This window comes from Streptomyces sp. NPDC031379, from assembly GCF_055569615.1.
The window spans coordinates 56,878-100,470 of sequence record NZ_JBVIIT010000033.1; the positions used below are offsets into that span (position 1 = coordinate 56,878).

Genomic DNA, 43,593 nt, shown 5'->3' on the forward strand with positions numbered 1-43,593 from the left:
GCGGTTCGCTCGGCGGAGGTCGCCGAGCAGTCCGGCCTGGATGCCGTGTGGCTGGCCGAGCACCACTTCGTGCCCTACGGCACCTGTCCGTCGGCGGTCACCCTGGCCGCCCTGCTGCTCGGCCGTACCCGCCGCATCCGCGTCGGCACGGCGGTCAGCGTACTGCCCACCGCCCACCCGGTCGCCCTCGGCGAGCAGGCCGCGCTGCTGCACATGACGAGCGGCGGACGGTTCACGCTCGGCGTGGGCCGCGGCGGGCCCTGGGTGGACCTGGAGGTCTTCGGGGCGGGCCTCGAGGCGTACGAACACGGATTCCCGGAGTCACTCGATCTGTTGCTGCGCTGGCTGCGCGAACCGTCCGTGGCGGCCTCCGGCGAGCGGTTCTCCTTCCGTGAGGTGCCGGTCGTACCCCGCCCCGCGGAGGCGCTGACGGACGCCCCGGGGCCCGAGGTCGTGGTCGCGTGCACCTCGCCGGCGAGCGTGCGGCTGGCCGCCGAGCGCGGGCTGCCCATGCTGCTCGGGATGCACGTCGGGGACGAGGAGAAGGCCGAGATGGTCGCCCTGTGGCGGCGCTGCGCCCGCGCGGCGGGCCGGGCGGCCGAGGAGATCGCCGGTGCCGCCCATGTGTCGGCCGGGGTCTGCCAGCTCTCCGACCGGCGCACGGACGCCGTGGAGACCCTGCAGAAGGCGATGCCGGGCTGGCTGAAGCAGGGCCTGGAGGCCCATGTGACGGTGGACGGGCGGGCGCGCACGATGCGCGACCCGCACGCCTACACCGAACTGCTCTGCGGGCTGCACCCGGTGGGCACCCCGCGGCTCGCCGCCGACCGGCTCGCGGCCACCTCGGAACGCACCGGCATCTCCCGCTTCGCGCTCCTCGTGGAGGGCTCGGGCGACCTCGCCGCCACGGAGGAGAACCTACGCCGCCTCGGCGCCGAGGTGCTGCCCCAGTTGCGCTGACCCGCGCCGGACGCGCGAGCCATCCGGGGGCTTGCCGCCCCGGCGCGGGATGCACCTCCCGGGGGTGGAGCGGCAAGCGAGCGCCTCGTCGCCTCGGTCCTGCCGAAGCCGCCGGTCAGCAGTCCCGAAGCTCCGGCGACTGGTTGAGCAACTGGTTGCGCACCGAGGTGAAACGGGCCAGCGTCTCGTCCACCGAGGCGTCCAGCGGGAACACCGCCACGCGGTGGCAGTTCTGGAAGGCCAGCCGCACACCGAAGTGCCGCTGCAGCGCGCCGCGGATGGCGTCACTCGCGAGCGCGCGCAGCAGCTGACCGCGTGCCTGCTCGTCCGGCGGGGGCGTCTGGTTGTCGGCGAAGGGTCCGCCGTCCACCTTCAGCTGGGCCACCAGGGAGCTGATCATCTCCCATGCGTAGGGCAGGGAGGTCCGGACGCAGTCGACGAATGCTGCTTCGTCGACCTCGCCTCGCTCGGCCTGTTCGAGTAGGGCCGGTGAGACGTCGAGCGACATGGGTTCTCCTCTCGCACCCCCGAAGAGCAGGGGTTGCCGGACAGAAAAGGGAGTTCGCGATTTCGAACACGCTCAGTACATACGCCGCGACCTCACGTTCACTACGGTAGGCAACGGTCGGTGACCACACCAGCAGAATGCGTATATGGAACGGTCCCGTTACGCCCACAATCGGCCAGGGATGAACAAGAGTTTCCAGGGACATTTGGGGCGATCCCTGGGGAGCGGGACGGGCGGATCGCGCGCACCGACGGGCGTCGAGTAGCGTTGCCGACCATGCGTCTCGTCATTGCCCGATGCTCGGTCGACTACGCCGGCCGGCTCACCGCCCACCTGCCCTCGGCGCCCCGCCTGATCCTGGTCAAGGCGGACGGCAGCGTCTCCATCCACGCCGACGACCGGGCCTACAAGCCCCTCAACTGGATGTCGCCGCCCTGCACGCTGAAGGAGGGCGCGGGCGAGGACGAGGGCGTGTGGACCGTCGTCAACAAGGCGGGCGAGAAACTGATCATCACGATGGAGGAGATCCTCCACGATTCCTCGCACGAACTGGGCGTGGACCCCGGGCTGATCAAGGACGGCGTGGAAGCGCACCTCCAGGAACTGCTCGCCGACCGCATCGAGACGCTCGGCGAGGGCTACACGCTCATCCGCCGCGAGTACATGACGGCGATCGGCCCGGTGGACATCCTGTGCCGGGACGCCGACGGCGGGACGGTCGCGGTCGAGATCAAGCGGCGCGGCGAGATCGACGGCGTGGAGCAACTCACGCGCTACCTCGAGCTGTTGAACCGCGACCCGCACCTGGCCCCCGTGCGCGGCGTCTTCGCCGCCCAGGAGATCAAGCCCCAGGCCCGCGTCCTGGCCACCGACCGCGGCATCAACTGCCAGATCCTCGACTACAACGCCCTCCGCGGCATCGAGGACGACAAGCTGCGACTGTTCTGACCCCACCGCCCCCGGCACCCCGCACGACACCCGGCTGCGCACCCCGCTCAGCCGCGCGCTTCCACCGCCGCGACGGCGCTGGGCCCGTGCGGCGGCGACCGGCGGTACCGGCCCAGCCCGAGACCGTCGGGCACGACCGTGACGACCGCGCACCCGCCTCCGCGGGTGCGCCGAGGCAGCCCCTGCTGCCCGCCCCCTCGGCCCTGCCCTCTCCGCCGCCCCGCCGCCGCCCCGCCGCCACGCCGCGCCCGTGCGGCGGTGGCCGGCGGGGCCGGAGCAGCCCGAGACCCGTCGGGCGCGACCGTCACGGGTGCGCACTCCCCCCGCCGGATCGGTCCGAGGGCCCTCGCCGAGCACCGCCGCCACAGGTGCGCACCCGCCTCCGCAGGTGCGGCGAGGCAGCCCCCGCCGCACGCCCCCCTCGGCCGCGCACTCCTCCCCGCCACCCTGCCTTCTCCACCCAGCCTCCCCGCCACGACGGGCGCCAAGCCCGGGCGGCGGTGACCGGCGGGGCCGGACCAGTCCGAGACCGTCGGGCACCGCCGGCACGGCTGTGTAGTCGCCTCCGCGGGTTCGGTGGGGCGGTGGTGGGTTACATCACCGCGGCGGAACTGGCCGGTGATCCCGTGTCGCCGCCCTGCGGTGCGCTCGCCGACGCGCTGGTCGACGTCCCGCCGTCGGAGCCGGTCGTCGTGCCGGCGTCCGTGCCGCTCGTGGTGCCGCCGGAGTCGCCCCCCGTGGTCCCGCCCGTGGTCCCGCCGGTGGTCCCGCCGGTGGTGGTACCCCCCGTGGTCGTCGTACCGCCGGAGTCGCCGCCCGTGGTGCCGCCGGTGGTGCTGCCTCCGGTGGTGCCGCCCGTGGGCGTGCCCCCCGTGCTCCCGCCTGTCGTGCCGCCGGTGGGGGTGCCGCCCGTGGTGCCGCCGGTGGACCCGCCCGTCGTGCCGCCGCTCGAGGAACCCGAGGACCCCGACGGCTTGGGCGACTTGGACGGGGAGCCGGAGGAGGAGCCGGAACCGGACGGCCTGACGCTCTCCGACGGCCGCGCGGTGCCCGCCGGCGGCGCCGGGTCGTCCGCCGTGCCGTACGTGCCGTCGGGCCCCGGTGACGTGGGCCGGCCGCTCGCCGTGCCGTGGTCGCCCTCCCCGCCGGGCTCCTTCGGGTCCGCGCCCAGGCTGCCGTCGTCGACACCCTGGCTCGCCGACGGGTTGACGTCGACCGTGCCGGCCGGGTTCTTGCCCGCGTTCTCGTCGGAGGTCATGCCGAGGGTGACGACGGTGCCGAGCACGGCGGCGAGCAGCGCGCCCGAGCCGGCCGCCACCAGGTTGCGGCGGGCCAGGCGCCGGAAGGCGCCGTGCGGCTTGACGTCCGGGGTCTGACGGGTGACCAGGGGGTCGCCGGCGAGGCCGTACGGCGGCGGCGCCGACTCCTCGTGCCGCGCCTCCGGCACCTCTTCGCCCGCCACGGCCACCGCCCCCGGCACCTCGCCCGAGCGGTCGGCGACCAGCGCCAGCGCCCGCCGGCCGGCCATGGTGCCCCGCTTGTCGGCGAGCGCCCCGCGCAGCCCGTTGGAGGCCTCCAGTTCGGCGCGCGCCCGGTCGAGCTGTCCGCCGCAGAGCGCGAGTATGCCCAACTCGTGGTGGAAATAGGCTTGTTCGAACACCTCGCCGGAGGCCCGGGAGGCTTCCGAGCCGGAGCGCAGGGACCGTTCCCAGGCGCTCCAGTGGAATCCGGCGGCGAAGGCGGGCCCGGCCGTCCGGGCGAGCCGTACCGCGCAGGCCTCTTCGCCCTCGGCCACCGGGGAGGTCTGCGGCACGACGGCGGCGAGCGCGGCCAGCACCGCGTCGGCCTCCGCGCACACCCGCTCGGGGGTCACCGAGGGATGACCGGCCCACCAGGCGTAGTGCTGGGCGGCGGCGAGGGCCTGGGCCGGGGCGTCGTCGGCGTATCCGGCGGCCTCCAGCTGGGTCTGCACGCCGGCGGCGAGGCGGTAGCGGGAGCCCACCGGGGAGACCAGTCCACAGCCCGCCAGCTCGCCGAGGGCGGCGTCGGCGTGCGTGTCGCCGACCAGGGCCGGCAGGTGTGCCTGGTGGGGCACTTCGCCGCCGAGGGCGACCGCGAAGCGGAGGGCGGCGCGGGCGGAGGCGCTGAGCCGGGAGGCGAGCAGCGGGGCGGGGGCCGCGGCATCGCCGAGGGAGGGCAGCGGGACGTCCTCCGGCAGGTCGACGGCCATGTCCGCGGGCACGTCCGCCGGCTCGCGGACGTCCTCGAAGACGCCGTACTCGTCCACCGCCCCGGTGCTGGCCCGCAGCTGGTCGCGCTGCCGCAGCAGGGCGCCGGCCTGTACGAACCTCAGCGGCAGCCCCTCGGACTCGAACCAGAGGTCGCCGGCCCAGTTGGCCTCGTCCTCGGTGAGGACGCGGCCGACGGTCCGCTCCAGGATCTCCACGCCGGCGGCGCGGTCGAGGCCGCCGAGGAAGATCTCCTCGGCCTCCGACTCGGCGGAGGGCGCGGGGACGCCGGGAGTGGCGCCCAGCAGGAACGCGCACTCGGGGGTGGCGTCGAGCAGCTCGTCCAGGGCGGTGCCGCCGAACTCGATGTCGTCCAGGACGACGACCGCGCCGATCTCCCGCACCAGGGCGAGCAGTTCGTCCCGTTCCGGGCGGTACCGGGGGGCGTCGTACACGGTGTGGAAGAGGTCGTGCAGCACCTCGCCGGCCGTGCGGTGGAAGCCGTTCAGGCGGACCACGCCGTCGGGGGCGAGGTCCTGGCAGTCCTCGGCGACCAGGTCGAGGAGGGCGGTACGGCCGGAGCCGCCGGGTCCGGTCAGCCGTACGGAGCGGCCCCGGGCCAGCAGCCGGACCAGGCGCTCGCGTTCGTCCTGGCGCTCCAGCAGGGAGTAGGTCGGCTGGGCGGGTCCGGGCGGGACCGGCGGGCGGGCGGCACGCTCGGCCTCGGCGCGCTCGGCGGCGGTGCGCTTGCGGGGCCGGCCGGGGCGTTCGGCGGGCGGGCAGGGCTCTATCTCGCTGCCGTCGACCGGGTTGACGGTCAGCAGCAGGTCACCGGAGACGAGCTGCACCGTACGGGCGGGCGCGCTCGGGACGAAGTCGGAGGTGAGGGAGTCCCGGGGCGGGCGGCGGCTGTGCGCCTGGCCGTGCTCCTCGGGTCCCGGGGTGTTCGGGTCCATGGGTTCAAGCCCCCCAAAAGCGTCGTGTGCCCGTGATCCGGCCCCTCCCGGCCTGCCGCACACCGCGCTGTCGCTTCTGGTCCGGGCCCGCCAGGTCGAGGGTTGCGAGGCAGCGGGCGACCGAACCCTAAACCTTCGCTCAGTATCTCCGACAGGGCGGGGTACCGTGCGGTCCGAGACGTCACAGTCTCGTGAGGATTGCCCGCGACGTTGGGCTTCGGCGGCTGCGCCCGGGTCTCCCCCGTCGCCCGGTTCACACCGGATCCTGGCGTTACACCCGGGGCAGCGACTCCACGCCGATGCCGCCCTCGATGGCGAGGATGCGGTGCAGCCGGGTGGCCACCAACAGGCGCTGCATCTGCGGCGGTACGCCGCGCAGCACCAGCCGGCGACCGCAGCGGCCGGCGCGCCGGTGGGCACCCATGATCACCCCGAGGCCGGTGGCGTCCCAGGAGTCCAGTTCGGACAGGTCGAGCACCAGGTCGCCGACGCCGTCGTCGACGGCCGAGTGCAGGGCCGTACGGGCGTCCGCCGCGCTGCGGACGTCGAGGCGGCCCCCGACGACCAGCTCGACGTGGTCGCCCCTGATGTACATATGCGCTCCCCGTTGACTGCGGTTGGCGTACTCCGTGACGGTGCTGTGCAACGTCTGACTGTGTGAGTGGCGGACCGGTTGCTGCTTGTAAGCGAACCGATACCGAATTCACCCCTGAGAGTGATCCTCCCGGGGTGAATGTCCGGCGTATGTGTGTACGGAGGGCCCGGTACGCCGTACCGACGGGTCCCGGTACGGCGCACTGACGCTTCTCAGTACGTGTAGAAGCCCTGCCCGCTCTTGCGGCCGATGTCACCGGCGTCCACCATCCGGCGCATCAGCTCCGGCGGGGCGAACTTCTCGTCCTGGGACTCGGTGTAGATGTTGCTGGTGGCGTGCAGCAGGATGTCCACGCCGGTGAGGTCCGCGGTGGCGAGCGGGCCCATGGCGTGGCCGAAGCCCAGCTTGCAGGCGAGGTCGATGTCCTCGGCGGTCGCGACGCCCGACTCGTAGAGCTTGGTCGCCTCGACGACGAGGGCGGAGATCAGCCGGGTGGTGACGAAGCCGGCGACGTCGCGGTTGACGACGATGCAGGTCTTGCCGACGGACTCGGCGAACTCCCGGGCGGCGGCGAGGGTTTCGTCGCTGGTCTTGTAGCCACGGACCAGCTCGACGAGCTGCATCATCGGCACCGGCGAGAAGAAGTGCACACCGACGACCCGCTCGGGGCGCTCGGTGGCCGCCGCGATCTTGGTGATCGGGATGGCGGAGGTGTTGGAGGCGAGCACGGTGTCCTCGCGCACGATCTTGTCGAGCGCGCGGAAGATCTCGTGCTTGACCTCCAGCTTCTCGAAGACGGCCTCCACGACGATGTCGGCGTCGGCGGCCGCGTCCAGATCGGTGGTCGGGGTGATGCGGGCCAGGGCGGCCCCGGCCTCGCCCGCCTCCAGCTTGCCCTTGCCGACGAATTTGTCGTACGAGGCCTTGATGCCGTCGGTGCCACGCCTCAGTGCCTCGTCGGTGACGTCACGCAGGACGACGTCCCAGCCCGCCTGCGCGGCGACCTGAGCGATACCGGCCCCCATGAGACCGGCCCCGATGACAGCAAGCTTCCGTGCCACTCCGACTCCCTCGAACCCTGTTGACGTCTGCCTCCTCGGCGGACCATAGCGCTCTGGAGCCGCTGTGTGACCGGTAAGTAACGCGCGTCACGTCTCATTTGACGGACATCACACCGCCAGGGGTCAGGGCGCGCCACGGACGGCGTAGTTGAGGACCTTTTCGCTCAACAGGTCCTCGATGTCGTCGAGGAGGACGAGCACCTCTCGGGATACTTCGCGTGGTTCGCGCCCCTTGACCATCTCGCGGCCGATGACCGCGATGACCGTTCCGTGGATCCAGGAGATCTGGCCCGCCATCAGGTGGGGCAGTTCGTCGTCGGCCGCGGGACCGGTCTCCTCGCGCAGGGCCTGCTCCAGGTTGGCCTGCACCTCCTGGGCGAGCGCCCACAGCCGGGAGCGCAGGGCGGGCGCCTCCTCGATGACCTTCATGAAGGCCGCGTAGCCGGACAGCAGGCCGACCCGGGGCGAGACCGCCTCGACCTCCTCGCGCAGCTCCCGCAGGACCGCGCGGGCGGCCGACTCGCCGGCGGGGCGCCCCCGCACCCAGCGGGCCAGCCGGTCGACCATCCCGGCCGAGCGGTCGAAGAAGAGGTCCTCCTTGGCCGGAAAGTAGTTGTAGACGGTGTTGACGGAGACGTTGGCGGCATCGGCGATCTCCGCGACCGTCACCGCGTCGAAGCCGCGCTCCACGAACAGGCCCGTGGCGACATCCGAGATGTCCTGCCTGGTCTGCCGCTTCTTCCGCTCCCTGAGCCCCTCTGCCATGCCTTCATCCTAACTTTCGCTGGGTCCACCCAAAACTTGGAGTCATTGCAAAATTTCAGGGACTCTGTTTTTCTGGGTGGCATGGCAGCAGTCATCAGCGCGGCGGGCCTCGCCCGCACCTTCCAGACCAAAGCCGGGCCCGTGGAGGCCGTGCGGTGCGTCGACCTCGCCGTCCAGGAGGGCGAGATCCTCGGCCTCCTCGGACCCAACGGCGCCGGCAAGACGACCACCCTGCGGATGCTCACCACCCTGTTGAAGCCCACCGGCGGCGCGGCCACCGTCGCCGGACACGACCTGTCGACCGACCCCGCCGGGGTGCGCCGGGTGATCGGTTACGTCGCCCAGTCCGGCGGGGTCGATCCGCAGATCACCGTGCGGGAGGAGCTGGTCACCCAGGGCCGGATGTACCGCCTGCCGAAGGCCGAGGCGGTCGAGCGCGCCGGGGAACTGGCCCGGGAGCTGGATCTCACCGGGCTCCTCGACCGGAGGACCGGTGCGCTCTCCGGCGGCCAGCGGCGCCGTCTCGACATCGCGATGGCGCTCACCCACCGCCCGAAGGTGCTCTTCCTCGACGAGCCGACGACCGGCCTGGACCCCGGCAGCCGTGCCGACCTGTGGGACCTGGTCCGCCGGCTGCGCCACGCGTACGGCACCACCGTGTTCCTGACCACCCACTACCTGGACGAGGCCGACGCCCTCGCCGACCGCCTGGTGATCGTCGACCAGGGCGTGGTCGCGGCCGAGGGCACGCCGGGCGCGCTCAAGCTGGAGCACGGCGGCTCGCTCGACGCCACGCTCCAGGACACCTTCCTCGCCATCACCGGCCGCGGCCCCGCACCGGCCGACACCACTCCGGTAGCCGTCTAGAACCCCTGAGCCGTATAGGACCCCTGGAATGCTTCTCCACGACACGGCCCTCGTCTGCGGCCGGTACCTGCGCCAGTCCCTGCGCTCCCGCTTCGCCCTGCTCTTCGGGGTGCTGACGCCGCTGCTGTATCTGCTCTTCTTCGGACCGCTGCTCACCGACCTGCCGCTGGGCGGCGAGGGCAGCTCCTGGCAGGTGCTCGTCCCCGGTCTGCTGCTCCAACTCGGCCTGTTCGGCGCCCTGTTCGCGGGCTTCACGGTCATCGTCGAGAACGGTCAGGGGGTGGTGGAGCGGATGCGGGTGACCCCGGTCAGCCGCCTCGCCCTGCTCCTCGGCCGGGTGCTGCGGGACGCCATGGTGTTCGTCTTCCAGGCGGTGCTGCTGGTCCTGGCGGCGATGGTGCTGGGCCTGCGCGCACCGCTCGGGGGCATCCTGATCGGCTTCGCCTTCGTCGCCCTGCTCACACTCTCGCTGGCCTCGCTGTCGTACGCGCTGGGGATGAAGGTCCGCACACCGCAGGAGTTCGGCCCGTTGATCAACGCGGTGTCGATGCCGTCGATGCTGCTGTCCGGTCTGATGCTGCCGATGACGCTCGCCCCGGCCTGGCTGGACGTGCTCTCGCACTTCGTGCCGTTCCGCTATCTGGTGGACGCGGTGCGCGACGCGTACGTCGGCCAGTACACCAGCGCGCACATGTTCTACGGCGTCCTCGTGGCCGTCGGCTTCGCGGCACTCGCCGTGACAGTGGGCACACGCGTGTTCCGGAGCGCGGGAGCGTAACTACGCTGGCCACATGGTCAATCTGACGCGCATCTACACCAGGACCGGTGACAAGGGCACCACCAACCTCGGCGACATGAGCCGGGTGCCCAAGACGGACCTCCGGATCTCCGCGTACGCGGATGCCAACGAGGCCAACGCGGTGATCGGCACCGCGATCGCGCTCGGCGGGCTGGACGAGGAGGTCGTCAAGGTCCTCACCCGCGTCCAGAACGACCTGTTCGACGTGGGCGCGGACCTGTCGACGCCGGTGGCGGAGAACCCGGAGTTCCCGCCGCTCAGGGTGGAGCAGTTCTACATCGACAGGCTGGAGGCGGACTGCGACCGCTTCAACGAGCGCCTGGAGAAACTGCGCTCCTTCATCCTGCCGGGCGGTACACCGGGGGCGGCGCTGCTGCACCAGGCCTGTACGGTCGTCCGCCGGGCCGAGCGCTCCACCTGGGCGGCCCTCGAGGTCCACGGCGAGTCCATGAACCCGCTGACCGCGACCTACCTCAACCGCCTCTCCGACCTGCTGTTCATCCTGGCCCGGGCGGCGAACGGCGAGGCCGGGGACGTGCTGTGGGTGCCGGGCGGGGAACGCTAGGGCCGCTCGACCGGCTCCGGCTCCGGCTCCGGCCTCCGCGCCGGTTCCCGCTTCGGGAACAGCGTGTAGCTCCCGGCGATGATCACGTTGATGCCGATCACCCACAGCATCCGCAGCTGCCACGCCCGCAGGGAGCCGGTGTCGCCGTCGCCACCGACGTACCAGACGGCCCCCTGGAGCAGGGCCATGGCGACGAGCGCGGCCAGGAACCAGCGGCCCGCGACCTTCCACTCGTGGACGGCGCGGGCCGTGCCGTACTTCGGGGGCCTGACCGGGGGCGGGCCGTCGGCGAACCGGTGGGCGACCCGGGCGTCGGCCCACTTGACGGTGGAGTGACCGAGGCCGACGGTGAAGCCGATGTAGACGGCGGCGAGGCCGTGCCGCCAGTCGGGTTCGGCGCCGTTCTTGAGGTCGATCGCGGTCACCACGAAGAGCACGATCTCCAGAAGCGGCTCGCACAGCAGCAGCGCCAGACCGGTCCGCGGCATCCGCAGGGCGTACCGGAAGGCCAGTCCGGCCGCCAGCAGCACCCAGAACGCCACCTCACAGGCGATGATCATTCCGACGATCACGGCTCGCTCCCTTCGCTCACCCCTCCAGGCTCCCGTGGGCCGGTGTGCGGATCATCGTCGTCGCTGACGAAACCGCCGTAAGCGAAAGTCGCAGTCCGGGACCGTTCCCGGGGTGCAGGCGGTGCGGCCGGGGGCCGTGTTGGATGGAGCCATGCCCCTCGCACTCCCCCGCCCGCACCGCGACGACTGGAGCATCGCCGCGGGCGGGCTGCTCGGCGGGGTGCTGATGTGGGCGCTCGGGATCCACCCCCGTCCGGCCTCGGACCCCCTCGTGCTGTGGCACGCGGCCTGGGCCCCGCTGGTGCCGCTGGCGGTGACCGTCGCCTGCGAGCCGCTGCGCCGCACCCGGCCCCGTCTCGGTCTGCTGATCGGCACGGCCGCGCTGACGCTGGACACGATGACCGTCGGCAGCATCGTCACCGTGGTGCTGTACACGGACCTGGTGTACGCGGCCGTCCTGTACGGCACCCCCGCCTCCGCCCGCCGCATCCCGTGGATCACCGGAATGCTGACGGTCCTCGGGGGCCTCGTGCCCGCCGCCCTCTGGCGTGATCCGCAGGCCCTGCTGATCGGGGTCGCCGTCGGAGTGGTGGCGTTCGCGCCCGCCGCCACCGGCTGGGTGGTGCGCAACCACCGCGACGCCGCCGAGTCGGCCCGGCTGCGCGCCGAACAGACCGCGCTGCTCGCCGAGATGGACCGCACCCAGGCCGTCACCGCCGAACGTGCCCGGATGGCCCGGGAGCTGCACGACATGGTCGCCAACCATCTGTCCGCGATCGCCATCCACTCCACCGCCGCGCTGTCCATCGACGACCCGAAGACCTCCCGGCAGGCCCTGGACGTGATCCGGGAGAACAGCATCGAGGGGCTGGCCGAGATGCGGCGGCTGATCGGGATCCTGCGCGACAGCAGCGGTGACCGGGAGCCTGTCGCCACCCCCACCCTGGACGGTCTCGCCGCCCTGGTCGAGGGCGCCCGCGCAGGCGGCCTGGACGTCATCCTGGACGCCGGCCACGACCGCGTGCCCGCACCGGTCGGGCTGGCCGCGTACCGGATCGTCCAGGAGTCGCTGACCAACGTCCTGAAACACGCGGCCGAGGGGCGGGTCCAGCTCGTCCTGCGCCAGGAGGACGACACCCTGCACGTCCGGGTGACCAGCCCCTACCGCCCCGGTGACACCGCCCGCGCACCCGGCTCGGGCTCCGGCCTCGCCGGGATGCGGGAGCGCACCGCCCTGCTCGGCGGGCGTTTCGAGGCGGGGCCCGAGGGCGGTCGGTGGGCCGTGCGCGCCGCACTTCCGCTCACCGAAGGAGACCCCGCATGATCCGTGTCCTGGTCGCCGAGGACCAGTCAGCCGTCCGCGCCGGGCTCGTGCTGATCCTGCGCAGCGCGCCCGACATCGACGTGGTCGGCGAGGCGGAGGACGGGCTGCGGGCGGTCGAACTGGCCCGGAGCACGGGGCCGGACCTGGTCCTGATGGACATTCAGATGCCGCTTCTGGACGGGGTGTCCGCGACCCGGCAGATCGTCGCCGAGCGGCTCGCCGACGTGCTCGTGCTGACCACCTTCGACCTGGACGAGTACGTGTTCGGGGCGCTGCGGGCGGGGGCGGCCGGGTTCCTGCTGAAGAACGCCGAGGCGAAGGATCTGCTGCAGGCGGTGCGGACGGTGGCCCGCGGGGAGGGGATCGTCGCGCCGGCCGTGACCCGGCGGCTGCTCGCGGAGTTCGCCGCGGCACCCGTGCGGACGGCGAAGGCCGATCCGGCCGTGCTGTCGGGGTTGACCCGGCGTGAGCGGGAGGTGTTGTCCTGCGTCGGCGAGGGGCTGTCCAACGCCGAGATCGCCGAGCGGCTCGAGATGGCGGAAGGCACGGTGAAGACGCACGTCAGCCGCCTGCTGGCCAAGCTGGAGCTGCGCAGCCGGGTCCAAGCGGCCGTGCTCGCACAGGAGTTGGGGGTGTAGCTACCCCGAGGGGGCGAGTGGTCCAGACCTATTGACCTGTGGTCCAGACCTTTCTACTCTCGCAGCACTGTGGGCATGGAGGCTCAGTCATGCCCCTGACATCCCCGACAACGAGGGAGGCGCAGCATGCGCTTCAGACACAGAGCCGCGGCAGGACTCGCGACCCTGGCGCTCCCCCTGGCCGGCCTGGTCGGTCTCGCGAGCCCCGCCCAGGCCGCGACCAACGCGACGGCGAGCTTCACCAAGAGCAGCGACTGGGGAACCGGTTTCGGCGGTCAGTGGACCATCAAGAACACCGGCACCTCCAGCATCAGCTCCTGGACCGTCGAGTGGGACTTCCCCTCCGGCACGTCCGTCACCTCCGCCTGGGACGCGGACGTCACGAACTCCGGCACCCACTGGAGCGCCAAGAACAAGTCCTACAACGGCACCCTCGCTCCCGGCGCCTCGGTCTCCTTCGGCTTCAACGGGGCGGGCTCCGGCTCCCCCTCCAACTGCAAGCTGAACGGCGACAGCTGCGACGGCACGACGGTCCCGGGGGACGCGGCACCCTCCGCCCCCGGCACACCGACCGCCTCCGGCATCACCGACACCTCGGTGAAGCTCAACTGGGGCGCGGCCACGGACGACAAGGGCGTCAAGAACTACGACGTCCTGCGCGACGGCGCCAAGGTCGCCACCGTGACGACCACCTCGTACACGGACACCGGTCTGACCGCCGGCACCGACTACTCCTACACCGTGCAGGCCCGGGACACCGCCGACCAGACCGGCCCGGTCAGCGGCGCGGTCGCCGTGCACACCACCGGCGGCGGCACCACTCCCCCGCCCACCGGCAACAAGGTCAAGCTCGGCTACTTCACCGAGTGGGGCATCTACGGCCGCAACTACAACGTCAAGAACCTGGTGACGTCCGGCTCCGCCTCCAAGATCACGCACATCAACTACGCCTTCGGCAACGTCACCGGCGGCAAGTGCGCGATCGGCGACTCCTACGCCGACTACGACAAGGCCTTCACCGCGGACCAGTCCGTCAGCGGCACCGCCGACACCTGGGACCAGCCGCTGCGCGGCAACTTCAACCAGCTGCGCCAGCTGAAGGCCAAGTACCCGAACATCAAGGTGCTGTGGTCCTTCGGCGGCTGGACCTGGTCCGGCGGCTTCGGCGAGGCCGCGAAGAACCCGGCCGCCTTCGCGCAGTCCTGCTACGACCTGGTCGAGGACCCGCGCTGGGCCGACGTGTTCGACGGCATCGACATCGACTGGGAGTACCCGAACGCCTGCGGGCTCACCTGCGACACCAGCGGGGCGGCGGCCTTCAAGAACCTGATGTCCGCGCTGCGCGCCAAGTTCGGCTCGAACAACCTGGTCACCGCGGCCACCACGGCCGACGGCTCCGCCGGCGGCAAGATCGAGGCCGCCGACTACGCGGGCGCCGCCCAGTACGTCGACTGGTACAACGTGATGACGTACGACTTCTTCGGCGCCTGGGACGCCAAGGGTCCGACGGCCCCGCACTCCCCGCTGACCTCGTACTCCGGCATCCCGAAGGCGGGCTTCACCACCGCCGACGCGATGGCCAAGTTCAAGGCGGTCGGCGTCCCCGCGAACAAGCTGCTCATCGGCATCGGCTTCTACGGCCGCGGCTGGACCGGCGTCACCCAGGACGCCCCCGGCGGCACGGCCACGGGCCCGGCGGCCGGCACCTACGAGCAGGGCATCGAGGACTACAAGGTCCTGAAGTCGTCCTGCCCGGCCACCGGCACGATCGCCGGTACGGCGTACGCGCACTGCGGTAGCAACTGGTGGTCGTACGACACCCCCGCCACCATCGCCTCCAAGATGACCTGGGCCAAGAACCAGGGCCTGGGCGGCGCGTTCTTCTGGGAGTTCAGCGGCGACACCAGCAACGGCGAACTGGTGAACGCCATCAGCAGCAACCTGTAAGAGCGAGAACCCCTAAGCGGCATCGACGCTCCCCCGGACTTCGTCCGGGGGGGGACCCCCGGTCAGCGAGTGAATGTGGCTACGCCACATTCACTCGCTGACCGGGCGGTGCTGCCTCCAGCCACGCGAGAAATCCGGTCAGCGCGTCTTCGCTCATCGCGAGTTCGAGGCGCGTGCCCCGATGGGTACACGCGAGCACCACGGCGTCGGAGAGCAGCGCCAGCTCCTCCTCGCCCTCGGGCAGCCGGCGGCCGGCCACCTCGATCTGCGCGCGCTCCAGGGTGCGGCGGGGGCGAGGGGCGTAGGAGAAGACGCGATACCACTCGATGCGGTCGCCGTTGTAGCGGGCGACGCCATAGCTCCAGCCCTTGCCGCCGGCGTCCGGTTTCTCGGCCACGTCCCAACGCAGGGAACAGTCGAAGGTCCCGCCGGAGCGCTGGATCAGCCTGCGGCGCAGTCCGAACAGGAACAGCCCCACCACCACGAGCGCGACCACGATCCCGCACACAGTCAGAGCGAGGACCATCGGCACCGACCTCCTCGTCTCCTAGGTAGGGGAACTATTTCTGTGACTGAGTAATGAAACGGAAAAAACACCCACATCTGCCTCAGCCGCGACCGGCACCGGATTGCTCCGGGCCGGCCGCGGCTGAGTGACGTCAACGTACAGCGCGCTGGTTCAGCGCGCCGCCGCCGCACGGAGGCGGACGTCCGCGCGACGCTCGGCGGCGGCGTCGCCCTCCGCCTTCGCGCGCTCCAGCTCCCGCTCCGTGCGCTGGACATCGATCTCGTCCGACAGCTCGGCGATCTCGGCCAGCAGCGACAGCTTGTTGTCCGCGAACGAGATGAAACCGCCGTGCACCGCGGCGACGACCGTTCCACCATCACTCGTACGGATGGTCACCGGGCCCGACTCCAGCACACCGAGCAGCGGCTGGTGACCGGGCATGACGCCGATGTCGCCGGACGTGGTGCGCGCGACGACCAGGGTGGCCTCGCCGGACCAGACCTGGCGGTCGGCGGCGACCAGCTCGACGTGCAGCTCAGCAGCCAAGGGTGGCTCCTCGGGTCACCACCCGGCGGTAGTGCCGGGTGTTGGGTCAATTCTACGGGGCGTGGATGAGGGGGCGGGACGGACCCGCCCCCTCGGTCGGAGCACGAGGCTCAGGAGACGCCCAGCTCCTTGGCGTTGGCCTTGAGGTCCTCGAGGCCACCGCACATGAAGAACGCCTGCTCGGGGAAGTGGTCGTACTCACCGTCGCAGATCGCGTTGAACGCGGCGATCGACTCGTCGAGCGGCACGTCCGAACCGTCCACGCCGGTGAACTGCTTGGCGACGTGGGTGTTCTGGGACAGGAAGCGCTCCACACGACGGGCACGGTGGACGACGAGCTTGTCCTCCTCGCCCAGCTCGTCGATACCGAGGATCGCGATGATGTCCTGGAGGTCCTTGTACTTCTGCAGGATCGTCTTCACGCGCATGGCCGCGTTGTAGTGATCCGCCGCGATGTAGCGCGGGTCCAGGATCCGGGACGTGGAGTCCAGCGGGTCCACGGCCGGGTAGATGCCCTTCTCCGAGATCGGACGGGACAGAACCGTCGTCGCGTCGAGGTGGGCGAAGGTGGTGGCCGGGGCCGGGTCGGTCAGGTCGTCCGCGGGGACGTAGATCGCCTGCATCGAGGTGATCGAGTGACCACGGGTCGAGGTGATGCGCTCCTGGAGGAGACCCATCTCGTCGGCCAGGTTCGGCTGGTAACCCACCGCGGAGGGCATACGGCCGAGCAGGGTCGAGACCTCGGAGCCGGCCTGCGTGAAGCGGAAGATGTTGTCGATGAAGAACAGCACGTCCTGCTTCTGGACGTCACGGAAGTACTCGGCCATGGTGAGGCCGGCCAGCGCGACGCGCAGACGGGTGCCCGGGGGCTCGTCCATCTGACCGAAGACCAGCGCGGTCTTGTCGATGACGCCCGAGTCCGACATCTCCTCGATGAGGTCGTTGCCCTCACGGGTGCGCTCACCGACACCGGCGAACACGGAGACACCGTCGTGGTTGTTGGCGACGCGGTAGATCATCTCCTGGATGAGCACCGTCTTGCCGACGCCGGCACCACCGAACAGACCGATCTTGCCGCCCTTGACGTACGGGGTCAGCAGGTCGATGACCTTGACGCCGGTCTCGAACATCTCGGTCTTCGACTCGAGCTCGTCGAAGTTCGGGGCCTTGCGGTGGATGCCCCAGCGCTCGCCCTCGTAAGTCTCGTCGACGTTCAGCACCTCACCGAGGGTGTTGAACACCTTGCCCTTGGTGAAGTCACCGACGGGCACCGTGATGGAGTCGCCGGTGTCGACGACCGGGGCCTGGCGGACCAGACCGTCGGTGGGCTGCATGGAGATCGTGCGGACCAGGCCGTCACCCAGGTGCTGGGCGACCTCCAGGGTCAGCGTCTTCTTCTCGCCGGCGTTGGCCGGGTCGGCCACCTCGACGTGAAGGGCGTTGTAGATCTCCGGCATCGCGTCGACGGGGAACTCCACGTCGACGACCGGGCCGATGACCCGGGCGACGCGGCCCGTAGCCGTCGCGGTCTCAACAGTGGTGGTCATTATCGGTCACTCCCCGCGGTCGCGTCGGCCAGGGCGCTCGCGCCACCGACGATCTCGCTGATTTCCTGGGTGATTTCGGCCTGGCGGGCCGCGTTGGCAAGACGGGAGAGCGTGTTGATCAGCTCGCCCGCGTTGTCGGTGGCCGACTTCATCGCGCGCCGCGTGGCGGCGTGCTTCGAAGCGGCCGACTGGAGCAGCGCGTTGTAGATGCGGCTCTCCACGTAGCGCGGCAGCAGGGCGTCGAGGACGTCCTCCGCCGAGGGCTCGAAGTCGTACAGCGGGAGGATCTCGCCCTTGGGCGACGCCTCCTCGGCGACCTCTTCGAGGCGCAGCGGCAGCAGCCGCGCGTCGAGCGCCGTCTGCGTCATCATCGAGACGAACTCGGTGAAGACGATGTGGAGCTCGTCCACACCACCCTCGGCCGTGTCCTTCTCGATCGCCTCGATCAGCGGCGCCGCCACCTTCTTGGCGTCCGCGTACGACGGCTCGTCGGTGAAGCCCGTGAACGACTCCGCGATCTTGCGCTCACGGAAGTTGTAGTGGGCGACACCGCGCCGGCCGACGATGTACGTGTCGACCTGCTTGCCGTCGCGCTCCAGGCGCTCGGTCAGCTGCTCCGCCGCCTTGATGGCGTTGGAGTTGAAGGCGCCGGCCAGACCGCGGTCGCTCGTGAGGAGCAGGACCGCGGCACGGGTCGGGTTGTCCGCCTCCGTGGTGAGCGGGTGCTTGGTGTTCGAACCCGTACCGACCGCCGTGACCGCACGCGTCAGCTCGGTCGCGTACGGCGTGGAGGCCGCCACCTTGCGCTGCGCCTTGACGACGCGCGAGGCGGCGATCATCTCCATCGCCTTGGTGATCTTCTTGGTCGCGGTGACGGATCGGATGCGACGCTTGTAGACCCGGAGCTGGGCTCCCATGAGTCAGGTCCCTTCCTTACGTCACTTGGCGGCAGCGGCCGGAGTGTCCTCGCCGAGCAGCTTGCCGTCCGAGGTCTCGAACTGCTTCTTGAACTCCGCCACCGCGTCGTCGATCGCCTGGATCGTGTCGTTCGACATCTTGGCGCCCTCGCGGATGGAGGTGAGCAGACCCGCCTCCTTGCGGTGCAGGTAGTCCAGCAGCTCGCGCTCGAAGCGGCGGATGTCGGCGACCGGGACGTCGTCCATACGGCCGTTGGTGCCGGCCCAGACGGAGACGACCTGGTCCTCGGTGGCCATCGGCTGGTACTGGTCCTGCTTCAGCAGCTCGACCATGCGCGAACCGCGCTCCAGCTGCGCCTTCGAGGCCGCGTCCAGGTCGGAACCGAAGGCGGCGAACGCCTCCAGCTCACGGAACTGGGCGAGGTCCACACGGAGGCGGCCGGAGACCTGGCGCATCGCCTTGTGCTGCGCGGAACCACCGACTCGGGAGACCGAGATACCGACGTTCAGCGCGGGGCGCTGACCGGCGTTGAACAGGTCCGACTCCAGGAAGCACTGGCCGTCGGTGATGGAGATGACGTTGGTCGGGATGAACGCCGAGACGTCGTTGGCCTTGGTCTCGACGATCGGCAGACCGGTCATCGAACCGGCACCCATGTCGTCGGAGAGCTTGGCGCAGCGCTCCAGCAGGCGGGAGTGCAGGTAGAAGACGTCACCCGGGTAGGCCTCACGGCCCGGCGGGCGGCGCAGCAGCAGCGACACGGCGCGGTAGGCGTCGGCCTGCTTCGACAGGTCGTCGAAGATGATGAGGACGTGCTTGCCCTCGTACATCCACTGCTGACCGATGGCCGAACCGGTGTACGGCGCCAGGTACTTGAAGCCGGCCGGGTCGGACGCCGGGGCGGCGACGATGGTCGTGTACTCCAGCGCGCCGTTCTCCTCCAGCGCGCGGCGCACGCCGGCGATGGTGGAGCCCTTCTGGCCGATGGCGACGTAGATGCAGCGGACCTGCTTCTTCGGGTCGCCCGAGCGCCAGTTGTCGCGCTGGTTGATGATCGTGTCGACGGCCAGGGCGGTCTTGCCGGTCTGGCGGTCACCGATGATCAGCTGACGCTGACCACGGCCGATCGGGGTCATCGCGTCGACGGCCTTGTAGCCGGTCTCCATCGGCTCGTGCACCGACTTGCGCTGCATGACCGTGGGGGCCTGCAGCTCGAGGGCGCGGCGGCCGGACGTCTCGATCTCGCCGAGACCGTCGATCGGGTTGCCGAGCGGGTCGACGACGCGGCCGAGGTAGCCCTCGCCGACCGCGACGGAGAGGACCTCACCGGTGCGCGTGACCGGCTGACCCTCCTCGATGCCGCTGAACTCACCGAGGACGATGGCACCGATCTCGCGCTCCTCGAGGTTGAGGGCGAGGCCGAGGGTGCCGTCCTCGAACTTCAGCAGTTCGTTGGCCATGGCCGAGGGCAGGCCCTCGACCTTCGCGATGCCGTCGCCGGCAAGGGTGACCGTACCGACCTCCTCGCGCGAGGCCGCGTCCGGCTTGTACGACTGGACGAAGTTCTCCAGCGCGTCCCGGATCTCCTCCGGCCGGATCGTGAGCTCCGCCATCTGGGTTCCCTGCTCTCCTTGTTGGGCCCGAAGTTTCACTTTGGGGGTCTGGGGGCGACCCCCAGGAATCCTCTGCACGGCCCAACCAGGGCCGTAAGTACGTACTGCTTTTCTCGAGATGTCGAGTTGCTGCTCTTTAGCTCGCCATGCGGCGGGCGGCCTCGTCCAGCCGGTCCGCGAGCGAGCCGTTGATGACCTCGTCACCGACCTGCACCCGGATCCCGCCGAGGACCTCGGGGTCCACGTCCAGGTTGAGGTGCATCCGACGGCCGTAGAGCTTGGTCAGGGCGGCGCCGAGGCGCTGCTTCTGTCCGTCGCTCAGCGGCACCGCCGAGGTGACGACGGCGACCATCCGGTCCCGGCGCTCGGCGGCGAGCTTGGACAGGGACTCCAGTCCCGCTTCCAGGCTACGTCCACGCGGCGCGGTCACGAGGCGCGTCACCAGACGCTCGGTGGCCGGCTTGGCCCGTCCGCCGAGCAGCCGGTGCAGCAGCTCGGTCTTGGCCTGCTTCCCGGCGCTGCGGTCGGTCAGTGCCGCGCGCAGCTCGGTGCTGGAGGAGACGATCCGGCCGAACCGGAACAGCTCGTCCTCGACGTCGTCGAGCGTGCCCGTCTTCTCCCCGGCCGTCAGGTCGGCGATGTCCGCCAGCTCCTCCAGCGCGTCCACCAGGTCGCGGGACTGCGACCAGCGGGCGCGGGCGGTGCCGGCCACCAGGTCGGCGGTCGCGCCGCTGGCCTGTCCGCCGATCAGACGCCGGACCAGTTCGGCCTTGGCCTCTCCGGGCTGCGCCGGGTCGGTGAGAACCCGACGCAGGCCGGCCTCGCGGTCGAGCAGCGCGGTGACGGCCGCCAGCTCGTCGGCGAGCTGCGCGGCGTCCACGGACGTGGAGTCCGTCAGCGCGTCGAGACGCTCACGTGCGGCTGCCAGTGCCTCGCGGCTCGCTCCGTTCATCGCGTGGCCTCGGCCTTCTCCTCGAGGTCGTCGAGGAAGCGGTCGATCACACGGCTCTGACGGGCGTGGTCCTCGAGGGACTCACCGACGAGCTTGCCGGCCAGGTCGGTGGCGAGCTTGCCGACGTCCTGACGCAGCGCGGCAGCGGCGGCCTTGCGGTCGGCCTGGATCTGGGCGTGACCGGCGGTGACGATCTCCTCGCGCTGCCGCTGGCCTTCGGCCCGCATCTCGGCGATGAGCGCGGCACCCTGCTCCTGCGCCTCCTGGCGCAGGCGCGCGGCCTCGTGCCGGGCCTCGGCGAGCTGGGCCTTGTACTGCTCAAGGACGCTCTGGGCCTCGGTCTGCGCGGCCTCGGCCTTTTCGATACCGCCCTCGATGGCTTCGCGGCGCTCTTCCAGAACCTTGTTGATGTTCGGGAGGAGCTTCTTGGCGAGGAAGCCGAAGACGATGACGAAGGCGATGAGGCCGATGACGAGCTCTGGGATCGGCGGGATGAGGGGGTTTTCGGCCTCCTCAGCCGCCAGCTGTACCAGGGGGCTCATATCAGTGCCTTTCGTCTAAAGGGCGACGGGTCGGGTCAGGAGCTCGGGTAAACGAACGGCATGACCAGACCGATCAGGGCGAGCGCCTCACAGAAGGCGAAGCCCAGGATCTGGTTGGCGCGGATGAGGCCGGCCGCCTCGGGCTGGCGGGCGAGGGCCTGCGTGCCGTTACCGAAGATGATGCCGACGCCGACGCCCGGGCCGATGGCGGCGAGGCCGTAACCGATGGAGCCGAGGTTGCCCTTGATCTCGACGCCGGCGGCAAGGGTCTGGAGAGCGGACATGCCGGTTCTTCCTTCTCTTTCAAGGACCGGTGGGGGTTGGCCACCGGGTGTCTGGGTGGGTGGTCGGGGTGCTCAGTGGTGCTCGGCGAGCGCGCCCTGGATGTAGCTGCAGGTCAGCAGTACGAAGACGTACGCCTGGACAGCCTGGATGAAGAGCTCGAAGGCGGTCATCACGATGACCATCACGAACGAGACACCGGAGTAGGCGATACCGATGCCGTTCAGCATGTACCAGCTGGCGATCGTGAAGAGCAGCAGCAGCGTGTGGCCGGCGAACATGTTCGCGAAGAGTCGCACGGCGTGGGTGAAGGGCCGGACGAGGAGGTTCGAGAAGAACTCGATCGTCATCGACAGCGGCAGCACCGGGCCGAGCGTCTTGTCGTAGCCGGTGAAGTTCTTGAAGGCTCCGACGAAGCCGTGCCGCTTGAACGTCAGCGAGACCCAGAGGATGTAGACGATGCCGGCCAGGACGGCGGGGTACGAGATGATCGCCGTGACCGGGAAGGCTGCCACCGGGATGATCGACCAGAGGTTCATCATCCAGACGAAGAAGAAGAGCGAGACGACGAGCGGGACGTACCTCTCGCCTTCCTTCTTGCCGATGGTCTCGTAGACGACGCCGCGACGGACGAAGTCGTAACCGGCCTCGGCCACCAGCTGGAGCTTGCCCGGGACGACCTTCGGCTTGGCGAAGGCGGCCCAGAAGAAGCCCACGATGATGATGGAACCGAGCAGCGCCAGCAGCATCGTCTTGTTGAAGTACACGTTGCTGTCCGCGTCGCCCCAGAGCGGCTTGAACAGGAACGAGTGCAGGCCCGGAGCCGGGAAGCCGCACCCGTCGAACAGGTGGCAGCTCGTGTCGAAAGCGAGCGTCTGCGTCGGGTCAGCACTCACCGCGGGCTCCTTCATCGTGGCGCATAGGTACGGCAACCTCGTTGTGTCGGCGCGGCGTGCGGCCGCGGGTCGGCACGGGACTGGTGTTACGGATGTGAGGGCGGCTGGGGGGCATCTCGCCTCGCGATTGAGCAGGCGTCAGCTCAGATGCCCGCGCCCGCGATGCCGCAGTTGGCACCGGACGATAGCAGCATCTCTCGTGCGCCTTTATCCCGGCCCTACCTCTCACGACGAGTGCCCTGTCTTCTCGGGCTTGTCGCCCTTGGACGAGGCATCGGGATCGACGTAGAGGATCTTGGCCTTCATGTGCGCGCGCGTCTGCGCGGCGATCCACGCCAGGGTGGCGACCACCAGCGTGATGGCGAAGGCACGGGGATTGAACAGCGTGGTGTTCTTGAACAGGGCGACGAAGATGACCAGCAGCAGCAGCTGGGCCGCGTAGAGCATCAGGCCCATCATCTGGAACAGCTGCGGGAAAGACTTGGCGGTGCGCTGGAGCACGTAGAGACCGAGCCCCATGAACACGATCACGACCAGCGTCCCGACGACGGCCCCGATGGCTCCCTTGCCACCGGCGACCACACCGCTGACGACGGCGGCAAGCGCGCCGACGGCAGCCGTGGGCACGGCGGCCTGGGCCAGGATCCGGACGTCATTGGACGGCATGGCGGCAACTCCGCTTTCACAGGGGGCAGGGGTGTCGTCATGGACGAGCGTAGTCCCGGGCTGAGTGATCGATACCTCACACCAACGGACCGTCGCACACGGTCCTTCGGCTCTATCCGGGGTTCTCGTGAACCGTATCACAAACTATTTGATGAGGTCTTTACCTGGTTGGTGTGCTTGCTGTCACACATGAGAGTGACAGTGCGCGTCTGTGCAAAAACAGTGCCGACTTGTCTGGTATTAGGGAGCTTTGTTCTCCCACGAGTTGGCAATGCTCTAGTCAGATTCTTACCTTGGCCGTTATCGGCGACGGTCCGGGAAACGCGAACGAGCGCCGATCGCGGTCGCGCCGTTGACGCCCGAAACACCCACCGTGACCGGGGCGCGCTCCTCGTCCTCCGCGGCCTCCCGCACGGCCGCCTCCACGGGCACGGCCGCCTCGGCCGCACGCCGCCGCCTGCGGTAGCGGGGCGGCACGAAGCGCTGCGCCCACACCGGCACCCGCGGGGTGAAGCGCGGGAGCAGCAGCAGGACCAGGCCGACGGCGCTGAGGAAGACCACGCCCAGCACGATCCACATCGACGCCGAGTTGACCGAGTAGGCCAGCGCCCCGAAGCCGATCAGCGCCGACCAGAAGTACATGATCAGCACGGCCCGGCTGTGCGAGTGGCCGATCTCCAGCAGCCGGTGGTGCAGGTGGCCGCGGTCCGCGGCGAACGGGGACTGGCCGCGCCAGGTGCGCCGGACGATCGCCAGCACCAGGTCGGCGGCCGGCACGGCGATGATCGTGAGCGGCATCAGCAGCGGGATGTAGACCGGCACCATCTGGTGCACGGTGCTGCGCTCGGACGCGCCGAACAGCTGATCCGGGTCGACCTGCCCCGTGACGGAGATCGCGCCCGCGGCCAGCACCAGGCCGATCAGCATCGAACCCGAGTCACCCATGAAGATCCGCGCGGGATGCATGTTGTGCGGCAGGAAGCCCAGGCACATGCCCATCAGGATGGCCGCGAACAGCGTCGCCGGGGCGGCGGCCTCGATGCCGTACGAGTACCAGATGCGGTACGTGTACATGAAGAACGCGGCCGCCGCGATGCACACCATGCCGGCGGCGAGGCCGTCGAGGCCGTCCACGAAGTTGACCGCGTTGATGGTGATGACGACCAGCGCCACCGTCAGCAGCGTGCCCTGCCACTGGGTCAGCGCGACCGTGCCGACGCTCGGGATGGGCAGCCACAGGATCGTCAGACCCTGCATCACCATCACGCCCGCGGCGATCATCTGGCCGCCCAGCTTGATCAGGGCGTCGATCTCGAACTTGTCGTCCAGGACGCCGATCAGCCAGATCAGGGCGGCCCCGGAGAGCAGCGCCCGCGGCTCGTTGGACTTGACGAAGACCTCGTTGAGGTTGGTGAGGTGGTCCGCGACCAGCAGGCCCGCGCACAGCCCGAAGAACATGGCGATACCGCCGAGCCGCGGAGTGGGTTCCCGGTGCACGTCACGGGCCCTGATCTCCGGCATCGCCCCGGCCACGATCGCGAACTTCCGTACCGGCCCTGTCAGCAGATACGTCACCGCGGCCGTGATGCAGAGCGTCAGCAGGTATTCACGCACGGGCTTCCCCACAGGTCTCGCTGGCCATCACAGCCCCACACCCTAGCGACGGACGCATATGGATGAGGACTTCCGGGTAGCGACGATGGTTGCACGTGTGGCTGTGGACACCCGGTCCGGGGGACCGGGCACACCGATATGTACGCAGGTGCGCCTACCCCCGCTCAGCCGGGATACGGCGGGAATCGGCCGGTCAGCTCGCGCACCTCCTCCCGTGCCCCGGCCGGGTCTGTCTCCCCGCGCAGCACGGAGCCGAGCAGGGCGGCGATCCGCACCATCTCCGGCTCCCCCATGCCCTGGGTGGTCACGGCGGCCGTGCCCAGGCGCAGGCCGCGGCCGTCGCCGTGCGGCAGCGCGCAGCAGTCCAGCACCAGGCCGGCCGCGAGGAGCCGGCCGCGCGCGGTGCGGCCGTCCACGCCGAGCGGGGCCGGGTCGGCGGTGATCAGGTGGGTGTCGGTGCCACCGGTGGTGACGGCGAGCCCCTCGGCGGCCAGGTGACCGGCGAGCACCCGCGCGTTGGCGACCACCTGATGGGCGTACGCCGTGAAGGCCGGTGTGGCCGCCTCGCCGAACGCGACGGCCTTGGCGGCGATGGTGTGCATCTGTGCGCCGCCCTGTGTGAAGGGGAAGACGGCCCGGTCGACGCGCTCGGCCAGCTCGGCGCCGCACAGGATCATCCCGCCGCGCGGGCCGCGCAGCACCTTGTGTGTGGTGGCACACACGATGTCCGCGTACGGCACCGGGTTCGGCGCCGCTCCCCCGGCGACCAGGCCGATCGGATGGGCCGCGTCCGCGATCAGATAGGCCCCGACCTCGTCGGCGACCTCGCGGAAGAAGGCGTGGTCGAAGTGGCGGGGGTAGGCGATGGAGCCGCAGACGATGGCCTTGGGCCGGTGGTTGCGGGCCAGGTGGCGCACCTGGTCGTGGTCGACGAGCCCGGTCTCGGCGTCGACGCCGTAGCCGACGAAGTCGAACCAGCGGCCGGAGAAGTTCGCCGGCGAGCCGTGGGTGAGGTGGCCGCCGTAGGGCAGGCCGAGGGCGAGGACGGTGTCGCCGGGGCGCAGCAGGGCCGCGTAGGCGGCCAGGACGGCCGAAGAGCCCGAGTGGGACTGGACGTTGGCGTGCTCGGCGCCGAACAGGGCCTTGGCGCGCTCGACGGCGAGCCGCTCGGCGACGTCCACGAGTTCGCAGCCGCCGTGGTGCCGGGCTCCGGGGTAGCCCTCGGCGTACTTGTTGGCGAGCGGCGAGCCGAGGGCCGCGAGGACGGCGGGCGAGGTGAAGTTCTCGGCGGCGATGAGCTGGAGCGTCGTCGACTGCCGCTGCAGCTCCCCGAGCAGGATCTCGGCCAGCTCCGGATCCTGTCGCCGCAGGACATCGGTCTCGTGGACGGTGGTGACCGACATGACGGGCTCCGGGCGGTCGACGGTGACGTATGCCCAATGTAGGCCCGGGATGCGGCGGGCGCGCGATCGTTACGCCCTTCGATGTCCGCTCATGTCCGTGCGGCTACGCCTGTCAGCGCAGTGACGACCGGATCCAGCGCTTCCCCTATCTCGTCCCCGATCGACCGGAAGAACGTCAGCGGGGCGCCGTAGGGGTCGTACACCTCGTCCGCCTCGGCGGTCGGGGCCAGCAGCCAGCCGCGCAGCGCGGCCGCGGCACGGACCAGCGCACGGGCCCGCATGACCACGCCGTCCTCCAGGGGCGGCAGCGTCGCGGGGTCTATCGCCCGGACCAGGCGGGTGAACTCCTTCAGGGTGAAGGTGCGCAGGCCCGCCGAGTGGCCCATGGAGATGACCTGGGCACGGTGGTCGCGGGTGGCGGTCAGGACGAGGTCGGCCATGATGACGTGCTCGTCGAGCAGCTCACGGCCGGTGAACCCGGTGGTGTCCGCGCCGAACTCGGCCAGCACGGTCTCCGCGTTGGTCTCCATGGGCGCACCCTCGTGGCCCCAGGTGCCCGCGCTCTCCACGATCAGCCCGCCGCCGAGCACGCCGAGCCGCTCCGCCACGAAATGGCGGGTCAGGCGCTCGGTGATGGGTGAGCGGCACACGTTGCCGGTGCTGACGTGGAGGATGCGGAAGGTGTCGCGCGGAAAGCCGAAGGTCGTCGTCTCCTCCGCGACACGAGCCCCGATGCCTATGCCACGCCCCGCTTCAGGGGCCGTCAATTCGCCACCTCGAGGTCGGGTACGACCTTGCGCAGCTCGTCCGGGGAGATGGCGCCCTCGCGCAGCAGCAGCGGCACCTCGCGGGAGACGTCCACGATCGACGACGGCACGTTGCCGGGGGTGGGACCGCCGTCCAGGTAGACGGAGACGGAGTCGCCGAGCATCTCCTGGGCCGCGTCGCAGTCCTCCGGCGCCGGGTGGCCGGTGAGGTTCGCCGAGGAGACGGCCATGGGGCCGACCTCGTTGAGCAGCTCGATGGCGACCGGGTGCAGCGGCATGCGCACGGCAACCGTGCCCCGGGTGTCGCCGAGGTCCCACTGCAGCGACGGCTGGTGCTTGGCGACCAGCGTCAGCGCGCCCGGCCAGAACGCGTCGACCAGCTCCCAGGCCAGCTCCGAGAAGTCCGTGACGAGGCCGTGCAGCGTGTTCGGGGAGCCGATGAGGACGGGGGTGGGCATGTTGCGGCCCCGGCCCTTGGCGGCGAGCAGGTCGGCGACGGCCTCCGAGGAGAACGCGTCGGCGCCGATGCCGTACACCGTGTCGGTCGGCAGCACCACCAGCTCGCCCCGGCGGACGGCGGACGCGGCCTCGCGCAGACCCGTCACTCGGTCGGTCGCGTCGTTGGTGTCGTATCGCCGTGCCATCTTTAGCGGGCCTCCTCGTACACGTACTGCGGGGGGAAAGACTGGTGTGTGCTCACGGCAGCGCCTTGCGGGCGGTGGCGAACCGGGGGCGGTTGTTGAGGTCCGGGTGGTCGGCCGCGTCGGCCCAGCCCCGCTCCTCGGTGAAGATCCACGGCACCTGTCCGCCCTGGGTGTCGGCGTGCTCGATGACGACGACACCGCCCGGGCGCAGCAGCCGGTGCGCGGTGCGCTCGATGCCGCGGATCAGGTCGAGGCCGTCCTCGCCGGAGAACAACGCCAGCTCCGGGTCGTAGTCACGGGCCTCGGGGGCTACGTACTCCCACTCGGTGAGCGGGATGTACGGCGGGTTGGAGATGACCAGGTCGACCTGGCCGTCTAGGTCGGGGAAAGCGGTCAGCGCGTCGCCCTGGCGCAGGTCGACCCTGGACCCCGCCACGTTCTTGCGGGTCCACACCAGCGCGTCCTCGGACAGCTCCACGGCGTGCACGCGGGAGCGCGGGACCTCCTGGGCGAGGGCGAGAGCGATGGCGCCGGAACCGGTGCACAGGTCGACGATGCACGGCTCGACCACGTCCATGGCGCGTACGGCGTCTATGGCCCAGCCGACCACGGACTCGGTCTCCGGCCGGGGCACGAACACACCTGGCCCGACCTGCAGCTCCAGGTACCGGAAGTAGGCCCGGCCGGTGATGTGCTGCAGCGGCTCGCGCTGCTCACGCCGGGCGATGACCTCCCAGTACCGGGCGTCGAAGTCCGAATCCTTCACGGAGTGCAGTTCGCCGCGCTTCACGCCGTGCACGAACGCGGCCAGCTCCTCCGCGTCGTTGCGCGGCGAGGGCACGCCGGCGTCGGCCAGCCGCTGGGTGGCCTGGGCCACCTCCGCGAGCAGCAGGTTCACGCAAGTCCTCCGTGTCGTACTCGTGCGTGCGTACGCCTCTTAGGCGGCCGCCAGCTTCGCCGCCGAGTCGGCGTCGACGCAGGCCTGGATCACCGCGTCGAGTTCGCCGTCCAGGACCTGGTCCAGGTTGTAGGCCTTGAAGCCGACGCGGTGGTCCGAGATGCGGTTCTCCGGGAAGTTGTAGGTACGGATCTTCTCGGAGCGGTCGACGGTGCGGACCTGGCTGCGGCGGGCGTCGGCGGCCTCCCGCTCCGCCTCCTCCTGCGCCGCTGCGAGCAGCCTGGAGCGCAGGATACGCATCGCCTGCTCCTTGTTCTGCAGCTGGCTCTTCTCGTTCTGGCAGGAGGCGACGACTCCGGTCGGAATGTGCGTGATGCGCACGGCGGAGTCGGTGGTGTTCACGGACTGGCCGCCCGGGCCGGAGGACCGGTAGACGTCGATCCGCAGGTCGTTCGCGTTGATCTCCACGTCCACCTCCTCGGCCTCCGGCGTGACGAGGACACCGGCGGCGGAGGTGTGGATACGGCCCTGGGACTCGGTGGCCGGCACACGCTGCACGCGGTGCACACCGCCCTCGTACTTCAGCCGGGCCCACACGCCCTGGCCGGGCTCGGTGGCGCCCTGGCCGCCCTTGGTCTTCACCGCGACCTGGACGTCCTTGTAGCCGCCCAGCTCGGACTCGGTGGCGTCGATGATCTCGGTCTTCCAGCCGACGCGCTCGGCGTAGCGCAGGTACATGCGCAGCAGATCACCGGCGAACAGGGCGGACTCGTCGCCGCCGGCACCCGCCTTGATCTCCAGAATGACGTCCTTGTCGTCACTCGGGTCGCGCGGGACGAGCAGCAGGCGCAGCCTCTCGGTCAGCTCCTCGCGCTGCTTCTCCAGGTCCTTGACCTCGGCGGCGAAGTCGGGGTCGTCGGCGGCCAGCTCGCGCGCGGTCTCGATGTCGTCGCCGGTCTGCTTCCAGGAGCGGTACGTGGCGACGATCGGGGTCAGCTCGGCGTAGCGCTTGTTCAGCTTGCGCGCGTTCGCCTGGTCGGCGTGGACCGACGGGTCGGCGAGCTTCGTCTCCAGGTCGGCGTGCTCGGCGACGAGTTCCTCGACGGCCTCGAACATCTTTGGCTCCTGTACTGCGATGAAGGGAAGGGGCGGGCGACCAAAAACGCCGGTCCCGGGCACACCCCGGCTGGGGCGTGACCGTGGACCGGCGAAATGGGGCTCGCTACTTCTTGGAGCCGGCGGCCTTGCCGAAGCGGGCCTCGAAGCGGGCCACACGGCCACCGGTGTCGAGGATCTTCTGCTTGCCCGTGTAGAACGGGTGGCACTCGGAGCAGACCTCGGCCCGGATGGTGCCGGACTCGATGGTGCTACGGGTGGTGAACGACGCGCCACAGGTGCAGCTGACCTGCGTCTCGACGTACTCGGGGTGGATGTCGCGCTTCAAGGTTTCTCCTAGGTTTCGGGAGGGCGCCGGGTCGCCGCCGCGGGATGCGGGAGCGTGAACCGGAGCCGACGTACCAGTCTGCCAGGACTGGTGCCATCCACCCAAACCGGGGGTGCGGTTGTTCTATTCCTGCGGGCGGGCGGAAGCGCGCTGTGCCCCGCGCCCGTCAGCTCACCACACCCTTGGCCTCGCCTGTCGCCGTGCCCTCGGTGGCCGACTTCGGGATGGCCCTGTCGTTCTTCAGGGCGTCCCAGACCAGCTGGGCCTTCGTCTTCGCCAGCAGGACGCGGTTGGGGTTGGCCGGGTCGTACCGGACGGGCATCGTGACCATCTTCATGTGGGACGAGCTGATGCCCTTGAGGCCGTCCGCGAAGTCGATGAGGGAGTTGACCGAGCCGATGTCGGAGTCGGTGGTGACGGCCTTGGTGGCGGTGTCGGCGAGGTCGTACAGCCTCTTGGGGTTCGAGAAGACACCGACGTGCTTGACCTGGTCGATCAGGGCCTTGATGAACGCCTGCTGGAGCTGGATGCGGCCCAGGTCGGAGCCGTCGCCCACACCGTGCCGGGTACGGACCAGGCCGAGGGCCTGCTCTCCGTTCAGCGTGTGGGTGCCGGCCTTGAGGTCCAGATGGCTCTGCGGGTCGTCGATCTTCCTGGTCGTGGTGACCTGGACTCCGCCGAGGTCGTCGATGAGCTTCTGGAAGCCCTCGAAGTCGACCTCCAGATAGTGGTCCATACGGATGCCGGAGATCGACTCGACGGTCTTCACGGCGCAGGCGGCGCCGCCGGTGGAGTACGCCTCGTTGAACATCACGCCGGACACGGCGGGGTGCGCGGTGCCCTTGGTGTCGGTGCACCGGGGACGGTCGACGAGGGTGTCCCGCGGGATCGAGACCACGCTGGCCTTCTTGTGGCCCTCGTAGACGTGGACGATCATCGCCGTGTCGGAGCGGGCGCTGCCGTCGTCGGTGCCGCCGCCGAGCTTCTTGTTCTTGCCGGAACGCGTGTCCGAGCCGAGGACCAGGATGTTCTCGGAGCCGTTGTCGATCTTCGAAGGCCGGTCGTTGCCGAGGGCCTGGTTGATGTCGACGCTCCGGAGGTTGCCGTTGAGCTTGAAGTACAGGTACCCGGCTCCGGTGCCGCCCAGCACGACCACGCCCGCGACCGTCCACGCCGTGACGAGGAGGGCCTTGCGGCTCCCGCTGCGGGGCTTGCGGCGGCGGCCCCTGCCGTGGCGGCCGGGGCCGGTCTGGGCCGGCTCCGGTATGCCGGACTCCGGCGTGCTCTCGGCGGACACATCGCTCCCAGGTCTCGTCGGTCGATTACCCCCTGCGTTCGGGGTCGGGCGCGGTCGTCACCGCTCCATCGTCGCTCCGCTCTGTCAGACGGAGAAACTCGGGAAAGAGTTGCACAACGCAGAGTGCCCACCGCGTACAGCGGTGGGCACTCTGCGTCACGACGGAGGCGGGCCACACCCCGCTCACCTGCGCGTTCAGCCGACCAGGACGGACCGCCCGGAGGCGGTGCCGATCGAGACCCCTGTGGCGAAGGTCTCGGCGGGGAACACTCAGTCCCCGTTGCCCGGAGTCGGCGTCGTCTTCTGGATCTGCATCAGGAACTCGACGTTCGACTTGGTCTGCTTCATCTTGTCCAGCAGCAGCTCGATCGCCTGCTGCTGGTCCAGCGCGTGCAGGACACGGCGGAGCTTCCAGACGACGGCCAGCTCCTCGTTGCCGAGCAGGATCTCTTCCTTACGGGTACCGGACGCGTCCACGTCCACCGCCGGGAAGATGCGCTTGTCGGCGAGCTTCCGGTCGAGCTTCAGCTCCATGTTGCCGGTGCCCTTGAACTCCTCGAAGATCACCTCGTCCATGCGGGACCCGGTGTCCACCAGGGCGGTGGCGAGGATGGTCAGCGAGCCGCCGTCCTCGATGTTGCGGGCCGCACCGAAGAAGCGCTTCGGCGGGTACAGGGCCGTGGAGTCGACACCACCGGACAGGATGCGGCCGGAGGCCGGCGCGGCCAGGTTGTAGGCACGGCCCAGACGCGTGATCGAGTCGAGCAGCACGACGACGTCGTGGCCCAGCTCCACCAGACGCTTGGCGCGCTCGATGGCCAGCTCGGCGACCGTGGTGTGGTCCTCGGCCGGGCGGTCGAAGGTCGAGGAGATGACCTCGCCCTTGACCGACCGCTGCATGTCGGTGACCTCTTCCGGACGCTCGTCGACGAGGACGACCATCAGGTGGCACTCGGGGTTGTTGTGCGTGATCGCGTTGGCGATCGCCTGCATGATCATGGTCTTACCGGTCTTCGGCGGGGCCACGATCAGACCGCGCTGGCCCTTACCGATCGGCGAGACCAGGTCGATGATGCGGGTGGTGAGCACACCCGGGTCCGTCTCCAGGCGCAGGCGGTCCTGCGGGTAGAGCGGGGTCAGCTTGTTGAACTCCGGGCGGCCGCGGCCGTGTTCGGGCGCCATGCCGTTGACGGAGTCGAGGCGGACCAGCGCGTTGAACTTCTCGCGGCGCTCGCCCTCCTTGGGCTGACGGACCGCACCGGTGACGTGGTCACCCTTGCGCAGGCCGTTCTTGCGGACCTGGGCGAGCGAGACGTACACGTCGTTCGGGCCCGGCAGGTAGCCGGAGGTCCGGATGAAGGCGTAGTTGTCGAGGATGTCCAGGATGCCCGCGACGGGGATCAGGACGTCGTCCTCGGCGAGCTGCGGCTCGGCGATCTCGTCGCGGCCACGACGGCCACGGCGGTCGCGGTAGCGGCCGCGACGGCCCCGGCGGCCGCCCTCGAAGTCGTCGTCCTCCTCGACCCGCTGCTGCCGGTCCTGACGGCCGCCGCCCTGCTGCTGGCCCTGCTGCTGCCGGTCCTGACGACCGCCGCCCTGGCCCTGCTGGTCGTCGCCCTTGTTACGGCGGTCACGGTCACGGCCGCGCTCACGGCGGTCGCGGCGGCCACGGCCCTCGCCGTCACCGGCGTCGCCCTTGGCCTCGCCCTGCTGCTGGGCCGGCGTCTCGGCCTTGGCCTCGCTCTTCGCCTCGGCCACGACGGTCTCGGCGCCGCTCGCGGTGGGGCTGCCCGCCTCCGCGGTGGCACGGCGGCGACGACGCTCGGTCGGGGCCTCGTCCCCCCCACGCTCGGCTTCGCCCGCGCGGGCGGTGCCCCCGGCCGGCTGGCCGGGAATCTCGATCTGCTGCTGGGCCACGGCCTTCTCGGCGGGGGCCTCGGTCTTGGCCTCGGCCTTCTTCTCCGCGTCCTCACCCGTACGGGCCTTGGAGGTGGCCCGGCGCTTGGGCTTGGTCTCGGCGGCGGCCTCGGCCTTGGGGGCCGCGCCCCCGCCGGCCTGGGCCTCCTTGATGACCTCGATCAGCTGGCTCTTGCGCATACGCGCGGTGCCCCTGATGCCGAGGCCCGAGGCGACCTGCTGCAGCTCGGCCAGCACCATGCCCTCGAGGCCGGTACCGCGGCGCCGCCGGGAGCCGGCACCGGTGGCAGGCGCGGAGGCGTCCGTGGCGGGCGCGGCAGCGGTCTCCTCGACACGTGCGCCCATCAGATCGGTGGTGTCGCTCACGAAGGGTCCTTCCCTGGAGCGGACGTCGGCCTGTCTGGCTCGGCGACCGGTTGTGCTGTCCGACTACGGTCCTGTCTTCTGTGAACCGTGCCGGGGCGGTGGTCCGCCAAAGCGGCGGAAAGAGATTTGCTGGTGATGGCGCTTCCGCGATGCCGTGGCACCCAGTGTCACGTGGCGTGGTAGCACCGATTCCGAAGCGTGCCCGGCGGCCCGCTCAGTGCCCGCATACGACGTACTGCCCAGGTACGGCGCAAGGAACACGGAGTGGCGCGGGAGGCTCCCGGAAGAATGTCTGTCCCGGACGGGGACACGAGGCACCTCGCCATGGTGGGGTCGGGTGCAGACTTGAGGTTAACACTACCGGATCCAACAAACATTCCCCCTCTCCAAATCCGGCAACCGTGTCTCAGGTCGCAAGCGGCAGCACGCTCGCTCCCTGTACATCGAGGTCCAGCCGGTTGGCGGCCCAGCCCTCACCGGCGAGGTGAGAGACCTTGTCGGCGCTTTCGGCGTCGGCGAGGGCCATGACGGTGGGTCCGGCACCCGAGATCACGGCCGGGATGCCGTCGGCCCGCAGCCGCTCCACCAGCGCGGCGCTCTCCGGCATGGCCGGGGCGCGGTACTCCTGGTGGAGACGGTCCTCGGTGGCGGGCAGCAGCAGCTCGGGGCGCCGGGTGAGGGCCTCGACGAGCAGCGCGGCACGGCCGGCGTTCACGGCGGCGTCGACGTGCGGCACGGTGCGCGGGAGCAGGCCGCGCGCGGTCTCGGTCAGGACCGGCTTTCCGGGCACGAAAACCACCGGAACGATGGAATTGTGCGGCTCCATCCTGATCGCCCGGGCGGCGCCGGCCTCCATCCAGGACAGGGTGAAGCCGCCGAGCAGACAGGCCGCCACGTTGTCCGGGTGGCCCTCGATCTCGGTGGCCAGCTCCAGCAGCGCGGCGTCGTCGAGCCGGGCCTCGCCCCCTATGGTCACCGCGCGGGCGGCGACGATTCCGGCACAGATGGCGGCGGAGGAGGAGCCGAGACCCCGGCCGTGCGGAATGCGGTTGGCGCAGACGATCTCCAGGCCGCGGGGCTGTCCGCCCAGCAGATCGAAGGCGGTGCGCAGGGAACGGACGAGCAGGTGGCGTTCGTCCCGGGGCAGGGTCTCGCTGCCCTCGCCCGCGATGTCGATGTGCAGCCCGGAGTCGGCCACCCGGACGACCACGTCGTCGTAGAGCCCCAGCCCGAGGCCCAGGGCGTCGAAGCCCGGACCGAGGTTGGCGCTGGTGGCGGGGACGCGCACCCGGACGGCGGCGGCGCGGAACGCTGGACCGGCCATCGCTCGTTGACTCTCCTTGAGCTGCGTGACGGTCGCATGACCTCGAGGGACTCGATGGACATTCGACCGATGTTCGGTGGACATCCGATGACGTACGAAAGGCCCGTCGGGCCGCGCAGACGACACGGCGCCGTGCCACACGCGAGGGCATATGCGGTGGGCGGGTTCAGTACAGCCTATCGAAGGAAGGTTGTGTGACGACATAGGGCGCACAGGAGGCGCACGATGCGTGTCGTAAGCCCCGTGTGCTCCCCGTCAGGGGAAACGGGGGAAACCCGGGGCTCCTGCCGGGGAAGGCCCCGGGACTCCCGTCAGGGAAGCTCCCCGGTCCCCTGCCGGGGAAAGGCCGGGCCTTCCCGTCGGGGAAGGCCCGGACCCGGGCGCTCAGGCGAGGCCGAGGCGCTCGGCCGCGGTGGCCGCGTCGACGGGCACGGTGACCGGCTGCGGGGCACCGGCGACGGCCCAGTCGGGGTCTTTCAGACCGTTGCCCGTGACGGTGCACACGATGCGCTGCCCCGGGTCGACCTTGCCCTGCTCGGCGGCCTTGAGCAGACCGGCCACCGAGGCGGCGGAGGCGGGCTCCACGAAGACGCCCTCCTGGGCGGCCAACAGCCGGTAGGCCCGCAGGATCTCACGGTCCGTCACCTCGTCGATGAGGCCGCCGGACTCGTCGCGCGCGGCGAGGGCGAAGCCCCAGGAGGCGGGGTTGCCGATGCGGATCGCGGTGGCGATGGTGGACGGGTCCTTGACGACCTCGCCGCGCACGATCGGGGCGCTGCCGGAGGCCTGGAAACCCCACATGCGGGGCGTCCCGCCGGCGATGCCGTCGGCGGCGTACTCCGTGTAGCCCTTCCAGTAGGCGGTGATGTTGCCCGCGTTGCCCACCGGGAGCACATGGATGTCGGGCGCGTCACCGAGCATGTCCACGATCTCGAAGGCGGCCGTCTTCTGACCCTCGATCCGCACCGGGTTCACCGAATTCACCAGCGCCACCGGGTAGTTCTCACTCAGTTCTCGAGCGAGCGTCAAGCAGTCGTCGAAGTTGCCGTCGACCTGGAGGATCTTGGCACCGTGGACGAGGGCCTGGCCCATCTTGCCGAGGGCGATCTTGCCCTGCGGCACGAGCACCGCGGAGACCATGCCGGCCCGTACGGCGTACGCGGCCGCGCTGGCGGACGTGTTGCCGGTGGAGGCGCAGATGACGGCCTTCGCCCCCTCCTCCTTGGCCTTGCTGATGGCCATGGTCATGCCGCGGTCCTTGAAGGACCCGGTGGGGTTGGCCCCCTCCACCTTCAGGTGGACCTCACAGCCCGTGCGCTCGGAGAGCACCTGCGCGGGCACGAGGGGCGTGCCGCCCTCGCGAAGCGTCACGACCGGCGTGGTGTCGGAGACCGGCAGCCGGTCCCGGTACTCCTCGATGATTCCGCGCCACTGGTGGGTCATTGCTGGTTACTCTCCTTCAACCCGCATGATGCTGGCGACACCCCGCACGGTGTCGAGCTTGCGCAGCGCCTCGACGGTCCCGGTGAGGGAGGCGTCGGAGGCCCGGTGGGTGACGACGACGAGAGAGGCCTCGCCGTCCTTGCCCTGCTGCCGAACGGTGTCGATCGACACCCCGTGCTCGGCGAACACGGTCGCGACCTGGGCGAGCACGCCCGGTTTGTCGGCCACGTCAAGGCTGATGTGGTACCGGGTGACGACCTCGCCCATCGGGGAGACGGTCAGGTCGGCGTACGCCGACTCGCCGGGACCGGTCGAGCCGCTCAGCCGGTTGCGGCACACGGCGACGAGGTCGCCGAGGACGGCGGAGGCGGTGGGCGAACCGCCGGCGCCGGGGCCGTAGAACATGAGCTGCCCGGCGGCATCGCTCTCCACGAAGACGGCGTTGTACGCGCCGCGCACGGAGGCGAGCGGGTGGCTGAGCGGGATCATCGCGGGATGCACGCGCGCGGTGACCGACGCGCCGTCCTTCGAGCGCTCGCAGATGGCGAGCAGCTTGATGGTGCAGCCCATCTCCTTGGCCGAGCGGAAGTCGGCGGCGGTGACCTCGGTCATGCCCTCGCGGTAGACGTCGTCGAGGCGCACGCGCGTGTGGAAGGCGATACCGGCGAGGATCGCGGCCTTGGCGGCGGCGTCGAAGCCCTCGACGTCGGCGGTCGGGTCGGCCTCCGCGTACCCGAGGGCGGTGGCCTCGTCGAGCGCCTCCTGATACCCGGCACCCGTCGAGTCCATCTTGTCGAGGATGAAGTTGGTGGTGCCGTTGACGATGCCCAGCACCCGGTTGACCTTGTCGCCGGCGAGGGACTCGCGCAGCGGCCGGATCAGCGGGATGGCACCGGCGACGGCGGCCTCGTAGTACAGGTCCCTGCCGTGCTCCCCGGCGGCGGCGTGCAGGGCGGCCCCGTCCTGGGCGAGCAGCGCCTTGTTGGCGGAGACGACGGAGGCGCCGTGCTCGAAGGCGGTGGTGATGAGGGACCGCGCGGGCTCGATCCCGCCGATGACCTCCACGACCACGTCGATGTCGCCGCGTTTGACGAGGGCGGTGGCGTCGGTGGTGACGAGGGCGGGGTCGATGCCCTCGCGCACCTTGCTCGGGCGCCGTACGGCGACTCCGGCCAGCTCGACCGGGGCGCCGATCCTGGCGGCGAGGTCGTCGGCGTGCGTCGTCATGATGCGCGCCACCTCTGAGCCGACCACTCCACAGCCCAGCAGCGCCACCTTCAGCGGACGCGTACGCATCATCCGACCTCGTTTCCTCATACCGTCTACGGTTGGACCAGTCTCACTCACCGGACGGGAGTTTCTACCCTTCGTCCGGATCGTGAGACATCTATTTCATTTGTGCAGGGGTGGAAGACCGTAGATCTTCCACCCCGGGCTTTTTCGGCCCCGGCCTGCCCGGCCTTGCGTCACCCGACGTCGAGACGCAGGAGGTCCTCCTCCGTCTCCCGGCGGACGATGACCCGCGCCTCGCCGTCCTTCACGGCGACGACGGGCGGCCGGAGCACATGGTTGTAGTTGCTGGCCATGGACCGGCAGTAGGCACCCGTGGCCGGTACGGCGATGAGGTCACCGGGTGCCAGGTCGGCCGGCAGGAACGCGTCCTTCACCACGATGTCGCCGCTCTCACAGTGCTTGCCGACCACGCGGGCGAGCATCGGCTCGGCGTCGGAGGTGCGGGAGGCCAGGGCCACGCTGTACTCGGCGTCGTACAGCGCGGTCCGGATGTTGTCGGACATGCCGCCGTCGACGGAGACGTACGTACGCAGCCCGTCGAGCGGCTTGACGGTGCCGACCTCGTACAGGGTGAAGGCCGTGGGCCCCACGATGGCCCGCCCGGGCTCGACCGAGATCCGGGGCGTGCGCAGCCGGGCGGCCTCGCACTCGCGGCCGACGATCTCGGTGAGCGCCTTGGCGATCTCGTGCGGCTCGCGGGGGTCGTCGTCGCTGGTGTAGGCGATGCCGAGGCCGCCCCCGAGGTCGATCTCAGGCAGCTCCACGCCGTGCTCGTCGCGGATGTCCCTGAGCAGCCCGACCACGCGGTGGGCGGCGACCTCGAACCCGGACATGTCGAAGATCTGCGACCCGATGTGCGAGTGGATCCCGATCAGCTCGAGCCCGTCGAGCTGCAGGGCCCGCCGCACGGCCTCGGCGGCCTGCCCGCCGGCCAGCGGAATGCCGAACTTCTGGTCCTCGTGGGCGGTGGCGATGAACTCGTGCGTGTGCGCCTCCACGCCGACGGTGATCCGGATCTGGACCCGCTGCCGCTTGCCGAGGGACTGCGCGATGTGCGCGACGCGCACGATCTCCTGGAAGGAGTCGAGAACGATCCGCCCGACGCCGGCGGTGACGGCCCTCTCGATCTCCTCCGTCGACTTGTTGTTGCCGTGGAAGGCGATGCGGTCGGCGGGCATGCCGGCGGAGAGGGCGGTGGTCAGCTCGCCGCCGGAGCAGACGTCGAGGTTCAGCCCCTCCTCGTTCAGCCACCGCACGACGGCACGCGAGAGGAAGGCCTTGCCCGCGTAGAAGACGTCGGCGTCGGCCCCGAAGGCGGTACGCCAGGCACGGGCCCGCGCCCGGAAGTCGGTCTCGTCCATGACGTAGGCGGGCGTGCCGAACTCCTCGGCGAGCCGCTTGGCGTCGATCCCGCCGACGGTGACGACGCCGTCGGCGTCGCGCGTGACCGTCTGGGCCCACACCTTCCGGTCGAGGGCGTTGAGGTCCGTGGGCGGCGCGGAGTAGTGCCCCTCGGGGAGGACGTCGGCGTGACGGGGCCCGGCGGGGTGCGCGGAACGGCTCATGACGTGACTCTCAGACTCTCTGTGTCTCTCCGGGGCCCATGTCTTCTCCGGCCCTCAGAGGTGTTCGGGTGCGTCGATACCGAGCAGGGAGAGGCCACCGGCCAGCACCGTCCCGACGGCTTCGGCAAGGGCCAGCCGGGCGCGGTGGGCGGCCGAGGGTTTCTCCTCGCCACGGGGAAGCACGGAGGGCAGAAAGGGCAGTACGGCATCGGCAACGGTGACGAGATGCCGCGCAAGCCGATCCGGGGCACGGTGGGTGGCGGCCGCGGCGAGGATGCGGGGGTGATCGGCGAGGGGGGTCAGGAGGGGACGGAGATGTGCGGGGGTGATGCCGGGGGCGGCCGAGGAGGTGCGGGGGGTGGCGGGGGTGGTGCCGGGGGCTGCGGGGGTGCCGCCGGTGCTTTCCTGCGGGGTGCCGGTGATCGCGGAGGTGGCTCCGGTGCTTTCGTGAGCGGGGCCGGTGGTCATGTGGACGGCGCTGTGTGGAGCACCTGCGAGGGCGACGGCAACGGCACCGGTGACAGCGTCGGCGTGGGTCTCGGCATCGAGGGCACTGAGGGCACCGTTGTGCGGGTGGGGCATGTCGTCCCCGACCGGGCCGGGCTCGGCGCTGAAGCCGAGGCGAGCGGCGTTGCGGCTGACGGAGCGGATGCGGGCGTGGGCGTACCGGACGCGGAAGAGGGGGTTGGCCTCCCGCTGTACCAGGTGATCGGCGGTGATGCGGGGCCGGTCGTGGGGGGCGGGGTGGAGGAGGGCCCACTGGGCGGCGTCGGGCCCGAGCGGGGCGGGGTCCTCCGGTGCCGGCACGGGCCGCAGATTGACAGGCTCGCCGTGCTCGACGGTGGCCCGCCCGCCCTGCGTGGCCACGATCCGCACGACCGCATCCGCAACGACCTCGGCCCGCACCTCGTACGGCACCCGCAGCGCGACGACCTGCCCGGCAAGGGCGTCACCGTGACCGTACGCGGCACCCCGGGCCTGGATCTCCCGGACCAGATCGCCGACGAGGTCGGTCTGCGCCCCGAGGCTGATGTTGAGGAAGCCGGGCCCGGTGACGACGACGTCCCGGATGCCGTCGGCGCAGACGAGACGGGGCCGCAGGATCTCGGCGACCCGTCGCGGCGGCTGCCCGGCCGGCCGGGCGAGCTGGAGGGCGATGGTGGTGGCGTAGTCGCCGCATCCCCCGGGCCCCGGCTCGGTCACCACGGCCCGCTCGGGCACGGTCACACTCAGCTCCCCGTCGTCGACAGCACTGCGCACCGCGCGCAGCACGGTGCGGGAGAGTTCGACGGGGGTCACGGGACAAGCGTAGGGGAGGAGGGGGGTGGGTAGGCGAGGCGGTTCAGCCTACGGACAGACGGCGACCGCTGCCGGGATGGGCCCGCTACGGCCCTAGACGTCCGAGCGCGCAAAACCCCAGGCCGACGAGGCGAGGAGCCCCGAGACCGACGGAACGGCAACGCACTGCCGAGGGCCACGGGGAGGTGTCCCTGACGAAGACGGCGAGGTGTCCCCTTGGGGACTCGCGGCCCTCCCTGAAAATGAAAGATGCCTAGGGCCGTTCCGGCGCCCGCCGGCCCCACGCCGAGGCCCTATCCACCGAAGGAGATCCCACCCGGTACCCCGTCGGCGACGCCGTCATCGTCCCCTTCTCCATCACCGCCGCCGTCCCCACCCCGGTCGGAGCCACTGTCCCCTCCCCGGCTCTCTTCCCCTCCACGCTGTCCCCCGTGGCCGGTCCGGCGCTCGATCAAGTGCTTGACGAGCCGTACGAGTTCGGCAGGTTCGAAGGGCTTGGCGAGGAAGGCGTCCACGCCGACATCGAGGCCGGTCTCGACCTCGTACTGCGTGCACGCGCTGACGATGGCGAGAGGGAGATGGTGCGTACGGGGATCGGCGCGGAGCCGGGCGGCGGTGCGCAAGCCGTCCAGCCGGGGCATGACCACATCGAGCGTCACGACATCGGGCCGCACCTGATGCACCACATCCAGACACTCGGCACCATCGGCCGCGGTCACGACCTCGAGCCCTTCCAGCTCGAGGTTGACCCTGATCAGCTGCCGGATGACCTTGTTGTCGTCCACAACAAGCACCCGGCCCGACGCGCCTGACACAACTCGAGAGTAGGTCCGGACCGGCCACCGCGTCCGGGTTTTCCCCACTTCCACCCCGTACAGGGGACCCACCGTCGCCCCTCCGGGGAAACGGGTTCCTGATCACCCCGCCGGACCTGCTAGTGTTCTATCCGTCGCCGCGAGCGAGCAGCACCGCAGCCGACACGCCCCCGTAGCTCAGGGGATAGAGCAACGGCCTCCGGAGCCGTGTGCGCAGGTTCGAATCCTGCCGGGGGCACTCGCCGAGGATCAGCAGAGATCAAGCGCTGACCAGGGCGGATGCCGACAGAAGAGGGCGGGAGTCAGTCTCACTGACTCCCGCCCTCTCTCGTTGTCTCTCGCTCTTCGCGCACCATCTGCGATACACGCGACACGCCTCCGCCACACTCGCCGACCGCACGGCGCGGCATGAGTCAAGACCAACCTTCTGGTTCGGAGTCGGAACAGCCAGCCCCCTACCGCGCTGAATGTACGCAAGCAGTGTGCTGGCGAGCGCCGGTCGGACTAAAGTGCCGCCATGTGGCGTGAGTTGAGGGGCGGAGACCACTTCGGCGTCAAGCCAACCCGCGCCAAGATCAAAGAACTGATTGACGAGGTCGCGTCACGCTTTGAGGAGACGGTGGAGGTCGAATACTCGGCGCTCGGCCGAACCTACTTCGTGCAGGCCCCGAGCCTGGATGACCTGGTCAGCGAACTCGACCCATCCATCCACAACATCTACAACCTGCATGTCACCATCAAATCTGCCGCTACCGAGCAAACCCATGCCCACCTGACTTTCGGCGAAAAACCCAGTCGCTTGAAGATGCGCTTAGGGATTTTCCCGTACACGACCAAAGGCGTGGTCTTCTGGTCTGTCAGCCACCCTGACAGTGGGATCGCCGACAAGATCGCGCGAGAGATTCGACGCCATCTGAGTGAGATGACGAAAGCAGGATGGCGCTACAAGAGCGGCATCTCAAAATGGAGAGCCCTGGCGCAAGTTGCTTACCTTGCTTTTCTTTTTTCAATATGGGCCGACCCCCCATACGAGTCATGGCTCAACGCCTTTCGCGCCGCGACGTTACTGGCGGCTTGGACCGACCTTCTTTTGACCTACGACGAGATCAGAATTGAGATCATCCGCTCAACGATCCTTACCCGTTGGCAGTCATGGAGTCCCAGTAGCGCGACGGTAGCCAGAAGCACCGTGCTTGCATCGGTGCTTGCTGTCCCCGCACTGATCTTGGCTCTTGTACAGCTCTTTCAGCGGTGAGCCAGTCCGCAAGGCACAGTTCCTTTTAGGCGGCACCAGCCGCGATGAGGACGATGCGATGAACGAGGGGTGGGCGGCCCTAGCCGCCGGAGGCTTGGGTCTGGTCGGCGCTTTGGCTGCCGCTGTCGCTGCCATGTGGGGTGCTCGGACAGGGGCAACAAAGGCACTCGAAGCTACTTACGCTCAGGTGACAGGCCAAGAACTTGCCGAGCATCGCCATTGGGCCCGCGAGCAACGCATGCTGACCTTAATGGAGACGGTTGATCAACTGACGGCTATGGATGCCGCTCTGAGCTTGGCTTGGGTAAAGCTCATCATGGGAGAGGTGCCCGCCCCAGAACGATACGAGGAGTTCGACGTATCTCATAGGACGCTTATGCGCTATGTCTTCCGCTTGGGTGTCTGGGGACCAAATGAAGGACGGAACGTAGCTCAGGAGATTCATCGCTTGGCGACTCGCATCGCTGAAGCTTGGATTCTCTGGGAGGCCGCTCTGGAGTCCGGGAATCCAACAGACGGACTCCAGGAGGACTTTCGGGTCCGCAGGGCGGCACTTAACGCACCATCGGCCGAATTTCTTAACCTAGCCGGACGCGCCCTCAGAGAGCCTGCGCAAGCTCCCTAGGGCGGTGCCGAGTCTCAGTTGATGGTTGACGGGTTGGCGTCGGGTGATGCTTGACGTCTGCCCTAGACGATCTTCCGGCGGTTGTGTTCGCCGGACTTGCGGACCACCACCTCCTTCCTGGTGACACGGGGGACGGTGGTGATCAGCTCCTGGCCGTGGAAGACCCGGATCACGTCCTCGCTGAGGTGGGCGGTGACGACCTGGTGGGCATAGCCGCGACCGAGCTGGACGCGTTGTCCGGCGACCATGAAGCCGCCGACACTGCTGACCGTCCGCTCGGCGATCTGCTCGGCGGCCGGTGGCAGCTGGGGAGGTGGCCCGGCCGGGCGGCCCCCTTGCAGACGCCCGCAGGCCGAGGGCGGCAGAGGGCTGGGCAGGGTGGCCTGCAGAACACGCTGCTCGTTGAGGACCTGCAGCACTT

At 70.1% G+C, this 43,593-nt stretch carries 40 protein-coding genes, 1 tRNA gene and 1 pseudogene (1 of these 42 only partly in view); 10 read left to right on the plus strand and 32 right to left on the minus strand.

Annotated features, from left to right (window positions below; genetic code table 11):
* Positions 1-960 carry the 3' portion of an LLM class flavin-dependent oxidoreductase gene (locus ACZ5CW_RS36240; RefSeq protein WP_468609162.1) on the plus strand. The gene continues 69 nt to the left of window position 1, outside the view, so the window shows 960 of its 1,029 coding nt (coding positions 70-1,029); the start codon falls outside the window, past its left edge; the stop codon is at positions 958-960.
* Positions 961-1,075: 115 nt separating this feature from the next.
* Here the strand turns inward: ACZ5CW_RS36240 and ACZ5CW_RS36245 are convergent, their stop codons facing one another.
* Positions 1,076-1,468, minus strand: coding sequence for an SCO5389 family protein (locus ACZ5CW_RS36245; protein WP_014675028.1), 393 nt, complete (start codon positions 1,466-1,468; stop codon positions 1,076-1,078).
* Between the two features lie 276 nt (positions 1,469-1,744).
* Between ACZ5CW_RS36245 and nucS the strand changes: the two genes are divergently transcribed.
* On the plus strand, positions 1,745-2,416 hold the full coding sequence (nucS, locus tag ACZ5CW_RS36250; RefSeq protein ID WP_468609164.1) for an endonuclease NucS: 672 nt from the start codon (positions 1,745-1,747) through the stop codon (positions 2,414-2,416).
* Positions 2,417-3,008: 592 nt separating this feature from the next.
* Here nucS and ACZ5CW_RS36255 read toward each other — a convergent pair.
* The 4 genes from ACZ5CW_RS36255 to ACZ5CW_RS36270 all read right to left on the minus strand — a co-directional run bounded on the left by ACZ5CW_RS36255 (position 3,009) and on the right by ACZ5CW_RS36270 (position 8,021).
* Complete coding sequence (locus tag ACZ5CW_RS36255) at positions 3,009-5,600, minus strand: ATP-binding protein (protein WP_468609166.1); 2,592 nt, start codon at positions 5,598-5,600, stop codon at positions 3,009-3,011.
* A 271-nt stretch (positions 5,601-5,871) separates the two neighbouring features.
* Complete coding sequence (locus ACZ5CW_RS36260; RefSeq protein WP_451355083.1) at positions 5,872-6,195, minus strand: STAS domain-containing protein; 324 nt, start codon at positions 6,193-6,195, stop codon at positions 5,872-5,874.
* A 212-nt stretch (positions 6,196-6,407) separates the two neighbouring features.
* Positions 6,408-7,256 carry a 3-hydroxyacyl-CoA dehydrogenase family protein gene (locus ACZ5CW_RS36265; protein WP_468609168.1) on the minus strand — a complete coding sequence of 283 codons (849 nt, stop codon included), beginning with the start codon at positions 7,254-7,256 and terminating at the stop codon, positions 6,408-6,410.
* Positions 7,257-7,379: 123 nt separating this feature from the next.
* Positions 7,380-8,021: a TetR/AcrR family transcriptional regulator gene (locus tag ACZ5CW_RS36270; RefSeq protein ID WP_468609170.1), complete on the minus strand. Its 642-nt coding sequence runs from the start codon at positions 8,019-8,021 to the stop codon at positions 7,380-7,382.
* An 81-nt stretch (positions 8,022-8,102) separates the two neighbouring features.
* Between ACZ5CW_RS36270 and ACZ5CW_RS36275 the strand changes: the two genes are divergently transcribed.
* The 3 genes from ACZ5CW_RS36275 to ACZ5CW_RS36285 are packed head-to-tail and all read left to right on the plus strand — an operon-like array spanning position 8,103 to position 10,252.
* Entirely contained in the window at positions 8,103-8,888 is a 786-nt protein-coding gene (locus tag ACZ5CW_RS36275; protein ID WP_468609172.1) for an ABC transporter ATP-binding protein, read from the plus strand.
* Positions 8,889-8,916: 28 nt separating this feature from the next.
* A complete protein-coding gene (locus ACZ5CW_RS36280) occupies positions 8,917-9,666 on the plus strand; it encodes an ABC transporter permease (RefSeq protein WP_468609174.1) in 750 nt (249 codons plus the stop codon).
* Between the two features lie 13 nt (positions 9,667-9,679).
* Positions 9,680-10,252, plus strand: a complete 573-nt coding sequence (locus tag ACZ5CW_RS36285) for a cob(I)yrinic acid a,c-diamide adenosyltransferase (RefSeq protein ID WP_468609176.1) — start codon at positions 9,680-9,682, stop codon at positions 10,250-10,252.
* Here the strand turns inward: ACZ5CW_RS36285 and ACZ5CW_RS36290 are convergent.
* The gene (locus ACZ5CW_RS36290) at positions 10,249-10,824 is read right to left on the minus strand and encodes a hypothetical protein (RefSeq protein ID WP_468609178.1); all 576 of its coding nucleotides are present in this window, start codon (positions 10,822-10,824) and stop codon (positions 10,249-10,251) included. The two genes, ACZ5CW_RS36285 and ACZ5CW_RS36290, sit on opposite strands and share 4 nt — an antisense overlap.
* Before the next feature lie 151 nt (positions 10,825-10,975).
* Here ACZ5CW_RS36290 and ACZ5CW_RS36295 point away from each other — a divergent pair, with 151 nt between their 5' ends.
* The 3 genes from ACZ5CW_RS36295 (at position 10,976) to ACZ5CW_RS36305 (ending at position 14,733) form a co-directional block, all read left to right on the plus strand.
* Positions 10,976-12,148, plus strand: a complete 1,173-nt coding sequence (locus ACZ5CW_RS36295; protein ID WP_468609180.1) for a sensor histidine kinase — start codon at positions 10,976-10,978, stop codon at positions 12,146-12,148.
* A complete protein-coding gene (locus ACZ5CW_RS36300; RefSeq protein ID WP_468609182.1) occupies positions 12,145-12,786 on the plus strand; it encodes a response regulator in 642 nt (213 codons plus the stop codon). The genes ACZ5CW_RS36295 and ACZ5CW_RS36300 overlap by 4 nt, the downstream gene beginning before the upstream one ends.
* Before the next feature lie 126 nt (positions 12,787-12,912).
* Positions 12,913-14,733, plus strand: a complete 1,821-nt coding sequence (locus ACZ5CW_RS36305; RefSeq protein ID WP_468609184.1) for a glycosyl hydrolase family 18 protein — start codon at positions 12,913-12,915, stop codon at positions 14,731-14,733.
* A gap of 79 nt (positions 14,734-14,812) precedes the next feature.
* Here the strand turns inward: ACZ5CW_RS36305 and ACZ5CW_RS36310 are convergent, their stop codons facing one another.
* The 25 genes from ACZ5CW_RS36310 to ACZ5CW_RS36430 form a co-directional block, all read right to left on the minus strand.
* Positions 14,813-15,259, minus strand: a complete 447-nt coding sequence (locus tag ACZ5CW_RS36310) for a DUF2550 domain-containing protein (RefSeq protein ID WP_393737845.1) — start codon at positions 15,257-15,259, stop codon at positions 14,813-14,815.
* Between the two features lie 153 nt (positions 15,260-15,412).
* On the minus strand, positions 15,413-15,787 hold the full coding sequence (locus ACZ5CW_RS36315; protein ID WP_031171909.1) for a F0F1 ATP synthase subunit epsilon: 375 nt from the start codon (positions 15,785-15,787) through the stop codon (positions 15,413-15,415).
* 110 nt (positions 15,788-15,897) lie between these two features.
* Positions 15,898-17,334 (minus strand): F0F1 ATP synthase subunit beta, encoded by a 1,437-nt coding sequence (atpD, locus tag ACZ5CW_RS36320; RefSeq protein WP_468609187.1) that lies wholly within the window; start codon positions 17,332-17,334, stop codon positions 15,898-15,900.
* Positions 17,334-18,251: a F0F1 ATP synthase subunit gamma gene (locus ACZ5CW_RS36325; RefSeq protein ID WP_468609189.1), complete on the minus strand. Its 918-nt coding sequence runs from the start codon at positions 18,249-18,251 to the stop codon at positions 17,334-17,336. Before ACZ5CW_RS36325 ends, atpD begins: the two co-directional genes overlap by 1 nt.
* Before the next feature lie 21 nt (positions 18,252-18,272).
* The gene (atpA, locus tag ACZ5CW_RS36330; RefSeq protein WP_225827334.1) at positions 18,273-19,865 is read right to left on the minus strand and encodes a F0F1 ATP synthase subunit alpha; all 1,593 of its coding nucleotides are present in this window, start codon (positions 19,863-19,865) and stop codon (positions 18,273-18,275) included.
* Positions 19,866-20,001: 136 nt separating this feature from the next.
* Positions 20,002-20,817 carry a F0F1 ATP synthase subunit delta gene (locus tag ACZ5CW_RS36335; RefSeq protein WP_468609191.1) on the minus strand — a complete coding sequence of 272 codons (816 nt, stop codon included), beginning with the start codon at positions 20,815-20,817 and terminating at the stop codon, positions 20,002-20,004.
* On the minus strand, positions 20,814-21,359 hold the full coding sequence (locus tag ACZ5CW_RS36340; protein ID WP_468609193.1) for a F0F1 ATP synthase subunit B: 546 nt from the start codon (positions 21,357-21,359) through the stop codon (positions 20,814-20,816). Before ACZ5CW_RS36340 ends, ACZ5CW_RS36335 begins: the two co-directional genes overlap by 4 nt.
* A gap of 35 nt (positions 21,360-21,394) precedes the next feature.
* Positions 21,395-21,643 carry an ATP synthase subunit c family protein gene (locus tag ACZ5CW_RS36345; protein WP_030610088.1) on the minus strand — a complete coding sequence of 83 codons (249 nt, stop codon included), beginning with the start codon at positions 21,641-21,643 and terminating at the stop codon, positions 21,395-21,397.
* A gap of 72 nt (positions 21,644-21,715) precedes the next feature.
* Positions 21,716-22,552, minus strand: a complete 837-nt coding sequence (atpB, locus tag ACZ5CW_RS36350) for a F0F1 ATP synthase subunit A (protein WP_468609196.1) — start codon at positions 22,550-22,552, stop codon at positions 21,716-21,718.
* Positions 22,553-22,762: 210 nt separating this feature from the next.
* Entirely contained in the window at positions 22,763-23,203 is a 441-nt protein-coding gene (locus ACZ5CW_RS36355) for a hypothetical protein (RefSeq protein WP_468609198.1), read from the minus strand.
* Positions 23,204-23,503: 300 nt separating this feature from the next.
* Positions 23,504-24,817: an MraY family glycosyltransferase gene (locus ACZ5CW_RS36360; protein ID WP_468609200.1), complete on the minus strand. Its 1,314-nt coding sequence runs from the start codon at positions 24,815-24,817 to the stop codon at positions 23,504-23,506.
* 164 nt (positions 24,818-24,981) lie between these two features.
* Positions 24,982-26,220 carry a serine hydroxymethyltransferase gene (locus tag ACZ5CW_RS36365; protein WP_468609202.1) on the minus strand — a complete coding sequence of 413 codons (1,239 nt, stop codon included), beginning with the start codon at positions 26,218-26,220 and terminating at the stop codon, positions 24,982-24,984.
* Between the two features lie 89 nt (positions 26,221-26,309).
* Positions 26,310-26,987 carry an arsenate reductase/protein-tyrosine-phosphatase family protein gene (locus ACZ5CW_RS36370; protein WP_468609204.1) on the minus strand — a complete coding sequence of 226 codons (678 nt, stop codon included), beginning with the start codon at positions 26,985-26,987 and terminating at the stop codon, positions 26,310-26,312.
* Positions 26,984-27,631 carry an L-threonylcarbamoyladenylate synthase gene (locus ACZ5CW_RS36375; protein ID WP_468609206.1) on the minus strand — a complete coding sequence of 216 codons (648 nt, stop codon included), beginning with the start codon at positions 27,629-27,631 and terminating at the stop codon, positions 26,984-26,986. Before ACZ5CW_RS36375 ends, ACZ5CW_RS36370 begins: the two co-directional genes overlap by 4 nt.
* Before the next feature lie 52 nt (positions 27,632-27,683).
* Entirely contained in the window at positions 27,684-28,529 is an 846-nt protein-coding gene (gene prmC / locus ACZ5CW_RS36380; protein ID WP_468609208.1) for a peptide chain release factor N(5)-glutamine methyltransferase, read from the minus strand.
* Between the two features lie 39 nt (positions 28,530-28,568).
* Positions 28,569-29,645 (minus strand): peptide chain release factor 1, encoded by a 1,077-nt coding sequence (gene prfA, locus ACZ5CW_RS36385; RefSeq protein ID WP_468609210.1) that lies wholly within the window; start codon positions 29,643-29,645, stop codon positions 28,569-28,571.
* 106 nt (positions 29,646-29,751) lie between these two features.
* Positions 29,752-29,973 (minus strand): 50S ribosomal protein L31, encoded by a 222-nt coding sequence (rpmE, locus tag ACZ5CW_RS36390; protein ID WP_015657814.1) that lies wholly within the window; start codon positions 29,971-29,973, stop codon positions 29,752-29,754.
* Positions 29,974-30,139: 166 nt separating this feature from the next.
* Positions 30,140-31,270, minus strand: a complete 1,131-nt coding sequence (locus ACZ5CW_RS36395; RefSeq protein ID WP_468609212.1) for an LCP family protein — start codon at positions 31,268-31,270, stop codon at positions 30,140-30,142.
* Between the two features lie 270 nt (positions 31,271-31,540).
* Positions 31,541-33,553 carry a transcription termination factor Rho gene (gene rho / locus ACZ5CW_RS36400; protein WP_468609214.1) on the minus strand — a complete coding sequence of 671 codons (2,013 nt, stop codon included), beginning with the start codon at positions 33,551-33,553 and terminating at the stop codon, positions 31,541-31,543.
* Positions 33,554-33,959: 406 nt separating this feature from the next.
* Entirely contained in the window at positions 33,960-34,877 is a 918-nt protein-coding gene (gene thrB, locus ACZ5CW_RS36405) for a homoserine kinase (RefSeq protein WP_468609216.1), read from the minus strand.
* Positions 34,878-35,261: 384 nt separating this feature from the next.
* Complete coding sequence (gene thrC / locus ACZ5CW_RS36410; RefSeq protein ID WP_468609218.1) at positions 35,262-36,320, minus strand: threonine synthase; 1,059 nt, start codon at positions 36,318-36,320, stop codon at positions 35,262-35,264.
* 6 nt (positions 36,321-36,326) lie between these two features.
* Positions 36,327-37,619: a homoserine dehydrogenase gene (locus ACZ5CW_RS36415; RefSeq protein WP_468609220.1), complete on the minus strand. Its 1,293-nt coding sequence runs from the start codon at positions 37,617-37,619 to the stop codon at positions 36,327-36,329.
* Positions 37,620-37,786: 167 nt separating this feature from the next.
* Complete coding sequence (gene lysA / locus ACZ5CW_RS36420) at positions 37,787-39,178, minus strand: diaminopimelate decarboxylase (RefSeq protein ID WP_468609222.1); 1,392 nt, start codon at positions 39,176-39,178, stop codon at positions 37,787-37,789.
* 54 nt (positions 39,179-39,232) lie between these two features.
* The gene (gene nrtL, locus ACZ5CW_RS36425; RefSeq protein WP_468609224.1) at positions 39,233-40,477 is read right to left on the minus strand and encodes an ArgS-related anticodon-binding protein NrtL; all 1,245 of its coding nucleotides are present in this window, start codon (positions 40,475-40,477) and stop codon (positions 39,233-39,235) included.
* Between the two features lie 293 nt (positions 40,478-40,770).
* On the minus strand, positions 40,771-41,340 hold the full coding sequence (locus ACZ5CW_RS36430; RefSeq protein ID WP_468609230.1) for a response regulator: 570 nt from the start codon (positions 41,338-41,340) through the stop codon (positions 40,771-40,773).
* 118 nt (positions 41,341-41,458) lie between these two features.
* Between ACZ5CW_RS36430 and ACZ5CW_RS36435 the strand changes: the two genes are divergently transcribed.
* Both ACZ5CW_RS36435 and ACZ5CW_RS36440 read left to right on the plus strand, forming a co-directional pair.
* Positions 41,459-41,530, plus strand: a tRNA-Arg gene (locus ACZ5CW_RS36435).
* A gap of 279 nt (positions 41,531-41,809) precedes the next feature.
* On the plus strand, positions 41,810-42,547 hold the full coding sequence (locus ACZ5CW_RS36440; protein ID WP_468609226.1) for a hypothetical protein: 738 nt from the start codon (positions 41,810-41,812) through the stop codon (positions 42,545-42,547).
* A gap of 687 nt (positions 42,548-43,234) precedes the next feature.
* On the opposite strand, the pseudogene ACZ5CW_RS36445 reads toward ACZ5CW_RS36440, so the two are convergent.
* Positions 43,235-43,593 (minus strand): annotated as a pseudogene (locus ACZ5CW_RS36445) (IS481 family transposase); the annotation flags it as partial.

Excerpts from the sequence above, each read along its gene's own strand:
- ACZ5CW_RS36245 (WP_014675028.1), bottom strand. The coding sequence starts at position 1,468 with ATGTCGCTCGACGTCTCACCGGCCCTACTCGAACAGGCCGAGCGAGGC.
- nucS (WP_468609164.1), top strand. The coding sequence starts at position 1,745 with ATGCGTCTCGTCATTGCCCGATGCTCGGTCGACTACGCCGGCCGGCTC.
- ACZ5CW_RS36255 (WP_468609166.1), bottom strand. The coding sequence starts at position 5,600 with ATGGACCCGAACACCCCGGGACCCGAGGAGCACGGCCAGGCGCACAGC.
- ACZ5CW_RS36260 (WP_451355083.1), bottom strand. The coding sequence starts at position 6,195 with ATGTACATCAGGGGCGACCACGTCGAGCTGGTCGTCGGGGGCCGCCTC.
- ACZ5CW_RS36270 (WP_468609170.1), bottom strand. The coding sequence starts at position 8,021 with ATGGCAGAGGGGCTCAGGGAGCGGAAGAAGCGGCAGACCAGGCAGGAC.
- ACZ5CW_RS36275 (WP_468609172.1), top strand. The coding sequence starts at position 8,103 with ATGGCAGCAGTCATCAGCGCGGCGGGCCTCGCCCGCACCTTCCAGACC.
- ACZ5CW_RS36280 (WP_468609174.1), top strand. The coding sequence starts at position 8,917 with ATGCTTCTCCACGACACGGCCCTCGTCTGCGGCCGGTACCTGCGCCAG.
- ACZ5CW_RS36285 (WP_468609176.1), top strand. The coding sequence starts at position 9,680 with ATGGTCAATCTGACGCGCATCTACACCAGGACCGGTGACAAGGGCACC.
- ACZ5CW_RS36295 (WP_468609180.1), top strand. The coding sequence starts at position 10,976 with ATGCCCCTCGCACTCCCCCGCCCGCACCGCGACGACTGGAGCATCGCC.
- ACZ5CW_RS36300 (WP_468609182.1), top strand. The coding sequence starts at position 12,145 with ATGATCCGTGTCCTGGTCGCCGAGGACCAGTCAGCCGTCCGCGCCGGG.
- ACZ5CW_RS36305 (WP_468609184.1), top strand. The coding sequence starts at position 12,913 with ATGCGCTTCAGACACAGAGCCGCGGCAGGACTCGCGACCCTGGCGCTC.
- ACZ5CW_RS36310 (WP_393737845.1), bottom strand. The coding sequence starts at position 15,259 with ATGGTCCTCGCTCTGACTGTGTGCGGGATCGTGGTCGCGCTCGTGGTG.
- atpD (WP_468609187.1), bottom strand. The coding sequence starts at position 17,334 with ATGACCACCACTGTTGAGACCGCGACGGCTACGGGCCGCGTCGCCCGG.
- ACZ5CW_RS36325 (WP_468609189.1), bottom strand. The coding sequence starts at position 18,251 with ATGGGAGCCCAGCTCCGGGTCTACAAGCGTCGCATCCGATCCGTCACC.
- atpA (WP_225827334.1), bottom strand. The coding sequence starts at position 19,865 with ATGGCGGAGCTCACGATCCGGCCGGAGGAGATCCGGGACGCGCTGGAG.
- ACZ5CW_RS36335 (WP_468609191.1), bottom strand. The coding sequence starts at position 20,817 with ATGAACGGAGCGAGCCGCGAGGCACTGGCAGCCGCACGTGAGCGTCTC.
- ACZ5CW_RS36340 (WP_468609193.1), bottom strand. The coding sequence starts at position 21,359 with ATGAGCCCCCTGGTACAGCTGGCGGCTGAGGAGGCCGAAAACCCCCTC.
- ACZ5CW_RS36345 (WP_030610088.1), bottom strand. The coding sequence starts at position 21,643 with ATGTCCGCTCTCCAGACCCTTGCCGCCGGCGTCGAGATCAAGGGCAAC.
- atpB (WP_468609196.1), bottom strand. The coding sequence starts at position 22,552 with ATGAAGGAGCCCGCGGTGAGTGCTGACCCGACGCAGACGCTCGCTTTC.
- ACZ5CW_RS36355 (WP_468609198.1), bottom strand. The coding sequence starts at position 23,203 with ATGCCGTCCAATGACGTCCGGATCCTGGCCCAGGCCGCCGTGCCCACG.
- ACZ5CW_RS36365 (WP_468609202.1), bottom strand. The coding sequence starts at position 26,220 with ATGTCGGTCACCACCGTCCACGAGACCGATGTCCTGCGGCGACAGGAT.
- ACZ5CW_RS36375 (WP_468609206.1), bottom strand. The coding sequence starts at position 27,631 with ATGGCACGGCGATACGACACCAACGACGCGACCGACCGAGTGACGGGT.
- prfA (WP_468609210.1), bottom strand. The coding sequence starts at position 29,645 with ATGTTCGAGGCCGTCGAGGAACTCGTCGCCGAGCACGCCGACCTGGAG.
- thrB (WP_468609216.1), bottom strand. The coding sequence starts at position 34,877 with ATGGCCGGTCCAGCGTTCCGCGCCGCCGCCGTCCGGGTGCGCGTCCCC.
- thrC (WP_468609218.1), bottom strand. The coding sequence starts at position 36,320 with ATGACCCACCAGTGGCGCGGAATCATCGAGGAGTACCGGGACCGGCTG.
- ACZ5CW_RS36415 (WP_468609220.1), bottom strand. The coding sequence starts at position 37,619 with ATGATGCGTACGCGTCCGCTGAAGGTGGCGCTGCTGGGCTGTGGAGTG.
- lysA (WP_468609222.1), bottom strand. The coding sequence starts at position 39,178 with ATGAGCCGTTCCGCGCACCCCGCCGGGCCCCGTCACGCCGACGTCCTC.
- ACZ5CW_RS36440 (WP_468609226.1), top strand. The coding sequence starts at position 41,810 with ATGTGGCGTGAGTTGAGGGGCGGAGACCACTTCGGCGTCAAGCCAACC.